Source organism: Rufibacter sp. JT3400010, assembly GCF_054956755.1.
Map to the genome: position 1 here is coordinate 230686 of NZ_JBUDXA010000004.1, position 57671 is coordinate 288356.

The following is a 57671-nucleotide window of genomic DNA, read 5'->3' on the forward strand; positions in this document are numbered from 1 at the left end:
GAGCCTAACTCCAACGCTACTGATTTGGTGAACCCGATGATGCCCGCTTTGGAGGCGGCGTAGTTGGCTTGTCCGGCATTGCCTTTGATGCCCACCACACTGGTCATGTTGATGATGGACCCGCTCTTGGCGCGCATCATGTGTTTGGTAGCCGCCTTGGTCAGGTTGAAGACTGATTTCAGGTTGGTGTTGATGACCGCATCCCACTGGTCTTCAGACATGCGCATCAGCAAGCCGTCTTTGGTGATACCGGCGTTGTTCACCAGCACATCCAGTTTCCCGAAGTCCTTTACCACAGATTCCACCAATTGTTCGGCTTGGGCGAAGTCAGAAGCATCTGAACGGTAGCCTTTGGCATGAATGCCGTACTCGGCTAGTTCCTGCTCCAAGGCTTGGCCTTTCTCCACGCTGGAGAGATACGTGAAAGCCACGTTGGCACCCATTTCGGCATATTTCTTCGCGATGGCCCGACCAATGCCTTTGGAGGCGCCGGTTATTAAGGCAGTTTTTCCTTCCAGTAATTTCATAGTGCTTCTTTAAAGGGACCTCATCCGTTTGGAGACGCGCCCCGGTTCTCAGCACCAAATATACTAATTGCGGACGGTAGCCAAAGAAATAGCCTTGGGTTTTAAGTGAGAACTACGTTTACCGGGCAGTTTCAGGAAAATGGGCTATAAACAGATTTTGGTCCGGGACGCGATGCACGTGTGGCGTGGATTTATTTCCTGGCCAATAGATAAAGACGAATTATTGAATGTAGGGGCAATCCCTTGTGGTTGCCCTTTCTCATTCCAAACACTATTATCCAGAGAATGTACGGATATCCAGAGAATGTACGGACAGGTCGCGACCTGTCCTCCCACAATAGCAGAAAGCATTTATGGGCTAACAGAAAGGTCAACCACAAGGGATTGCCCCTACATCTTGCTATGCGTCTTGTGAAATTTCAATCAGGAAAACTTACTTACAGAAACGATTCAGCAGGTTGCTGGCTTCCTGGGAGCCTAGTTCGAAGGCTTTTTGCCAATCCTGGCAGGCGCTTTTGCGGTTTTTGAGGGTGTGTTTGAGAACGCCCCGGTTGTAGTAGGCTTGTACCATGGCGGGGTCAAGGGAGATGGCTTTGTCATAATCTCCCATGGCTGGGGTGTACTGCTTCTGGCGCATGCGCAAGTTGGCGCGGTTGAGGTACGCCACGGCGTAATCTTCCTGCAAGGCAATGGCCTGGGTGAAATCCTGCACGGCGCCTTTGGTGTCTTTGAGGCGCGCGCGGTTGAGGCCCCGGTTGTTATAGGCCTTGGCGTAATTGGGCTGGTAGGTAATGGCGTAATTATAATCCTCAATGGCCTGTTTGTACTGCCCCCGGTTTTGCTTGATGTCGCCCCTGAACTTGTAGGATTCAGCGTCTGTAGGTAACAGAAGAATAGCTTGCGAGAAATCGGCGTAGGCCCCGTTAAAGTCATCCATCTCGTACTTGGCTACGCCCCGCAGGCGGTACAAACTGCCGTCATTGGGTTTCTTGGCAATAGCGGCATCATATTCCCGAACGGCTCCAATAAAATCATCTTTGCTGGCTCGTTCCAGACCCTCGCGGTAGTGGGTTTTAGCGGTTTTGCAGCCGCTGGCCGCCAGCAGGAGCAGCAAGGAAAAGAGAGAAATGCGGGAGTAGGATATAGTTGAAAGGAGCACTTGCATAGGGAATATTTAACTCTGCTACATACTGATTTCAGGGAATATAGTTATACGTACATATATGGAACATCCGCTGTAAGCAGTTAAAACAAGAACGAGTAAGGGTGTGAAAATCATATAAACGTCTCAAGACATAGGGTTTGAGGGCTACTCAGGTTGAAATCTGAGATGTAAGGAATATTAGCGTAAAAAAGCTATCTTCCCTCTTCAATCTGATTTATGATGAAAGCAACCCTGAAATATTCACTGCTATTCACCTGTGTCCTGAGCATGTGTGTCCTGTTCAGCTGCGCGGCCCAGAAAGCAACCAAGGCCACCAGCAACAGCGCCAAGTCCGGTAAAGAAACAGTGGTCTATGTGGTTCGGCACGCCGAGAAAGCGGCCTCTGATGGTACCATGACCGCTGACCCAAATCTGTCAGAATCTGGTCAGAAACGGGCCGAGGTCCTGCGCGATAAATTGAAAAACGAGCCTATAACCGCACTTCTGGCCACCAACTACAAACGCACCCAGCAAACGCTTCAGCCCTTAGCCCAGGCCAAAGGCTTGACGGTGCAAACCTATAACCCCTCAGATTATCTGGGGTTAGCTAAAAACATAAAGGAAAATTACGCGGGTAAAACGGTGGTAGTGGCCGGACATTCCAACACGGTTCTTTTTGTCATAGAAGCCCTGGGAGGCAAAAAGCCGTTTACTGAAGTAGCCGACCACCAATATGATTACCTGTTCAAAGTAACGCTCCGCGATGGAAAAGAGACCCAGGTAGACGTGCAGCAGTACGGGGCACCTTCTGTGGCTCCGGCCAAGTAAAAGCATCCCTCAAAGAACACCATCGGCTTGCCGGCTGCTTTCAATTTCAGGAGTAGGAGGGCCAGTCATTGGAAGGTAAAAAGGAATGTGCGTTATTTACCTTCCGCAATGTCCCTCGTTTGTTTTCGCCCTTGAAACGCCTGCTTTCTCACGTACTGCTTACGCTTTTTATGTTCCACAGTGTGGGCAGCTCTCTCGTGTTTCTGGTAGTACAGGCCCAGGTACGCCGTGAAGTGAAAAAGCGCATCAAAGAAGGCCTTCCACCAGAGCAGTTGCAGGTGCTCACCTTCAGCCCAGCAGAGGCAAGTGCCTTAGACTGGAAGGAAGAAGGACATGAGTTCCGTTTCCAGGGCATGATGTACGATGTGGTGCGCGTGCAACTGGAGCAGAACAGGATCCTGTACCACTGCATTACCGATGTACAGGAAGAAGGATTGTTTGAAAGTCTGGACGAACTGGTGCAGGAATACATGACGCGCTCTTCCAAGCAAAAGGAGCTCAAGCGCCTCGCCAAGAATCTTTCCAAGGTCTATCAGGTAGTAAGAACCACCCATAGGCTTGAATTCAGTCAGGCCAGTCTACCTGCTGATTTTCACTATCAATTTTCCCTTTCCACCTTCTGGCAGGACATTCCTGTTCCGCCGCCCAAGTTAAGTTAAACTACATTTTGACTATTTACTGGCAAGCGGAATGCTTTGTCTTGGAAGGCTTTGAATTTTGGAGCCGTTCCTGAAAATGTATTGTTTGAATTCAACCACATCACCTCCGGGAAAGACTGTTTCTGAACAGACTGTTTCTGAACAGTTGGAATGCTATAGTCTGTTTTGCGCCGCCTTTTAGAAAACTGGCTCAAAACGGCAGGGCAGGTTGTGTCCATAGCCTGATCACTGCTTTTCTACTTAGTGCAAGAAGACTTTCCCGGGCTTTACTCTTTTAAACATCTTATGAAGAAATATATACCATTGCTGTGTGCCCTGTTGCTCTCTTTGACGGCGGCGGCGCAGAACAGCCAAGTACGCGGGCGTGTGTTTGACGCCTACAGCAAAACGCCTCTGGTAGGGGCCACCGTCTTGGTTTCGGCCACGCAGGGAGCTACTACCGATGCCAAAGGCGAGTTTACCTTTGATTGCCCAGGTGCCACGCCTTTGACCGTGAAGTTTGTAGGTTATGAGACCTTCAACGGTTTGCTGAAAACCTGTGACCAGTTTCTGCAAATAGGGCTTACGCCGTCTAACACCAACCTGAACGAAGTGGAAGTGAGCGCTGCGGCCTCAGAAACCAACATCGTGCTGCGCCAGCCGCAATCTATTGGCTTGCTCTCGCGCCGGGAGTTAACCCGCAGTGAAGGCATTTTCCTGGAAAGCTCGTTGAACCTGATACCGGGCGTGCGCATGGAGAAACGCACCATGAACGGCGGACAGCGCATCTTGATCAGAGGCTACGGTTTGCCTGCGGCGAACGGAAACCAGCTCAACTTCAACGGCGCAGGCTACAAAGCCTACCTCAACGGAATTCCGGTGACAGATGCCGAAGGCGTGACGGTATTGGATGACGTGGATTTCTCCACGCTGGGCAAGGTAGAGGTGATCAAAGGGCCTGCGTCCAGCTTGTACGGCACGGGCATTGGCGGCGTGGTGAAGATGTTCACGCTACGGCCAGAGGCGCAGACTACCCGTTTGATACAAGAAGGCGTGATAGGCAGCTACGGCTTGTGGAGCACCAATACCAGGTTAGAAAGTGCCAACGAACGCGCTTCTATTTTGGTGAACTACGGCCATCAGAACTATGACAGCTACCGCGTGCACACCAACTCCAAGAAAGACTTCGCCACATTTGTAGGCGATTTCCGGACGTCAGAGAAGCAATCTTTCACCGCTTATGCCGCCTACAATAACTCCTTCAACGCCATGGCCGGCCAGCTGGACAGCGCCTCTTTCTTCAACAAAGAAAACGAAGGCGAGGAAGCCTACATCCGGAACAACGGCCGCGTGAGCTATGAAAGCTTTAGAAGCGGTTTGAGCCACACCTACGCGTTTACAGATTTCCTGAGCAACACGTCTAGCGCGTACTTCAGCAATTACACGCAAGAGCAAGCTTCGGCGGCCGGATTGAACAGCAACATGGCCTACAACTTAGGTGGCCGTACCGAGTTCAACTTCAACTTCGGCAACGTGCTGCAGGGCTTAACCGGAACCGTGGGTGGCGAATACCAGAAAACCAACTCGTTCCGCAAAACCAATCAGTTGCCAGCCACTTCGCCTCCTGGCACCTTAGGCGGCATCTCAGCAGATTTAGAGGTTACTGCCATGCAATATTCGGCTTTCACGGAGTGGAACCTGCAATTGCCGCTAGACTTTACCTTGATTGCGGGTTTGAGTGCTAATCGTGTAGAATACGGCATCACTGATAAACTAACCAATACTGCCAATGCTTCTCATGCTGACCAGTCAGGCTACAAGAAGTTTGATGTGGTAGTGACTCCTAGAGTGGCTTTGCAGAAACTGATTACATCCAACGTAACGGTGTATGCCTCCATAAGCCAAGGCTATTCGCCGCCCGCGGCTACTTCTGTTGTGGTTCCGCAGGCGGGACGGGTGCTCACCGACCTGAAACCCGAGAAAGGCACACAGTATGAAATAGGCAGCAAAGGCAGTCTGCTAGACAAAAGGCTGTCGTACCAAGTGGCGCTCTTTAACCTGAAGGTGCAAGACAAAATCATGACGCAGGCCTACGCAGATCCGCAGAGTGGTTCAGTTCTCTACACCATCAGCGCCAACGGCGGCGACCAAACCAATAAAGGTCTGGAAGTGGCCTTGAACTACAGCCTGATTCAGAACGATGAAGGGTTGGTGACCCTGGTGAAGCCGTTTGTAAACTATACTTACTCAGATTTCACCTATGACAACTTCAAGAGGGAGAGTATTGTTCGCGTGAACAACGTGAACACCAGAGTAGTATCAGATTACTCGGGCCAAGCCGTGATTGGCGTGCCTAAGCAAAATTTCAACGCGGGGGTGGATGTGGAGCTAAAGCCTGGTTTTTACCTGTACACCACCTTCCAGCACATAGATGACATGCCCATTACCTATGATGCCAAGCACCGCGCCCCCAGCTACAACCTGCTCAACGCGAAACTGGGCTGGCGCAAAAACTTGGGCAACCATATCTCTCTGGATATATTTGCGGGCGGCAACAACCTAACCGGCGACCTCTACTACAACATGGTGTTCCTGGATGCCTATTCTACTTCAGCTAACCCTAACATTTACCTGCCTGCGGCCTATAAAGCCACGTATTTTGGTGGGGTGAATTTTGGGTACAAGTTTTAAAGCTGATTCTCTTTGGGAAAGAGAACATAGTTTATCTGTTTTTGGCCTCGTTTCCAGAAATGAGGTCAAAAACAGAAACCTGTGAGGTTTTGAAAACCTCACAGGTTTAAAATCCAATCTTCTTTTGTGTCATCCTGAAAGGATCTTGTGGGCAAGCTGTAAAAGCGGTTACAAAGCGAATGATTATGGTTAAATAGAAATAGAAGGTTTTGGATGATTTCATAGCCACCGCCTGCCTAGTTCGCCCACAAGATCCTTTCAGGATGACAAAGAGAAGAGAAAAGGAGAGTAAAACCTAACAATCAACACCTCATCACCAAACAGTAAAAAACCAAATGAAAAAATACTTTATTCTAGCGTGCGCCAGCTTGGCTTTGCTGTCCTGCGAGCGCTTCCGCAACAAAGACCAGAAACAAGAGAATGCTGAGCGTATTGTAAGCGTTTCTAAACAGCACACCGAAATCATGTTTGCGCTGGGTGCTACCCAGAATCTGGTGGCGGTGGATGTCTCCAGCACCTATCCTGAAGCCGCAAAGAAACTACCCACCGTGGGCTATCACCGTGCGTTGAGTTTAGAAGGATTGGTAGCAGTCAAGCCCTCCATGATCATTCATGACGGCCCCGCCAGCATTGGACCTGAGCACGTGGTGCGGCAGTTGGAGCAGTTGAAAATCCCTATGAAGCAGTTCTCCGTGAACGGCACTACCATTGACAGCACCAAACTGCTTTTCCAGGAAATGGGCAAATACTTCCATAGGGAAATGCAAGCAGATTCATTGGCGCAGAAGTTAGATGCTGACATGAAGCAGGCGCTGGACAATGCGAAGAGCTACACCCAAAAACCTAAAGTGCTCATCATCCATTACGGGCAGGCGAACAACGTGTATCTGGTCATGACGGGTAAAAGCACTGCTGCCAAGATGGTAGATTGGGCGGGTGGCACCATGGCTGTAGAAGGCGACCGTGGCATGAAACAGCTCTCCGCTGAGGTAGTGGCCAAATCTGACCCAGACGTAATCCTGCTCACTGATTTTGGCTATGACAAGCTAGGCTCAAAACAAAAGATAAGTGAACTGCCAGGTGTATCAGCGACTAAGGCGTTTAAGAATGGCCAGATTTATAGGGTAGAGGAGCATGACATGGTGTACCTGGGGCCAAGAACCGGACAGAACGTGCTGGCGTTGCAGAAACTGATTCACCAGAATGGGCAGGTTCAATAAAAAATACCGCCGCCTGTACCCCGTGCTGTTGGTGGTGCTGGCGGTGGTTACCTTACTTTCCATCCGGTTTGGGGCAGTATCTATTTCTTTGCATGAGATGAATTCAGCGTTAAGCCAAGCCTTTTCCCAGCCCGAGAACCTGACTCTTAACGAGCGCATTTTTCTGGAGATTCGTCTGCCCAGAGCGCTGCTGACAGTAATAGTTGGGGCCACGTTAGCAGTGGGCGGCGTGCTCATGCAGTCACTGTTCCGGAACCCAATTGTGGAGCCTGGGTTGGTGGGTACTTCTAGCGGAGCGGCGTTTGGCGCGGCCTTGTACTTTGTGCTGGGGGCAGTGTTTAACTTCGGGACGGGTGAGTGGACGTTGCCCTTGGCTGCTTGCGCGGGCGGTATTTTGGCTACGGGTTTGGTTTTCGATTTGGCGCAGAGTAAAGAGACGGGCAAGAGTTCTATTGTAGGCTTGCTGCTCACCGGTATCGCCATTAATGCCTTGTTCCTGAGCGGCGTGGGCTTTCTGTCTTACATTGCCCGTGACCCGCAGGCGCGTTCCATTACTTTCTGGACTTTGGGCACATTGTCGGGGGCTAACTGGCACTCAGTGGGGATTGTGGGGGCGGTGTCTTTAGTCTGTCTGCTGGTGTCCTTGCGCTATACCAAACACCTGAACGCGCTCATGATTGGCGAGGAAGAGGCGCAGTACATGGGCATCAACCTGAAACGCCTTAAGTTCACCATTCTGCTCATCAACGTGGTCATGGTGGCGGTGGCTACTTCGTTCACGGGCGTCATTAGTTTCATTGGCTTGATTGTACCGCACCTGCTGCGGCTGCTGCAAGGTTCAGATAACCGTTTTCTGGTGATTGGGAGTGCGTTGATGGGCGGCATTCTGCTGAGTCTAGCAGATTTGGTGGCGCGTCTGTTGTTGGCTCCCGCCGAACTGCCTATTGGAATTGTGACTTCGGCAGTAGGCGTGCCTGTCTTTTTGTTGTTGTTACGAAAGAAAAACGTGTACTTCTAATGCTACAGGCGCAACATATCACCTATAAAATTGGCGGCAAAACCTTACTGCAAGACGTTTCCACCACCTTTGAGCCAGGCAAACTCAGCCTCATCATCGGCCCAAACGGGGCAGGGAAATCTACCTTGGTGAAGGTCTTGAGCAAGCAACTGAAACCTGCCCAGGGTGAGGTGCTTTTTGAAGGTAAGAATCTCACGGCGTATTCAGATTTGGAGCTAGGTCAGCGGCGGTCGGTATTGTCGCAGAACGTGGATCTGGCGTTTCCGCTGAATGTTTGGGAAGTGGTCATGATGGGCCGCTACCCGCATTTCTCCATCAAACCCACCGCCAAAGATGAACAAGCCTGCGAGGAAGCCATGCGCTTTTTTGATGTCTGGGACATGGCCGAACGCAACTACCTGACCTTGAGCGGTGGCGAGAAACAACGCGTGCAGTTTGCTCGGGTGATGACGCAGATATGGTACCCCGTGCCCGGTCAGAACCGCTACCTCATCATGGACGAGCCGCTTTCGTTTCTGGATGTACATTACCAGTTTCAGTTCATGCACCAAGTGCAGGAATTACTGCAAAAACAGCCAGATTTAGTGGTGGTAGGCGTGGTACATGACTTGAACCTGGCGGCCAAGTTCGCCGATAAAATCGTGTTAATTCATGGGGGTAAGATTCTTTCCCAAGGCAGTAAATGGGACGTATTAACCGCTGCTCATGTAGAGACGACGTATAGGCTTACTCCTGTAGTGATGGCCGAGAAAGAGAAGGATAGGCTTTATCTGTTCTTTGAATAAAACGCTTTTGTAACTTCTTGTCCTTCCCGTTTGGGCCTGATTTCTGGAAAACAGGCCCAAACGGGAAGGACATTTTTATGTGGTTTGCGCAACTCCTGACTTTGACCGCATGAACAACAAATGCAGCATCAAGGCTAACGTGGAAAATACCAATCCTACCACTACCACACCGTTCCACTTCCAGAGGTGCCAGGCATGGCTGGCGATGAACGTACCAGAGGCCCCGCCCACAAAGTAGGTGACCATGTACACCGTGTTTAGCCGGTTTCGGGCTTCCGGGAGGATGGAGAAGATAAAGGTTTGGTTAGAAATATGTGTGGCTTGTACGCCTAAGTCCAGCAGAATCACACCAATGACCAGACCAATGATACTGCTTCCTGAGACGCCGAACACCAGGTAAGAAACCACAATGAGCGCAATGGTGAAGGTGGTAACGGTAAAGGAGTTGCCCTTATCGGTGAGTCGGCCCATGTACCCGGCGCCCAGGGCACCGGCGGCCCCCACCAAGCCAAACAAACCGGCTGCGTCGCTGCCCAGTCTAAACGGAGGTTCTTCCAGCAGAAACACCAGGGTTGTCCAGAAAGCCCCGAAAGTGGCGTAGGAAAAGGCTCCCCGCAAGGATACTAGCCGCAGCATGGGGTATTCTTTAATAAGATGCACCAGCGACTTCATCAGCTTTTTATAATTGCCTTTGAAGTCTGGGTGTACTTCGGGAAGTAGGAAATAGAGGATCACCCATAGCACCAGCATCATGCCGGCGGCAATGAAAAACATGGCTCGCCAGCCTAATTGAGCGCCTACAAATCCGCTTACGGTTCTGGAGAGTAAAATCCCAATCAGCAGACCACTCATCACAAATCCCACGGTTCGGCCCCGTTCCTCGGGCTTGGCCAGGTGCGCCGCCATAGGTACCAAGAGCTGCGGCACCACCGAGGTAGCTCCAATCAGAAAGCTGGCCACCATCAAGGAGAAGATGTTGGGAGCCAGTCCGGCCAGAAGCAAGGAAATGATGATAGCGGCAAAGTCTACCATAATCAGCCGTTTGCGGCGAAGCATATCGCCCAACGGAATAATGAAGAGCATGCCCACCGCGTAGCCAATCTGGGTGAGCATGGCCAAACTACCCGCCGAGGCCTCGGAGACTTGAAAGGTGGTGGCAATTCTTCCCAACAAAGGTTGGTTGTAATACAGGTTGGCTACTACCATACCGGTAGCAATGGTCATCACCCAGAGGTGCAGTTTGGTGAATTCGGGGGGAGCGGGGGAGGAAGTGGTAGTTGTTGTCATAGAATCAAGGCCGTCCTTGCCGGTATTTCCAACAGGTTATTTCTGGTGCGGCCAATTAAAGTGCGAGTATACGGTACTTCTTTCCGTTTGTCTACACTTTTACGTTCACTTTTCCCAGGGAAGCCCCGCTGGCTATTCCTTTTCCCAATACTTTTGGGTGAGTTGCCTGATTAACTGCACGCGGGCCTGCAACCTGGGGTTCTGCAACAGCGGCAGGAAATGGTCATGCGAGGCATAAAAGCCGAGGTAAAACACCCAGAAGCCTAGCCCTAAGTACGGAATGGCAGCTAGCTCTTCCTCCGAAAGCGGACGAACCTCACGATAAGCGGCTACAAAAGTAGAAAAAGCTCCATCAGCGGTTTCCTGGCTCATTTTCCCATAGTGCACGTCCAAACACAGGTGTTGCCAGAAGGTCATGACATCATTCACCAGCCAGCCATATCCCAGAAAGTCGAAGTCAAAGAGCGTGAGTTTCTCGTCGCCGTCAAAGTGGAAGTTCTTCGGGAAGAAATCATAATGGCAGTACCCTGAAGAAAAATTAGCCGGGTTGAATTGGGCTAGCCGGGCTTCGGCTTGTTGGGCTGCTTCCTGTAACCAGCGGTAGTCTTCCGGGTCATCAGCAAAGAAGTCTTTTATCTGTTCAAGGGGTTTGGTAAGCGTAGTGGCCATATTAAACGTCCAGCGTGGGTCGCTGAGGGTGATTGACGAAGAAACGTCATGGAACCTGGCCATTTGTTGGCCCAGGAGCCGCAACTGTTTCTCATTAAGAATGGGTACAACCTGGCCCGGCGCATAGGTGAACACTACGGCCTGGCGGTCACCTTCGGCGGCGGGTAATGTCTGAATCGTTTTTCCCTGTTTATCAGAAATGGGGTAAGAAACTGATACTCCGGCTTTCTGTAAGGCCAGCAGCAATTCCGTCTCGGCTTTCACCTGCGCGTAATTTCTATGCGAGGCCCGATACACCCGCAGAATATAGCGGACGTTTTGCGCTGCAATCAGATACGTGTCACCCACGCCTCTGGTCAGGAATTGGCATTGCGCCGGGCCTAACCCGTACTGCTCTGTCACAAAAGAGCCAAGCGCGTGGGCGCTCAACGTAGAATAAGTGGTAGGGAAGATGTGGGCCATGATAGGGCAATGATAGAAAATAAAGCTTGAACTGTTGCCGACGCATTGGGAAATGGGGTTTTAAAGACAATTGAGGCTCAACCCTTTGCTTTCCCTCTCGTTCTAAATTGAAGGAAAAATAAATTTGAAACGATGAGCCAGGAACAAAACCAGCAGCAAGACCCTACTGAGAAATTTGATAAACCGCCCTTCAAGGAATCTACGCAAAGTGAGCCAGGCGAAGAATCAGAAATGAGAATTAAACCCGACCATGGCGAGGAATCCTACAAAGGGTCGGGGAAACTGGCGGGCCGTAAAGCCATCATTACTGGCGGCGACTCGGGCATTGGCAAAGCCGTCGCCATTGCGTTCGCCCGTGAGGGTGCCGATGTGCTCATTTCTTATTTGAATGAGGAGGAAGACGCCCAAGACACCGCCAAGTGGATTGAGCAAGCTGGCCGCAAAGCTGTGCTGATGCCCGGTGACATCAGCGACGAAACGCATTGCAAAGCCATCGTGCAGCGGGCCGTAGACGAGTTCGGGCAGATTGATATTCTGGTGAACAACGCCGCGTTCCAGATGGCGCGCGAGTCTTTGCAGGACATTCCCAGTGAGGAGTTTGACAAGACGTTCAAAACCAACATCTACGCCATGTTCTATCTGTGCAAAGCCGCCGAGCCGCACATGAAGCCGGGCAGCACCATTGTGAACACCACCTCGGTGAACGCCTACAAACCATCGCCCATGCTGCTGGCGTACGCGGCCACTAAGGGTGCCATCCAGAACTTCACTGCCAACCTGGGCCAGATTCTCGCCGACAAAGGCATACACGCGAACTGCGTAGCCCCAGGTCCTATCTGGACCCCGCTTATCCCGGCCACCATGCCAGAAGAGGCCGTGAAAACCTTCGGGAAAGATACCCCGCTCAAACGCCCTGGTCAGCCGGTGGAGTTAGCGCCTATCTACGTGTTGCTTGCATCTGAAGACTCCAGCTACATGACGGGTTCCACCGTGCAGGTAACCGGTGGTACGCCTACCATTTAGGGCTGATTTTACAAAACACCTTAAAAAGTGCTCTTTCAGCTGTAGGCTGAAGGAGCGCTTTTTTGGTTTATGGCAGGTTTGGGAGAAAAATCCACAAAATGGTATGCTTTTCTATGGCGCGGAAGTTACTTCCGTGACTTATATTCTGTAGTCACGGAAGTAACTTCCGCGCCATAGAAAATATCTCCTTTGAAACCTTCTTCAATCTTTGTCATCTTGGAAAGATCTTGTGAGTGAACTAGTCAGGCTCTTGTTAAACGCTATTACCGTACGCCCACAAGATCCTTTCAGGATGACAAAAAAGAATAGGGAGTAAGTAAATCTCAAAGCTCTCAAGGTTTTATGTCAGCCAATGTTACTCAATTCCCAGGATTCCCTTGATTTCATCTGAATACGTGGGAATAGGTCCGCGTTGGGAGGCTACGTAGCCGCCCAGTTTATTGGCTTTGACCGCTGCATTGACAGCTGTTTCCCCGTTCAGATACTGGAACACAAAGGCCGCGCTGAAGGCATCTCCGGCACCAATAGTGTCTACCACCGTTACGGGTTGGGAGGGCGAGAAAGACAATTTCTCCTGTTCATACACGTAGCAACCTTTTTCGCCTAAGGTGACAATGATGACCTGAATTTCATACTCCTTGGCGGTTCTTTGGGCAAAGGGTTCCGGTTCCAGTTCCTGCCCGTACAGCATGGTGGAAAGCACCTTTACTTCATCGTCGTTTAACTTCAGGATGGTGCAGAGCGGGAGGGATTCCCTGATAATTTCCTCAGAATAGGAGTCTTTGCGCAGATTCACATCATAAAAGACGTGGGGGAAGCTTTGCAGTTCCAGAATCTGCCGCAGAGTTTCCCGGCTTTGTTGATTTCGTTGTGCCAGCGTCCCGAAGTACAGCACGTCATAGGTAACCGCCCACACATCTTCGGGGTTTTCCGGGAGTTGGATATAATCATAGGCTACTTCCGGCAGAATGGTGTAGTCGGGTTGGCCGTGCTCTAATACAACCTGCACGGTGCCGGTGGGGTGGTCGTGGTCAATTTGAATCAAGGTGGTCTGTACGCCCAGGGCTTCTATCTGCTCCAGCGCCTGTTCGCCCAGGTCGTCTTTGCCTACTGAGGAGAAAATATAAGATTCGGCTCCGCATTGGGCGGCATGCGCGGCGAAGTTCAGGGGAGCACCTCCCAAGTAAGATTCGCCCTCAATGAGGTCAAACAGGATTTCGCCGAAGGATAATATCTTCATGGGAGTAAGTTTACGTACAACCAAAACCAGTAGCTTATAGGCTGACTTTCCGCTAAGATAGAATTGTTTCGCAGCACGAAGAAGCCTCTTTAACTAACGGGCAAAAAATAGAAAAGCTGCCTTAAAGGCGTATGGCCTGTCTGTCTTTTTAGGCTTGTTTTTCTAAAAACGGGAGCAAAACGGCTTCTCCTTTATAAACTTGGCAAAAGCCCGATTATGATGTAGCTTTGCCAATACATAACCTTACATCCAGACACATGGCATCAAAATATGATTTGATAGTGGTGGGAAGCGGCCCCGGTGGTTACGTAGCCGCCATCCGCGCATCACAATTAGGTATGAAAGTGGGCGTGGTAGAGAAAGCTGAGTTGGGCGGAATCTGCCTGAACTGGGGCTGTATCCCTACCAAAGCCTTGCTGAAAAGCGCCCAGGTATTTGAGTACATCCAGCATGCCAAAGATTACGGCATTAACGTAGGCGAAGCCAGTGCTGATTTTGGAGCGGTAGTAGCCCGCAGCCGGGGCGTGGCCCAGGGCATGAGCAAAGGCATCCAGTTCCTGTTCCGCAAAAACAAGATTGACCATATCGCCGGTTACGGCAAACTGAAAGGCCAGGGCCAGGTAGAAGTGACTTCAGAAGACGGCAAAGCCGAAACCTACGAAGCCGCCCACATCATTCTGGCCACGGGTGCCCGCTCGCGCGAGCTGCCTAACTTGCCCATTGACGGCAAGAAAATCATTGGCTACCGCCAGGCCATGGTGTTGGAAAACCAACCCAAGAAATTGGTAGTGGTAGGTTCCGGGGCCATAGGCATTGAGTTCGCCTATTTCTACAACGCCATGGGTACCGAGGTAACCGTGGTGGAGTTCCTGCCTAACATTGTACCGGTAGAGGACGAGGAAATCTCCAAGCAACTGGAAAAATCCTTCAAGAAAGCCGGTATCAACGTCATGACCAGCTCAGAAGTGCAGAGCGTGGACACCAGCGGCGAAGGTTGCGTGGTGAAAATCAAGACGGCCAAAGGCGAAGAAACTATTGAAGCCGACGTGGTACTTTCTGCCGTGGGTATCCAAACCAACCTGGAGAACCTGGGACTGGAGGAACTGGGCGTAGGTGTAGAGCGTGGCCGTGTCTTGACCGATGATTTTTACCGCACCAATGTACCAGGCGTGTACGCCATCGGTGACATCGTGAAAGGTCCTGCTTTGGCACACGTGGCTTCCGCTGAAGGAATCATCTGCGTAGAGGCCATTGCCGGACACAACCCAGAGCCGCTGGATTACAAAAACATCCCGGGCTGTACGTATTGCTACCCAGAAATCGCGTCTGTGGGTTACACCGAGAAAGAATGCCGTGAACTAGGCCGCGAAATCAAAGTTGGTAAGTTTCCGTTCTCGGCTTCTGGTAAAGCCAGCGCCGGCGGAAACAAAGATGGTTTTGTGAAGGTGATCTTTGACGCCAAGTACGGTGAGTTCCTGGGAGCCCACATGATTGGTGCCAATGTAACCGAGATGATCGCCGAGATTGTGGTGGCCCGTAAACTGGAAACCACCGGTCATGAGATCATCAAAGCCGTACACCCGCACCCTACCATGTCTGAAGCCGTGATGGAAGCTGCCGCCGCCGCGTACGGCGAGGTAATTCACTTATAAGAACGTCTAACGTATCATTTTGCAAAGGCCCGGGCTCTGCTCGGGCCTTTTTATTTTAGGGCCGTTTGGCGAAAATCAGCTTAAAACAGAATCGGTTTTCAGATGTTGTTAAAAAGAATGTAGTGCGGTTAAACCTTTCTTCCTGAAAAGACTCTAATAGGTTCTGTTTTTCTGACCCAGGCATCAATTGTGGTCAGCGTTACTAAAAATAACTATTTCAATACGCGTACCCTTACCTCTTCTGCATGAAACATCTTCTTTCGTTCTTTCTCATTCTCTGTTGTACTTCGCTCCTCGGCACTACGGCCTTTGGTCAGGGTAAAATAACCGGAAAACTGCAAGATGCCACTACCAAACAACCAGTGGGTTACGCTACGGCTGCGCTGCTTGCTGGGCCAGATTCTGCTATTGTGGCTAGTGCCTTGGTAGACGGTGATGGTTCCTTTGTGGTGGCCCCGGTGGGGGCAGGGCGCTATCATCTGAAGATTTCCTTTGTGGGCTACGCCACCCGCGTCATGCCCAATATTCAGGTTACCGCTGCAGCGCCTAACGTGAATTTGGGAGTGATCGCGTTACGGTCTTCCAGCACCTTATTGAAGGCGGTGGAGGTAGTAGGGCAGCGAGCGCAAGTAGAGTATGGACTGGATAGAAGAGTCTACAACGTAGGCCAGGATTTGTCTACGGTGGGCGGCACGGCGGTAGATGTGATGCAGAACGTGCCCTCGGTAACCGTGGACCAGGAAGGAACCGTGAGCATGCGCGGTACGTCCAATATTACTATTTTGATTGACGGCAAACCATCCGCATTGAGCGGACTGGGATTGGATCAGATTCCGGCCAGTACCATTGAGCGCGTAGAAGTCATCACCAACCCTTCGTCTAAATACGACCCCAGCGGTACGGGTGGCGTTTTGAACATCATTCTGAAAAAAGAGAAGCAAAGAGGGCTGAACGGCGTGGCTTCGGCGAATGCCGGAATAGGAAACCGCTACAATACTTCGCTTAATCTCAACTATCGCTTCGGGAAGCTGAACCTGTTTGCCAACTATGATTTCCGGCAGGATAACCGGAAGGGAAGGGGCAACCAATTCAGGAGCAACTATTTTCAGACCGAAACGGGCGCAGATACCACTTCGTTTCAGGAGCAGAATTCGGAAAACTCCAATGAACGGGGGAACCATAACGTGCGTTTCGGAGCTGATTACCAGTTAACGGACAATCAAAGTATTACGGGTTCCATGCTGTACCGCTACGGGTACCGCCAGAACGAGGGCTTCAATAACTACCGCTTCCTGACCGAGAATCGGGATCTGAACAGCTCCTCCGTCAGAACCACCACCGGTGACGAGACCAGCCGCCTTTTTGAGTATACGCTGGGGTACCGTAAAACCTTCGCCAAGCCCGGCCAGGAATTAACCGCTGATGCGGTGTTCAACATGGAAGAAGAAAGCGGACAAGACGATTTCCGGCAACTGTATTATGATGCGCAGGGCAGCACTTTGACAAACCAAACGTTGCGGCAACAGAATGAAGGCTTGGAAAAGGAACGGGAATTCTCGTTGCAGGTAGATTATGTGCACCCATTTGCGGAGAAAGGCAAATGGGAGGCTGGTTACCGCAGCACCTTTGAGCGCAGCGATGAAGACGTGCAAGCGGCAGATTACGACAATGAAACCGGACGTTTTGTAAACAGCATTGGCCGCACCAACCATTTTGTGTATGATGAGTGGGTGCACGCCGTGTATGGCAACTATGGAAATGCACTCAATAATTTCAGTTACCAGTTGGGTGCCCGTTTAGAGCAAACCAACATTGTCACCAACCAGATTACCCAGGCGCAGCGGAACAAGCAGAACTACCTCAACCTATTTCCCAGTCTGTTTCTGACCTATGAGTTTTCTGAGGAACAGAAAATCCAGACCAGCTACAGCCGCCGCATTGACCGTCCCTGGACCGGGCAACTGAACCCGTTCCGGGATATCTCTGACCCCTTGAACATCCGTCAGGGAAATCCTTATTTGCGGCCCGAGTTCATTGATTCGTATGAAGTGAATTATCTGCATTTCTGGAAAGAGACCACTGCCACCGTGGGTGTGTTCTACCGCAGAATGACCGATGTGGTGCAAACCATCAGAGACCCGTTCCTGAATGAGTTGGGGCAAACGGCTACGCTGTCTACTTTTGAGAACATTGCCTCGGGTGAATCTTACGGATTGGAGTTAACCGGAACAGCGAACGTAGCCCGTTGGTGGCGACTTAACGCCAATGTCTCTGGGTTCAACTATAAGATTAATGCAGCCGAGCAGGGGCTTCCTACCAACAGCCGCCTTAGCTGGACTAGCCGCTTGAATTCGAACTTTACGCTGCCGTTCAAAACGGAAGTACAACTCTCCGCGAACTACCGTTCTCCAACGGTTACCTTGCAGGGCGAGCGTTCTTCGTTCTTCACCACCAGCCTGAGTGCCCGCAAAGAAATTCTGGGTGGCAGAGGCAACATCATTGTACGGGTGCAGGACTTGTTTAATACCATGCGGTTCAACTCGTACACCTTCATTGAAAACCAATTGGAAGAGAATAGCCGTTACAAGCCGCAGAGCCAACTGGTGTTTGTGGGTTTTAGCTTCCGTTTCGGAAATACAGCCCAGAAACGGGAACGCGACGAAAAAGAAAACGACTTACCCGCTGGACCAGAGCGCGAAGGCGGACAGTATTAATTCTCTTTCTTTCGGCAGTAGCCGTTTAAAGTGCCTTTTTAGGAAATCGGAATAAAAACTTACTACAGCTGTTTCATTCCGGTTAGGTCAAACAAAACTGCTTTTAAGCGAAAAAAGGCGGCTTCTCTCTCAAGAAGCCGCCTTTTTTGCTTAAAAATAAAGGGCACTAGTTGTTATTTTTCTTGGCGTACTGTTCGTAGCGCTTCGGGTCTTTCTTCTTGTCTTTTTTCCGGCCAATGGCCCCTCCGGCTACCGTACCAGCGGCGGCACCAATCACGGCTCCTTTTTTACCGCCTATGATCGCACCTGTGGCAGCGCCTCCGGCTCCGCCAATCACGGCTCCTTTGGCTTTCTTACTCCAGCCTTTTTTCTTTACTTCCTGCGCTTGAGCTTCGTGTGTCACGCTGCCACCTAAAACAAACACCGAGCACAGCATGACCAAAGATATTTTCAGATTTTTCATGATCTTCTTTTGGTTGATGTTTTGTATTAAACGCTGCGGAATGTGGCTGGTTGTGGTTAAATAGGAGGAATATAATTGTACTTAAGCTGTTTGGTATAAGTGGGTTTAAGTACTGGCAAGTCCATCTAAGTGATAGCTGCCCTCACACGCGTCCGAGAGGCGAGCGAGTATTCCTGAAGTTGTTAGTAGAGAAAAGCCTATTTTAAACGATAATTGATTGAAAGTCTACTTCGCGCAGACTTTACAAGGCGTTCTGTTTTGGCTTTTTGCCTGGGCTATGGTAACAGTGCCGGTGCTGCTTTTGCATTGCTCAAACAGATGGCAGTTTGGGTCAAGGTGATAGGTCTTGGCGCTTTTGCTTTCGCAGAGATACGCTTTGCCGGTTCGGGAAGAAGCAGTTGCGGTTGAGGAAGTAGCCGTCTTGGCAGAAGTGGTGGATGTCTTTTTATTCTCCGGGGAAGTTGCAGCTTTAGCCGCCGCCGAACCCCTGTATTTCCTGAAATCCCAGGGAGCCACGGGCGAGGGCTGTTCCCACAAGCCCCGTTTCTCCGTGCGGGCCTCGGCTTCTAACCGCGCCAGTTCCTTATCTTTGGAGTAGGCGGCATAGTGCCAGGCAAAGCCGTTTTTCACCAGTTCATAGTTCAGGTTACGGCCATCTGGTAGAATGATCTCGCCCACGGTGCGACCGTAGCGGTCAATGTCATGCACCACCAACCCCACATTCTTCCCGAAGACCAGGTCAGAGGTGAACTCGCGGGCTCTGGTGCCAAAATCCTGGTTCTTCTCCGGGCAATCCACTCCCTGTAAACGCACCGTTAAGGGCTTACCGTCTTTCAGCAATTCAATGGTGTCGCCGTCTTTGATACCAATGACTTTGTACTGGTTTTCGGCGGGAGCCGAGGTTTCCTCCTTGACCTGGTCTTGCGAATAATCCCGGCCCTGCTGGCAGCTTACGCTGAAGAAGAGCAAAGCCAGGCAGATTCTGAAGGTAAAGAGGTTTCTGAAAAATTGCATGAAGGTCTGGTATTTAGTCATTGGCCTGATACGCAGTCCATGAGCAGATGATGTTCTCTGGAGGAAGAACAAATTTAGGCATCATGCTACTTTTTGCGCTGGCAAGTGAAACTAGGCAAATTTTGCAAAAACTAAAATACGAACCTTACATTTTATGAATCTGCTACTTGCCTGGTTTAATCTTCCAGCCTAATTATAGTTATTGAAATGAACGATTGTGAGATGTGTAAGCAAGAAGCTTAGATAATGTATTTGTGTCAATAATATGTTTTATTGAATGAAATATTTTTAACAATTTAAGAGCTTGATGATGTCTATTACTTGAACCTCATTGTAAAATCTCGCGCTTTCTATGCATACAAAACTATCTAAGATCCCGTTTGCTCTTTTAGTATTGGTGGTCATCCTGACCTTTGTTTTCCCCTCGGTGCCCAGCGGAGATGTGGCTGAAGGACTGAATCAGGCAGATACCGCCTGGATGCTGACCGCCACGGCGCTGGTTTTGATCATGACCCCAGGGCTGGCTTTCTTCTACGGGGGCATGGTGAACCGGAAGAACGTCATCTCCACCATGTTGCAAAGCTTTATCTGCATGGCCATGATCTCCGTTATTTGGGTGATTTTCGGGTTTAGCCTGGCATTTGGCGAATCAATAGGAGGCTTCATCGGGAACCCGGCCACGTTTTTTATGATGCGAAACGTGCTGGACGGTGCCCCCTGGGAACTGGCACCTACTATTCCGCTGGCGCTGTTTGCCATGTTCCAGCTGAAGTTTGCCATCATCACCCCGGCGCTTATCACGGGAGCCTTCGCCGAACGGATTCGGTTTACTTCTTACACGGTCTTTGTATTGCTGTTCTTCATTTTCATTTACGCCCCATTGGCCCACGCCACTTGGCACCCACAAGGCATCTTGTTCAACCTGGGCGTACTGGATTTTGCCGGTGGTACCGTAGTGCATATGTCGGCAGGTTGGGCCGCGCTGGCCTCCGCCATTTGCCTGAAAAGACGCCATGAAGTCAGTCATTCTCCGGCGTATATCACCTTTGTGCTAATTGGTACCGGTTTGCTGTGGTTTGGGTGGTTTGGTTTCAACGCCGGTTCTGCCATGGGCGCTAATTCTCTGGCTGCTACGGCACTGGCTACTACCATGACTGCCTCGGCGTCGGCAGCCCTGGCCTGGATTTTCTTTGATGCCGTGAAAGGCCGCAAGCCTAGTGCCCTGGGAACCTGTATTGGGGCGGTGGTAGGTTTGGTGGCCATTACTCCGGCAGCTGGTTTTGTCACCCTTCCGCATTCCATTGCCATTGGTGTCATTTCCTCCGTTATCAGTAACCTGTTGGTAGACTTCCGGTCCCGCACCAACATAGATGATACGTTAGATGTGTTCCCCTGCCACGGGGTAGGCGGTATGGTGGGCATGCTGTTGACCGGGGTTTTCGCCAGCAAAGGAGTGAACCCCGCCATTGCAGACCAAGGATTGATCTTTGGAGAAACCAGATTGTTTCTGGTACAGTTAGGCGCCTTAGTAGGCGTTTCCATCTTTGCCTTCGGAGGCTCCTGGATCTTACTGAAAGTGACCAACCTGATTGCGCCTTTGCGCGTGTCTGTAGAAGAAGAACAACTAGGCCTGGACTTGTCTCAGCACGACGAGAAAATGTAGGTGTTGGTATCAAGTAGTACGTATCACGTAGCACGATAAAACAGGAAAGGCTCCCAAGATGATGGGAGCCTTTCCTGTTTTTAGACGATTTCTGGAAAATAAAGCGAAAAGCAAACCGCTACTGGCGCGAGTATCCAGACTCCCTACGCATGGCTGGTCTCACGCATTTTACTCGTGGTTCCCGGCGAGCCTGGAGACTCGCATCATCCATAGTCACGAGACTTTAGTCTCGCGCCAGAGAATAAGAACTATGACACGGAAGTTGGTAGTTCAAATAAACTGCTACACTTCCATTCCCACATTGCTTACTACCCGTATTTTGCTGTGGCCACCGGCCTGTTTCTCCACTACTATCTGCGTGCTGATGCGTTCTTTCAGGGCTTCTACGTGGGAGATAATGCCGATCATCTTGCCGCTGGCCTGCAAACTCTCCAGCGCATCCATGGCGATGTCCAGCGTATCGGCATCCAGGGTACCGAAGCCTTCGTCTATAAATAAGGAGTGGATCTGGGCTTTGTGGCTGGCCAAATCTGATAACCCCAGAGCGAGGGCCAAACTCACCAGAAAGCTTTCGCCACCCGAAAGAGAATTGACGGAGCGGACGGCATCGCCTTGGTAGGTGTCCAGAATCTGTAGTTCCAGCTCGTTCTCGTTGCTTTTCAAGATGCGGTAACGGTCGTTGAGGCGGTGCAGGTGGCGGTTGCCAAAGTCTACCAACCGCGCCAAGGTAAGACTTTGGGCGTACTTGCTGAACTTCTTGCCATCGGCAGAGCCGATGAGGCGCATCAATCTGTCCCAACGCTCTGTTTCGCCTTTCTGAATATCTAGTTGCTGGGTGAGTTGCGCGTGTTTCTCCCGCAAAGCAGCGTCTTGCTGTAATTGCATCTCTAAGCGGGCAATCTGCGCGAGGTGCTGGTTTTTCTCTTCTTCCAGGGTATGGATGAGCGGTTGCAGTTCTTCCAGCGTCAGTTCCGTGAGGTGGCGTTCCTTTTCCGTCTGGTATTCAGAGTGGGTTTGCTGCAGGCTGTGTTCCAGTTCAGTAAGTGTTTTTTGCAGTTGTTCCTGTTCCTGGCGTAGGCGTCGGGCTTCAGAATCGGGGAGAAGTTGAGCCTCTAATTCTTCCAGCGAGGCATAGCCCAGCGGCTGAATATTGTGCTGTAATGCCGTTTTCAGTTCATTTTGTGTCTGTCTGTTGGCCTGTTGTTCTTTCTGCTTCTCGGCTAACTGATGCATAAGCAAATTCAACTGTTCCTGTTCGCGTTGCAAAGCAGCCTCAGCGGATTGCAGGGCTTGGGCAGCTTGCTGGACGGCTTGTTGCAACCGCTGTTTTTCGGCTTGCGGCTGAACACCCTCTGGCAGAAATTGGTACCGTTGTGCCCGAAGTTCCTGCAATTGTGCTTGCGCCGTCTGCAATTGTTGCTGACTTTGGCTCAATTCATCCTGCTTCTCATCCAGGCTTTTCTTGCTGCTTTTCACGTCGGCCTGGGCCTGTAGGTATCTCTCCCGAAGCTCCGGTAATTGAGCTTTCTTCTGCTGATAGGTTTGCTTGCGGATTTCCAGTTGGGCCAGCAGTTCTGCCCCGTTACTGCCGGAATAGGAGAGACCGTAAGTGCTGAAGAAGCCGCCCACAATGGCCGAAAAGACCTTTGCCTGTTCGGCTATGTCTTCCAGTTCTTCCTTCAGTTGCAATAATTGCGCATCGGCGTGGCCGCGTTTTTCAGCTGTTTTCTCTATTTCATGCCGGAAACGTTGTTGCTCAGTAAGCAGTTTCTGTTCAGCTTGGTGAGCGGCCTCGGTGCGGGAGCGCAGGGCGCGAAGTTGCTCTAAGGTGGTGGTGGCGTGTTGCCATTCCGCTTTGCGGGCGTTCCAGTACTGGTCAATGGTGTCTGAAACAGCAATCTCGTGCGCCAATTCCAGCGCGGTGTTCAGTTGCCCGAACTGGTATTGCAGGGTCTGGGCTTGCGACTCCAGTTCCTGTACTTGTGTGTGGGTGTGTTGTTCAGCGAGTTCCAGTTTTTGCACGGCGGCGGCCAATTCCCGTTCCTGCCCATCTAGTTTCTGCACGCGTTGTTGCTGGTGCCGCAGGTTCTGCTCGGCTTCGCTGAGGGTCTGCGGTTGGTGCATTTCTACGTACGGGTGGTGCGTGGAGCCACACAAAGGGCACGGCTGCTCCGGTTGCAATTGGGCGCGGGCATCTTCATACTTCTGAATCTGGCGCTGCAACTCCACAATTTGCTGCAAATCCTTCTGTTTGTCCTGGGCTTGTTCCCGCTCCGCCTGGGTTTGGGTATGCGCCGTACGTTGCTGGTGCAGCTGCTGAGTGATCTGCGCTAATTGTTGCTGTTGCTCTTGCCGACGGGCTTCCAGTTGCAGGTAGCTTTTGCTTAACTCCAACTGCTTTTCCAATTGGCTGCAAACCTGCGGCAGGCGGTGGCAAAGTTGCTCCAGGGCCTCGTGCTCCTGACCTTGCAACGCCGTTTTCGCTTGCTCCTGTAGCGTAGCCAGCAAGGTTTTCTGCTCTTTTAAGCTGTTTTCAACGGCGGTGAGTTGGGCTTGCCAGGCGGCAGTGTTTTTAGCCTCGTTTTCTGAAATGAGGGTAAAATGGGCTTGCTCTTTCTGAAGTTTGGCTTGCAGTTTCTGCACTTCCTCCAGACTTTTCAGTTCCGATTTTCCTTCGGGTAAGGTTTGTGACAGTTCCTCGTCCAGGGCATGTTCCTTGAGCCAGTCGTTCAGTTGTTTGCCCTCGGCTACCAGTTTCTGCATTTCGGTCTGCTGTTGTTCCAGCGTATTCGAAAGTTGTTGAACCTGCGCCTGAAGTTGTTGCGCCGCTTGCTCGTCTTTGGCGAATTGTGCCTGTAGTGCGGCCAGATGCGTGTCTTGTTGCAATACCTGGTCTAACCTGGGCTCAGCTACTTGCAGGGTTTGCTGCGCCTGCTGGTGAGTGGTGCGGGCAAGTTGGGTGACGTTCGTCTGCGTGGAAACCAGTTGCTCCTGGGTTGGTACTTGCTGCTGCAAAAGGCCCACCGTCTGCGCAATGGCTTGACCCTGGCGTTGCACCTCCGTGAGACGCGCCAGTTCGCTTTGGAACGGCTGGGCCTGCTCATGCCGGTTCAGTTTCTCGCGCTGCGGTTGCCCGGCTTGCTGCTGGGTTTGTGCCTGCGCGAGTTGTGTGCGGAGCTGGGTTTCTTTCTGAACCAGTTTCTGGAGGTTCTGCAACCAGATCTTCTGTTGCTGATGCTGCTGCACATGCTGGTTGGCTAGAACGGCAGAGGCCCTCAGTTCGGTTACTTCCTGGGTCAACGCGGCCCGCGTTTCTTCTGGCATAAGTTGGTCTAGTTGCAACCGCTGCTCAATGTCCTGCAGTTTCTGCTTTTCGGCTTTGGCCTTCTCGTAGGCCGCCATGGAGATCTGGGAGTAGATGCGAGTGTCGGTGAGTTTCTCCAGAAGTTCGCTGCGTTCGTTTTCATTGGCCTTCAGGAAACGGGTGAAATCTCCCTGGGAAAGCATAACGGAGCGGAGGAACTGCTGGAAATCCAGTCCGCACAGGTCAATGATGCGCTGCCGGGTCTCGGAGAGCCTGCTTTCCAGCACTTCCTGCGTGGCGGCATCCATAAGTTCCATCACGGGGCTTTGCAGCTTACCATCGGCTTTGCCGCGGCTGCGCCGAAGGTTCCAGCGGGCGCGGTAGGTTTTCCCTTCGGCCTCAAACTCCACCTCAGACCAGCACTCGCCGGTGTGGCGGGTCATGATCTCGGCTACATCCCGTCCATGGCGGGGCACCTGCCCATACAGCGCCACCGTAATAGCGTCCAGAATGGTGGTTTTGCCCGCGCCCGTAGGCCCGGTGATGGCAAACAGCCCCGATTCGCTTAAAGGCGGCTCATTAAACCGAATAAGGTGCTCGCCCTGCAGCGAGTTCAGGTTGAGGAAACGAACAGAAGTTATCTTCACGGGATTGGAGACTATGCGAGATAGTAAAGATAACAGGTTTTAGGGAAGGGGAGGAGAGTTAAGGTTTCTGTTTTGGGCAAGTTTGGAAGAAAAGAGTTTTCAAAAGAAGCGCCAGCATCTTTGAGGGTGCTAGCGCTTCTTTTTAGATTTTATAAGCTCTCAACTATTTCTGGTTTATCAATACTAAAATTTAGTTGTAATAAGTCTTTTTTGTCTAACTCCCATTCTTCAAAACTTATATCCCATCTTTTTTCCATGAAAGTAAGTAGTTCAATTCCTCTTTTAGTTATCTCTTCTCCTCCCCAATTCTCATAACAGGAGATAGCTATCTCACTATAAGAGCCATTGTAGAAACCAACCTCATCACCTTCTTTATTGATATGTTTCTTTTTAAAAGAGAAGTTTTTGTTTTGCAGTTCCGAATTTTTTGATTGATTTAATAATACCAAATTTCCTAAACTGTGTAAAAGGATGTTCTTCTCTTTCTTACTATAATTTTTGAATTGACTCTTCCAATAGTCATTATTAGGAGTTTGAGGATAAACATGTTCAATAGTATCCTCTTTTTTCCTTTTATTAAAATCACTCCACTTAACTTTTTTGTTACCTTTAGATTTCTCTTGAAGATTCAATTCGTATTCATATAAAAAGTATCTCAATCCATTCCAGCTATAAAATCCTTCTCCTTTTTTATATTGGTCTTGTACATAGCTTTTAAATTTGCTTAAGTCAAACCAGCCCCATTCTTCATCTGACCCAAATGTATGCCAATTGATATCTCCAACTACTTTTTCTATAGTTGTAGTTTTACCGTCCCAATAATTTTTTTCAAAATAGTACATATTAGCCAGTCTATAAAAATGGCTGTTCTTGGTGTTAGATGGTCTTTGAGAAACCTTAAATACTAAGAAAATGAATTTTTCAGCAGATTTTAATAGTGGCAAAAAGTCCTCCTCGTTACATTTGGTGAGTGCAGCCATAAAAAGTGGAGGGAAAGCACTCATGCCTAATCTATTTACTTTTTGTATCCATTCTTTAGTTTCATCAGAGAAATTTGAGAATTGTACATTAAATAAATAGAACCAGGATTTAATCGATTTAGATAAACTATCAATGTAGCCTTTAATGTCACTGAAATTTAGGTTTTTTGACAAAGCATTTTTTGCAGTAAACCTTTTATTTAAAAGGAATTTAGCAAATGAGTCTGATTCCTTTCTGTCATAAGTAAAGTACATAATCCAATGATTTCTTAAAAATTCATCATCGTCAAGTGGATTATCCTTGTTTTTTCCTAAATATTCATAAATAGTTTTCCAAGTTTCATTGATGTCATTTCTCAGGCGTGTTTTTGATGTATAATCAATGTCTAATAACGTTGAGAGGTAAATTAATCTATTCTTTAGTAACTCAAGAGTTGAAAGAGGCTTGCCCCTGTTATTCATTGTTTCAAAAGTTACATAAGTGTCTAACTCATCATCAATCTCATAAAAGTTGAACTTGATTTTGCTTGTAACCTTTTTAAAAATATTTTCTACTTCCTTTGAATCTAGCTTTTCAATCTTCTTATTGAAAAATGTTTTAGCAAACCTCAGGTTAGATGTATATAGTGTTTGCTCAGGGACTTTGTCAGATGTTGAGGATTCTTGATTAAGTATTCTTGTCTTAAAGAATTCATCACTTGGATTATCTTTTTCATATCCAAAAACATAAGATTTGTAGGAGTTCTTATAAGTTTGGAATAAAAATTTATTCCTCCAATGGTCCTTGCTTTTATAGTTTATATCTTCTCCTTCTTCAAAAGTCTCTAATATTTCATTAAGTAAAATAATGGAAGTTGTTAGTCTTTGTTGTCCATCTATTAAGTAATATGCTTTTAATTCACGGTCAAAAAACCATAAATCATCTTGCCACTTATCTGAATTCTCAACTGAACTTCTTTGTATTGGCTCGACAGTTAAAAGTCCTGTATAATGTACTCGGTCATCTTTCAAATTAATGATGTCTTCCCAAAAATCCTCTAATTGCTTCTCGTTCCATGAATAACCTCTTTGGTAATCAGGAATTCTGAAAAATTTTTCATTAAATATTTCAGTCATCGATTGTAGCTTGTTTTCTGCCATGGTTTTTGAGTTTTCAAATAGAATTTATTTTTTATAGGTGATTGATTGTTTTAAATAAGAAGTAAAAAATGGGAAAAAGAATAAGTCAAGCTCTAGACTTAATATGTGGAATAAGTAAATGCAGGCCTTTTTAGGAATATCAGAATATAGAAGCATCAATTTGTCACGTAGTACAGAAACTCACCCATCCGTTTACCTAACTGGAAGATAAAGTAGATGGAAAAGGCTATCAGAGAGAACTTTACATACCGGTGCTGGAGCAAATACATGTATTTCAGCATGACTTCTGAAGAGGAGATGGGTTATGGAGGAAGTAACAAGAACAAGGTATACATTCTTCAGTCAATCACAAAAATGTGGAATGGAGGAATTTCTGAGGCGTCGATTTGGACCAATATTTCAAAAGCATCTTCAAAAAGAAGGAGATCATTCCTAACAGGGGTGCTCCTGCAAAGCAGTTTATGTCTACATTCCAGAACTATCAAGGTAAGTCGTATTGCCTTGATTTATAGTCTAATTAGACCCTGCTCTTCCTTTGATTCCGGGTACTAAAGTAGCTTCTTAAATATTACTGTATCTAAATATTCCAAAATCCGTTTTAGCACCTGATGGAGGCCGATGTATGTGCCAAGAAAGTTGATAGAAGAATCATATAGCCAGAAGTGGTCTACAGCATGGTTTGGAATCGGATTTCGTTTTTGGCACGGTAGTTGGAAAGATGGAAAACATAAGAGATTAACTTTTACAGACTCTAAAAAGTACTAACATGAAAAAGCTAAGTTTAATATTCGCCTTACTGTTCTTAGTGACTGTTGCTTTCAATAATGCCCAGGCGCAAGAAAGAAAAAAATGGAGCCCACAAGCCAAAGGTGCGGTTATTGGAGCTGGTACTGGTGCTGCGGCAGGTGCCATCATCAACAAACGTAACCGGGTTGTAGGTGGTGTAGTTGGAGGTGTTGTTGGTGGAGCCGCCGGATACGGGGTTGGTAAAATAGTGGAGAACAAGAGAAAGAAGAAAGCTGCTGAGCAGGAAGCCGAGTTTAACAGAACCGTAGCCGCTAACAGAGCTTATGCTTATAGTTCCTCTAACAAATCTGCGGGTTCTGCTGCCAGAAAATCAACTTCTACTGCCGCTAAAACTGCTGCTGTTGCCGCTCCGGCTACCATGGCCTATACTGGTTACACTGCCGGTCAGCCACAGATCATGAGCATGTCTAACCTGTCTTTCTTGCCAAATGAGCACTACGGTGACTATTCTAAACCGTACGCCGATTCTGAATACAGAAGAAAAAGCTGGTAAACTGGGCAGAAGCCTGATAGTGGAAAGCCCAAGCTTAGTGCTTGGGCTTTCTTATTAGAAGTCCATAATATTTGAAACTTCTAATATTAAATCGAGTATGTGGTTTATTGATTCACTAAAATTTGGTTATATGAAATCGTCACTCGTCATGTTTGTGTTTGCGCTGTTCCTTTTCTCCTGCAAAGAAGAAAAGAAGGAGCCGGTTAACGTGCAGCAATTGGGCCAGCAATTTATAGGAGCCTGGAACAGCAAGAATTCTGCTCAATTAGATACCCTTTTAGCCGAGGATGCCCATTTTGTACAGGGGGAGGTGCATTATAACGGTAAATCTGAAGTTTCCCAGAAGTGGGTACGAGAAACCATGGGCACCATTGAAAACCTTAAAACTTTCCCGATAAGCTCCAGTGCCGATGAAAACATTGCTTTTGAAGGTGGCACCTTTTCGGTAGACGTTATTCCTTCAGACCATCAGTTACCTAAAGGAGAAGGAGAAGGAAACTACATGTTGATTTGGAAAAAGAATGACAAAGGTGCCTGGAAAATTCATTATGCCCAGTTAGAAGACCACCCAGTGCAGGTGGCTAGATAATCATCAACTAGCGTTAATTAAGAAGAGGCTTGAAAGTATACTTTCAAGCCTCTTCTTGTATAATGGGCTTAGAAAATATTCTGTTGTGCGTTGAGTTAGCGGCAGCGCTCTACGCACTTCCTGGACAGCCAATCTCCTGATTGGCGTTATGGGAAGTGCAGATGTTTTGATGGTGTTTTCAGGAAAATGTACAGGAAAAGAGCCGTTGTATTCGGCTTCAGAGTTTCGCCAATCGGGAGATCGGCTGTCCGGAAAGTGCGTAGTCAGAGACTACGCACAACAATGCAGAGGGTGCAACAAAATACAGGAGAAGTAACTTTTATGGTTGTTTTCCTAAAAACACCTATAAATCAAAAAGGCACCGCATGCGGTGCCTTTTTGATTTATGATAAATGTAGTGCTTACACAGAGAAACTGTCGCCACAGCCGCAGGTACGGCTAGCGTTGGGGTTGTTGAAGAAGAAGCCTTTGCCGTTTAGCCCGTCAGAGAAGTCTAGTTCGGTACCTGCCAGGTAGAGGAAGCTTTTCATGTCTACCACTACCTTCACGCCTTTGTCTTCAAACTCCTGGTCCATCGGCTTTACCTCGTCATCGAAGTCCAGCTTGTAAGACAAGCCAGAGCATCCGCCACCGGCTACAGAAGCTCTCAAGCGGAAGCCTTCGCCAATGTTGGCGTCGTGCATCAGCTTTTCTACTTTTTCTTTTGCTTTATCAGAAACGGTAATCATACGCGTGTCCTTTCTTTATTTTAGGAAACCGGATTCAGCACCACACTAAAAACAGTGATGGTGTTGATGTCCCGGCCGTAATATAGTTTATCCAACGCATCATACATGTTGGTCGCCCGGAAGTAGGAGGTGTTCAGTTCGCGCTCGCCCCGCGCCACCCATTGGATAGTAAAGGAGCTTTCTTGGTCACGCGACTGCCGCACATAGTCCAACATCTTCCGGAGCGCATCCACCCGGTCATAGCCTGTCACCGTATGGAACAGGAATGACTGGTGGTGCCGCGGGTTCACGGTAATCAAATCTAGGCGCATTCGGTCTTCCATGGGGCGGAAGTCAAACAGCAGCTGACTTCCCTCCATGCCCAGGTGCTCCTCAATCTGCTTCTGAATCCGGGCGCTCTCTACGTGCACATTGGTGGATACATCCATGATGCGCTCGCAGAAATCTTAGTGGTGCGACTTAGCTTCTACCAATGGCTCCAGACCGTTTTTTACGCGGTAGTCATTGATAGCAGATTTGATGGCGTCTTCGGCTAAAACAGAGCAGTGAATTTTAACCGGCGGCAAAGCCAGCTCTTCCACAATCTCCATGTTGTCAATGGCCAAAGCCTCATCAACAGTCTTGCCTTTCAACCACTCAGTGGCCAAAGAAGAAGAAGCAATAGCAGAACCACAACCGAAAGTCTTGAACTTGGCATCAGTGATAACCTGGTTCTCATCTACTTCAATCTGCAGACGCATAACGTCACCGCACTCAGGGGCACCTACTAAACCGGTACCAACGTTTGATTTTGATTTGTCCAGCGTTCCTACGTTGCGTGGGTTGCTGTAATGATCGATAACTTTATCTGAATAAGCCATGGCTTTCTTTTAATTACAAATGAATATTTATGAATCAAAAATGGGGGTTAAGTAACTAGTATATACGCTTTTAAATAAAAGGTGATAATGCAAGGTTACTTATTCCCCATTCCTAATAAAATCTTAGTGTTCTGCCCACTCTACAGAGTCAAGGTCAATACCCTCTTTGAACATTTCCCACAGTGGGCTTAGTTCACGAAGTTTGGTCACGGCTTCTTTCACGTGGCTGATGGCGTAATCCACTTCCTCATCGGTAGTGAAACGGCTCAGGCCGAAACGCAGGGAAGAGTGTGCCAGGTCATCGCTCATGCCCATGGCTTTCAACACGTAAGAAGGCTCCAGGGAAGCAGAAGTACAAGCTGAACCAGAAGAAACGGCAATGTCTTTCACGCCCATCATCAGACCTTCACCTTCTACATATTTGAAAGAGATGTTGCTTACATGTGGCAAACGGCTCTCTTTGTTTCCGTTCAAGTAAGACTCTTCCATTTGCAGCAACTCGCGCTCTAAGCGGTCACGCATGGCGATGATACGAGCAGTGTCAGAGGCCATGTCGGTGCGGCAGATCTCGGCGGCTTTGCCTAAACCTACAATACCAGGTACGTTCAAGGTACCAGAACGCATGCCGCGCTCGTGTCCGCCACCGTCCATCTGGGCAGTAACTTTTACTCTTGGGTTCTTACGACGTACGTACAAGGCACCAACGCCTTTAGGTCCGTACATTTTGTGGCCGGAGAAGGCCATCAGGTCAATACCATCGGCTTCTACGTCTACCGGAATTTTACCAACGGCTTGGGTAGCGTCTGAGAAGAAAAGAACACCGTGTTTCTTAGCGATTCTTCCAATCTCTCTGATGGGCTGAATCACGCCAACCTCGTTGTTACCATACATGATAGAGATCAGAATGGTCTTATCCGTGATAGCAGCTTCCAGTTCTTCTAAGTTAATCAGGCCTTCTGAGTTTACTTGCAGATAGGTAACCTGTCCGCCAATTTTCTCAATGTGCTTACACGTATCCAATACTGCTTTGTGCTCAGTGGTGGCCGTGATGATATGGTTTCCTTTAGAAGCGTACATCTCAAACACCCCTTTGATTGCCAGGTTGTCTGACTCAGTAGCGCCAGAGGTGAAGATCAATTCTTTAGGGTTACAGTTGATCAACGCCGCGATCTGCTCGCGGGCGTAGTCTACCGCTTCTTCGGCGGCCCATCCGAATGGGTGGTTACGGGACGCAGCGTTCCCGAAATGATTGGTGAAATACGGCAACATGGCCTCCAACACGCGCGGGTCCATAGGCGTGGTGGCATTATTATCTAGATAAATCGGAAATTTCAGCATCTTCGTCAGTAGTTTTCCTTTGTTGGCTTATCAAAAAAACAGATTTTCTCTCCAGTTAGTTTGATTTGCACGCAAAAATACACAAAAATCATTACTTAGAATACCTTTAAATAAACCGTATGCATGTAGAACATATTGGCATCGCCGTTAAAAATTGCCAAGACGCGAATCAGTTGTTTGCCAAATTGTTAGGCGCAGAGCCCTATAAGGCCGAAAAAGTTGAAAGCGAAGCCGTTAATACGTCCTTTTTCCATGTAGGAAACACCAAAATTGAACTCCTGGAGGCAACCGCCGAGCATAGCGCTATTGCCAAGTTCATAGAGAAGAAAGGGGAGGGCATTCACCACATTGCCTTTGAAGTGGAGGACATCCTCGCCGAGATGGAACGCTTAAAAGGAGAAGGTTTTCAGCTCTTGAACGAGGCTCCCAAACGCGGTGCCGATAACAAATTAGTGTGCTTTGTGCATCCAAAATCGGCCAACGGCGTGTTGGTGGAATTGTGCCAGGAGATTAAATAAAGCTTGTTTCTGCTGTTTAGGTGCTGTTTTTGGCATTTTGGCTTTGAAACGCAATTGGCACAGACGCTCGCAGGTCCTCCGGACGCTACGAGGTCTTTTGAGCAGGCGGGAAGGTGATTTGAAGGGTTGTTGAAATCCGGCTGTGCGGAATGTCGTTTAGAAGAATCCAAGCACTTAGTGCTTTCGTCTGACGCTATCCTGAAAGATACCAGGTGACTTGAAGGTGAGGGAGCTGAAGCTGTTTTCTGCTCCAATTCATAAAAGCAAGCTGAAAACGGTTCATACTTGCCCGCTGTCGCGAGCCTCCGGCTCTTGTCCGCACGCATTTCTGATCCTCTTTAGCGGCTTCCTATATGCATGCTCTGCAAACGTGAGGATACGAGCCGGTGGCTCGAGCCAGCGGAAGTGCCTACTTACATTAACCTAATCTGAAGGAGAAACGCAGCAATTGTCCCCTGCTCCAAAGACACTAGTAGTGTCAGAGGGTCCTACGAGTGTCTCCGTTAACTGCTCTTCTTCAAGAAAGACCTCACAGGATTTCAAAACCTGTGAGGTCTGAGCGCCTTTTCGTTTTAGGCTGCTTTTCCATAAAACGAGCCGCAAACGCATTGAAAGAATCACCTTGCTATATTGAGGAGTAGTAAAGGGACAAACCGTTTTGCCAATTTCCCCTACCTTTGCAGCCCCAATACAGAACTTCGCCCATAGCGGAAAGTGCTGCGTATTATACCTATACCACCTTGTTACCCATGACGACAGAAATTACCCTTCCAGAACACCCAGTTTTTGCCGTAGTGGCCCAGGCCGCGAAGGAGTTAAACACGGAGGCGTACGTCATTGGCGGATTTGTGCGGGACTTAGTGCTGAAGCGGCCATCCAAAGACATTGATGTGGTGTGCATTGGCAGCGGGATTGACCTGGCGCAATTAGTAGCCAGTAAACTGCCCAACAAACCCAAAGTAGCCGTGTTCAAGAACTTTGGGACTGCGATGTTGCGGACGCAAGATGGTTGGGAAGTGGAGTTTGTAGGTGCCCGCAAGGAGTCGTACCGGTCAGATTCCCGGAAGCCCGAGGTAGAGCAGGGGACGCTGGAGGATGACCTGAACCGCCGTGATTTCACCATCAACGCTATGGGCATCAGTCTGAACGAAGGCAGCTTCGGGGAGCTGATTGACCGGTTTGAGGGGGTGAGGGATATTCGGCGAAAAAATCTTAAAACGCCGCTGGAGCCGGGCATTACGTTTTCAGATGATCCGCTGCGGATGATGCGCGCGATCAGGTTCGCCTCGCAGTTGAACTTTGACATCGACCCCGATACGTTTGATGCCATCGGGGAAAATAAAGAGCGCATCAAGATTGTGTCGCAGGAGCGGATCACCGATGAACTGAACAAAATCGTGCTGTCCAAAAAGCCATCGTACGGCTTCAAGCTGCTGTTCCAGACGGGGCTGCTGCACCTCATTTTCCCGAAGATGGTGAAACTGCAAGGTGTGGAGACTATCAACAAGAACTCGCACAAAGACAATTTTTACCACACACTGCAGGTGCTGGACAACGTGGCCGAAGTCTCTGATGACCTTTGGCTTCGCTGGGCGGCCATCCTCCACGACATCGCGAAGCCTGAGACGAAGCGCTACAACGAGAAAGTAGGTTGGACCTTTCATGGCCACGAGGACCGAGGTGCACGTCAAGTACCCAAGATTTTCGCTGATCTCAAGTTGCCACTTAACGAGCACATGAAGATGGTACAGAAACTGGTAAGGCTCCATCTGCGGCCCATCGCGTTGGTAAAAGAGACCGTGACGGATTCTGCGATTAGAAGATTATTGTTTGAGGCCGGCGATGACATTGACCTGCTCATGCAGCTCTGCAAAGCCGACATCACCTCCAAGAACAGTGATAAGGTGAAACGTTATCTGCACAACTTTGAGAAAGTAGAGCAGAAACTGAAAGAAGTAGAGGAAAAAGACAGCCTGCGCAACTTCCAGCCGGTGATCACGGGAGATTTAATTATGCAAACTTTCGGGATTTCGCCTTCTAAGGAAGTGGGAATTTTGAAAAATGCCATTACGGAGGCCATTCTGGAAGGCGAGATCAGGAATGAGTATGAGGAGGCATTCGCGTTTTTGCTGGAACGAGGAAAGAAGCTGGGGTTAGAGCCGGTAGCGAGGTAAAAGAGAAACGCAGTAGCCTTTTGAGCGTCTTTTTAAGAAAGTAGCTTTAAAACACCAGTAAGCCGATTTTCTAAGGGGTAAGTTCTCATGAACTCCTTCCGTAGAAAACCGGCTTCTTTTGGTAAAATGGCCTGAAAATAAAAGGAGGACTTTGCCAGAAGCGCGTCCTCCTTAGACAAAAGCTTTCTCCGAAATCCAACAAAGAGAGAGCTTCAGCATCTTGGTTTCGGGCTGTTTTTTCAGAAAACCGCCCGAAACTGAAATCCTACTGTTTGCGGCTGACGTGGGAGCCGCCAGATTGGTTTATGATGACCTGATCTTGCTGTACCTCACCCAGGTATTCTATGGAACTGGCTCCACTGGCATCGGCAGTCAGGTGCTCTTTCACGTTCACTACGCCTTCGCTGGCACCGCTAAGGTCTACATTGGCGCGCAACGCTTGTAGTTTGCCTGCCTCAATATTGCTGGCGCCGCTACCAGAAACGCTCACATCATCGGCGTGACCTTTCAGGAGGGCTCTGGCGGCTCCACTTAGATCTATGTCCAGGTGGCTGGTGCTGACACTAATAGCAAGTTCACTTGCGCCAGATTGCTTGATAGTGAAGTTGTCTGGGTTGAAACCGGTTATTTCGGCTTTGGCGGCTCCGCTGAGGTCTACCAAAGACAAGTCTGGGGTTTCTACCTCAATCAGGACAGGTTTACTGTTCATTTCCCAGAATTTCAGGAATTCACCGTCTCGGCTAATCTTAAGTACACCGTTTTGTACCCGTATCTTCAACTTCTCTAATTCCTTCTCGCTTCCGGTTACCCGCACATGGTGCCGGAAAGATTGTTTCACGCGTATGTGGTACGCACCGCCTGCTTCAATCTCGGTAAAGTCCCGAATGTTGTAGATTTTTGACACGCCACTGTAATTGTCATCCAGCACGGTGAGGTCATCGTCTAATCCGCCGGCGGCGGAACGGTTGTTGTTTGCCCTGGTGGTAGTGTCTACTACGCTACAGGTAAGGCAAACCAATCGGCCGTTCTTCATCTGCCAGGTGTTTCCGGCCAGATCTTCAGAATAATATTCGCCGTTGGTGATCTCGTGGGAGAAGTTGTTCGCAAAGCCCTCTGAGAAACGTAACTGTTTTCCTTCTGGCACCAGTATTCTGATGTCCATGCCCTGATCCCGGAAAACTGCCTTCTGATTGAAGGTAAAGGCATCATCAAACCGGATGACAGAGTCCTGCTGCACCATTTTATAGGAAATCATGCGGGCGTTTCTAATGGCATCTTCCTCATTCAGGCCTCGGGATTTGTAGGTTTGGACCACTTTCACATCGGTGCCATTGTAACCTTCCAGGCTCACGTTCATTCGGCCTTGGCCATATCTGTGGGAAGAATCTCTGATGTTGAGAACCACCGTGTTATAGGCAGCGGCCGGAAAATTCTGTTCAGCCGTGTACTCGCCGTATTCCTGAAAATGACGGGAAGTTAAGACGATTCCGCTGATGAGGGCCGCCACAGCCAAAAGCCATACGCCTAGCATAGACCAACCTACCGAAGGGCGCAGGAAGAAGCGTTTGGCCAGCAAACCAACTCCCAGCAGGAAAAGTAGCAGCGCGGGAATGATGCCTGCAAAGAAACCGGCCCAAACAACCCAGGAAGGAACTGTGTTAAAAAAGGCCGAGGCGGGAATGTCGCCGACCTGGATGTACTCTGGCTGTTCAAAAATGCCCAAGCCCACCATAAGGGCAGTGAGCAGTGCTACCATAAATAGCCCAGAAACCACCATCATCATCAGACCGGCAAACACCCGGGCCGTAGTGATCAGAAACCCCATGATAGGATTCAGGGCTCTAGATAAAACCTGAATCACCTGAGACACCAACCGTACCGGAAACAAAAGGACTTTGGCTAAGGCGCTCTCCTGGCCGTTAGCGTCCCGCATGTTCAGGTTGTTTTTAACGGATTCTTCTATACTGGAGAGCGTGACAGGGTTTCCCTGCATTTGCACCCGCTCCGTAATAGATTTGGCCTCGGGCACCGCTATCCAAAGAATGATGTAGGGGATAAGCCCGAACCCGCCAATGAAGAACAGTGCTAAGAATACCAACCGGATGATGGCTACATCAGCCCCAAAATAGATCGCGATGCCGCTGGCTACCCCACCCAGTTTTTTGTCAACCGGGTCTCTGAAAAGTTTACGCACCGGAACATCTGGCAAGGCCGCGTTTTTAGGCAAGGCAATCCAGCACACTCCATACAGGATCACGCCTAATAAGGTGAAACCACCGGTAAACGGAACGCCCAGCACCAGCAAGACAAAAGCCAATCTTACCCAAAGAGGGTCAATCTGCAGGTAATTGGCAATGCCAGACGCTACCCCCGCCAACACTTTGCGGTTCACGTCACGGTAAAGACGCTTCTGCTCCAAAGGTGCGGCGGTAAACGGAGGAGGGGTGCTGCCAGCATTGGCATTCGCAGAGGCGGCTTCGGCTTCTTCCGCCTCAACGTTCTCAAAATCGGCAATGGTACCCATTTGCGTGATGAGCGCTTGCACGTCTTCGCGGGTGATCACCTGTTTCCCGGGATTCAGGCGGGAAAAGAAGATCTCCGCAATGCGAGATTCAATGTCTGCCACAATCTCCTCGTGCCCCTCATAAGAAGAGAAGTACGTCTTGATGGCGGCTAGGTATTGACTCAACATTTCATAGCCGTCTTCCTCCACATGGAAGATCATGCCTTGCAGGTTGACACTTATGTTCTTTTTCATGGCTAGTTGGATTTCTTGCGGTTGATGATGAAGGTGGTGGAGTCTACCAGTTCCTGCCACGTAAGGCGGAGTTGTTCCAGGAACTCTCTGCCAGTGGCGGTGAGGGTGTAATACTTGCGGGGCGGTCCCGAGGTGGATTCCACCCAGGAGTAGTCTAAGAGGCCGGCGTTCTTCAGTCTGGTGAGTAGTGGGTAGAGCGTCCCCTCCACTACAATCATCTTGGCGGCAGTCAACTCCTCTAACATGTCTGAGGCGTAGACTTCGCCACGGGCGATAATCTCCAGAATGCAGTACTCCAGAATCCCTTTCCGCATCTGCACTTGTGTGTTTTCTACTTTCATGGTCTGTGAGTCTGAATTGTTGATACAAATATACGCTAAGGTACTATGTAAAACAAGGTACTGTTAAAATTTATTTTTTGTTTCCGAATTTCTCAGAAAGGACGGTGGAAAGTGCTTCAAGAAGTTTGGAAGAGGTGGTAGGAGTAGGGTAAAGAAGAAATATGATTAAAGTTGGAACAGAAGTGTCTGGCTAGATGTCATAGGGGCAAGACTAAAATTGTTATTATTTAGAGGTATAGCCTTATATTTACACTGTATTTCAATCTGTGAGGTATAACTATTTTTTATGGTGAAAAAACTAATACCCATTTTTTTCCTTATTGCCTTTTATCTGTTTCCTGACCTCAGTCAGGCTCAGAATGTTTCTGCGCCTAAATACAGTAATGAGTTCCTCAATATTGGGGTAGGAGCCAGATCCTTGGGCATGGGAAGTGTCCAGTCGGCAATTGTGCGGGATGCCACCGCCGGTTTTTGGAATCCTGCGGGATTGGTAGGGTTACCCAAGCGCCACAATGCGGCCTACATGCACTCTGAGCTTTTTGCCGGGATCATCAAAAATGATTACGGTTCTTACGCCACCAATCTAGACTCCACCAGTGCCCTGGCTTTTTCGGTCATTCGGGTGGGGGTAGATGACATAGCTGATACCAGACGCCTGCAGAATGAGTACGGCGCCATTCAATATGACAGCATAGAATTCTTCTCTGTGGCAGATTATGCATTTCTGGCCTCCTATGCCCGTAAAAGCAACTTGATCCGGGGTCTTACCTTAGGGGCTAATGCTAAGATCATTTACCGCAACGTAGGAAAGTTTGCCAATGCCTGGGGGTTCGGGATTGATGCCGGAGCCCAGTTGCGCCGCGGAAACTGGCAGTTTGGGTTAATGGCCAAAGACATCACCACCACCTTCACTGCCTGGAGACTGAACCCCGATGAGTTGGAGGCTACTTATCTACAGGACCAAGAGTCGTTCAACGCCAACAGCATAGAAGTAACCCTGCCCCGGTTAATTCTTGGCGTAGGTCGCTCGTTTCAATTCGCCAATAAGTTCTCTGCCCTTGTCGCCACTGACCTTGAAATTACGACTGATGGAGAAAGAAATACCTTGATTTCTTCCGGCGTAGTCTCTGTTGACCCTAAAATTGGCTTTGAGCTTGGGTATGCCAATGCCGTATTCTTGCGCGGGGGCATCAACAACGTGCAGCAAATAGAAGACCTGGATAGAAAAAGTAGCTGGAAAATGCAGCCTAATTTTGGCATAGGCGTGGCCACCCGTGGCTTGCAGTTAGACCTGGCCTTGTCCAAAGTATCAGACAACTCCCAGGTCTCCTCCGTGATTGTTTCTTTAGCCTATAGTTTTGATTGATTCCTGTGCGCGCTATTTTTATGAAGACACCTTACTATTTTAAATATCTTCTCTTCACCGCTTTTATTTGTTTTACTCTACTGGGTACTGCGCCGCAATCTTACGGACAGCAAATTACCTACGGAAACGAGTGGATCAACTTTAGCCAGAAGTACTACAAAATCAAAGTGCCCGCTACGGGCATTTACCGTTTAGACAAAGCCTACCTGCAAGCCGCCGGAATCAATGGTGTTGATCCACGCAACTTTCAGCTTTACCGCCGCGGGCAAGAAGTATCTATTCACGTGCAAGGGGAGGCAGACGGTTCTTTTGATACCAACGACTTTATAGAGTTCTATGGCGTACAAAATGACGGCGCTCTGGACCGGGAACTCTACAAAGATCCTGACGCAAACCATATCAATCCCTATTACAGCTTATATACAGATACTGCGGCCTACTTCTTAACCTGGTCTTCTGCCCAGGGAAAGAGAATGATGAGTTATAACCAAGAGGCTGCTGGTCTATCTCCTGAGGCAGCACACTTACAGGAAAGAATCATCTTTGATAATGGACAGTATTCTAGGGGAAAGAGGTATGGAGAGAACTACATGTCCTGGATGGATGCCGGAGAAGGCTATACCGGAGGCTCTACCAATGGCTTTACGTATAACTTACCCGCTATGGCTTCCAACATGTACAGTGAAGGAGCCGCGCCGAAAGTTGAGATCGCCTTTGTGGGCGCCAATGACAATACTCATGAGGTTGATGTTTTTGTAAGACCACCTGATGGAACTGAGCGCTTAATTGGGACCATAAGCATTAGAGGGTATGCATCCTTAAAGCAAGAGTTTCCCCTTGCGCACGGTGACATAGCTTCAGATGGGAAATTAGTTCTCCGTATTACAGCCAAGAACTCAGCTTCCAGATTTCGGACCATCTATTTTAAGACAATTTATCAGCAAAGGAATCTACTTGCTTCTACTAGCCTTCCCATAAAGCCTTCCACTGTTTCGGCTACGCCTTTATATTATGTTTTTGAAGGTAGTTCTGCCGCTAATGCCATAGCCTATGATGTCACCTCCATGGGAAGTATCAAGCGCATTGCTGGCACTGCTAACGGAGTTCAAAAAGGCTTCGTTTTCCCGGCTTCATTTGAATCTGGAATCTTATGGTCTGGGCCAAACTTAGCGCCGCTGCCTGCCAGAGAAGTTAAATTCAAGTCGGTGGCTGCTAGCCCTGCCAACTATCTCATTATCAGCCATCAAAGCTTAATGACTCCCAGCGGCTCTTCCACGAACCCGGTTCGTGACTACGCCGCCTACAGAGCCTCTGCCGTAGGGGGCGGGTATGATACGCTTACCATGGAGATAGGGCAACTCTATGATCAGTTCTTTTATGGTGATAAATCATCTGCCGCTATCAGACGCTACATGAAGTTTATGATAGCGAATAGCAAGCCCCAGTACTTGTTTATCATTGGGAAAGGATTGGAAGCAGATAATTTGAACGTTAGGAACAATCCGTCAGCTTTGGTTTACAAAGACTTGGTGCCCACAGGTGGTACGCCGGGTTCAGATAGCTTTTTTACCTCAGATTGGGAAGTAGGTGACTATGTTCCTAAAGTGGCGACGGGTCGTATTCCGGCCAATTTTCCGCAAGATGTGGTAAACTATCTAAACAAAGTCAAACTGCATGAGAGCTTGCCAGACAATCTGGAGTGGAGAAAGAACATTCTCCACTTAGGAGGGGGGGTAGATGGTATAGAGCGTACCACTTTAGCATCTTATCTAAGGAGTTTCCAAAGAATAGCAGAAAAAGAATGGTTGGGTGCCAATGTGCTGACCAAAATAAAAAGCTCTGCCGCCGGATTGGATACCATTAACATTGCCAAGGAACTGAATGCCGGTTTAAGCCTGATGACGTTTTTTGGTCACAGCTCGCCTACAACGTCAGACTTAGACATTGGTTTAGTGACCAATGTCTTGATGGGGTACAATAATGCAGGCAAATATCCTATGATTCTGATGAATGGGTGTAATGTTGGTAACAGCTTCATCACTTCTAAGTCCTTCGGCGAAGATTGGCTTTTGACGGCAGATAAAGGGGCGCTTGCTTTCCTGGGCCACGCAAGTTATGGGTACCCATCTTTACTGAATGTATACAGTTCTAACTTCTACAAGGTATGTTTCAGTAATCCAGATTACTTCGGTAAGCCTTTAGGAACGCAACAAAAACAAGTAATAGATGAAGTGACAAATGCCATAAGTGGAGATAACGCGACGGCAATGGCCATGCAGATGATTTTGCAGTCTGACCCTGCCCTTGTGCTCGTTGGCCCTGAAAAGCCAGACTACACTATAGCAGAGGGAGGAGTAAAAATTGAAGCGTTAGATGGCGGAAAAGTGACCGCCACTTCAGAGGGTTTTGTCTTATCCGTTGATGTCAAGAATCTAGGAAAGGTGACCAAATCGCCTTCTTACATTTCCGTTACAAGAACGCTTGAAAATGGCACCGAATTGCTCTACGATACCATAAAGGTATCTCCTGTTTATTACAGAGACACGTTCAAATTACAATTAGACGCTTTAACCTCTGATGCTGCCGGCCTTAACACCTTCAAGATAAAATTAGACCATACAGACACCATTCCTGAGATAGATGAAACCAACAATGAGTATTCCTTTGAGGTTTTCCTTTCTAAGAGCGGAGTACTTGCCCTTGCCCCGCAGGAGTACGGCATTGTGGCCACTAATAAGGTGAAACTGATAGGGCAGTCTTCAGACCTGCTTTCTGGGGTAAGGGATTATTATTTTGAGATTGACACCACCGCTACATTTGATAGTCAGTGGAAGAAATCGAAAGTAGTGAATTCTTCTCTCCTGCCAACATGGGAGGTAGACCTGCCTACTACCGGAATGCCTCAGGATAGTTTGGTCTATTTCTGGCGGGTTAGGTACAACACAATTGCACCCGGTGAAGAAACCATTTGGGCTAACAGCTCTTTCCGGCATATTCCAAAGAGCGGCAATGGGTGGTCACAGGCCAACATAGGGCAATTAGCCAAAGCTCAGCTTCAAAGGATTGAACTAGATAAAGCCAAACTAAAGTTTGCGCCACTCCAGAACACTGTCGTGATAAAGGGCGGCGGCGGAAGCCTGGGAATGTATGTTGGCGCTCCTTTCGGGATCTTTATCAATGATAACGGCTTTTTCTGGGACAACTGTGGGTATGAAACCCCTAACATGCTGGCAATGGTCTTCAACAATGTAACCTTAGAGCCTTATATAAACATGCCCGCTAACACCGGGAGTAGATGCGGATTGGACAACCAGCCGGTTTATCAATTCTCTGACCTAAACCACGGCGGAAACCAAGACAGACTGGAGGCTTTTCTGAGAGCAGTACCTGCTGGGTATCATGTGGCCATAGTGGGCATAAACACCATTCCTTACCAATCCTTTAAGCCGTCTCTGCGCGAAGCTTTTAAAGGAATTGGATCAGCTATCATTGATAATCTGAAGAATGGTGACCCGTTCGTGATCATGGGGCAGAAAGGATTAGCCTCTGGAACCGCCTTAGAGCTAGGAGGGAGTGATACAGATACTCCTAGAAACATGCAGGCTGTTCAGGTTGAAAAAGTGCTACAGGTGAACGATCAGCAGGGAATCATCACTTCTACCTTGATTGGACCTGCCAGAGAATGGAAAATGCTTCACCACCAGCTAAACTTGGAAGCCGCAGACAGTTACCAGTTAGATGTGATTGGAGTGGATAATAACGCCAAAGAATCAATCTTGGCTACCAACGTGACTACCTCCAATTTCAGTCTAGCCGATGTAAGTGCAACCACTTATCCTTACCTGAAATTGAGGTTGGCTTTACGGGATGAAACCCAACGCACGGCTCCGCAATTAGATGAATGGACGGTGTTGTTTGAAGGTGTTCCCGAAGGAGTGATTCGCCCCGATCTGGTTGGAATTGACAAGTACGAGAAGCTTTCAGAGCAGGCGTCTAAAGGCGAGGTTAACCTCCAATATGCCTTCCACAACATCAGTGATATAAGTTTCAGCGATTCGCTTGCGGTAGAAGCCGTCTTGTTTCAGGAAAACGGCACCAGAACGGTCACTAATTTCAATGTAGAGCCCTTGCAGAAAGGAGATACAGTTTTCTTCCAGCACAAATTCTCTACCTTAAACATGAAGGGGGCTAACAGACTTAGAGTAACGGTAAACCCCCGTATTCTGCCAGAGCAAACCTATGTCAACAATACGCTGGAGGTGCCTTTCAATGTGAATGTCTCCGCAGGCATGCCTCCTGTGCTGGATGTGGTTTTTGACGGAGTACGCATTTTGGATGGGGATATCGTTTCTCCTAGTCCTTTGATCAGCATGGTGCTGAAAGACAATGACCGCAAGATCCCTATTACTGACCCCAATTCCATGAAGGTTTACCTCAAGAAAGAAGGGGCCGAGTTTGAGGAGATCAACGTGGCGGCAAATCCGGCCATAAAGTGGTATGCAGCCGATGATAAAAACGATTTCAGGGTAGAATACCAGCCGGAGAAACTGGCGAACGGAAAGTACACCCTGGAAGTGCAGGGGTTTGATGCCTTCGGTCAGCGCGCAGGCAATGAGCGGTACAGTATCAATTTCGAGGTGGTGAATGAATCCACTATCTCCAACTTCTATCCGTACCCTAACCCGTTCTCGTCTAAAACCAGGTTTGTGTTTACCTTAACCGGAAGCACCGTGCCAGACAAGATGAAACTGCAGATTATGACTGTAACGGGTAAAGTGATCAGAGAAATTCAGAAAGAGGAACTGGGACCGATTAAAATTGGAAACAACATCTCTGAATTTGCCTGGGACGGCACCGATGAATACGGCGATAGATTAGCCAATGGCGTGTACCTCTACCGCGTGGTCATGGACAGCGGGGCAGAGGAAACCAAACACCGTTACACCGCTGGTGACAAAGCCTTCAAAAAGGGATACGGCAAAATCTATATCCTTCGATAATACTTTTGTTTCAAAGCTGTTTTAGGAAAAGCGGCTTTGAAACAAGAATCCCGGTAAAAGAAAACGCCTGCTGAATAATCAGCAGGCGTTTTCTTTTACCGGGATTGTGAAGATGGATGTATACGTTACTGACTGCTATAGCTGGGGCAACTGTTTAAGGCCTCTTTCTTGAAGAATAAGCCAAAACGCAGACCAAAGCCAGTGAACATTCAGATGCTCAACCAAGCTTCCTGTTTTAGGCGAACTTTCATCAAAATAACCTCTAAACGGGGAAAGCACTGAAGCAGGACTCTTAATTCTGACTGAAACCGGCTTTCCTTCGGAAGGTGAAGAACGTAAAAGGGTAGGCGTGTTTCTCGTCTGGTAAATGCTCCTCCTGGTCTGTCACTTCCCATGCATCGGCTTCCAGGTCTGGGAAAAAGACATCGCCTTCAAAGGACTCATGAACCAGGGTGAGATAGACTACTTCGGCCAGGGGCAGGGCTTGTTTGTAAATTTCGCCACCGCCTACTACCATCACGTGTTCGTCCAGCGCCAAGCCGTGTTCCAGGGCTTTTTCCAGGGAAGAAGTAACAATGCAGCCTTCGGGAGCGGCATAATCAGGTTGGTGGGTGACGATGATGGAGGTACGGCCGGGCAAGGGTTTCCCAATGGCTTCAAACGTTTTTCGGCCCATGACCATGGGGTGACCCAGGGTTAGTTTCTTGAAATGCTGGAGGTCTTTGGGCAAATGCCAGATGAGCTGGTTGTCTTTCCCGATGACGCGGTTCTCGGCGATGGCTACTACTAAGGCGATCATACGGCGTGCTGAAAAGTGAAACCTCGCAAAAAGTCCTGGATCTTCATCCGCTTTTTACCTTCCATCTGCAATTCTTCTATGGCGTAGGCTGTTCCGTGGCCGCATTGAACGTGCAAATAGGTTTTGCCATCGGTGGAGTAAGAACCAGGCTCCGTTTCAGCGGCGTTTTCCAGAACCTGGCCCGAAAACACTTTGAACTGCTTCTCTTCCAGAATGGTCCAGGCGGCAGGGTAGGGCGACAAACCTCTGATGAAGTTATGTACCTGCGGCGCTGGTCGGTTCCAATCTATCTGACAAGTCTGTTTGAAAATCTTAGGAGCCATGCGCAAGGGTTCCTCGGGCTGCGGCTGCGGATACGGCTGCACGCGCTCTTCCACAATGGCGGTTACGGTTTCCAGCAACAGGTCGGCACCGGCGTGTTTCAGCTTTTCGTATAACGTTCCGAAATTGTCTTCGGGGGCAATGGCTACTTTTTTCTGGAGAATGATGTCGCCGGTATCAATTTCGTGTTGCAGGAAAAAGGAGGTAACGCCGGTTTCTTTGTCGCCGTGGATGAGCGCCCAGTTGATAGGGGCGGCTCCGCGGTAGTGTGGCAACAGGGAAGCATGGATGTTGAGCGAGCCTAGTTCCGGCATGTTCCAAACGGCTTCGGGCAGCATCCGGAAGGCCACAATCACTTGCAGGCTGGCTTGGTAACTTCTAAGCTCTTCCTGAAAGGCTGGGTCTTTGAGGTTGGTGGGCTGTAGAACGGGCAAATTGTGCTGTAGGGCCACTTCCTTCACCGGCGAATGAACCAGTTTAAGGCCTCGGCCAGCGGGTTTGTCTGGCGCGGTAATCACGGCCACTACGTTCCAGTTGTGTTCCACTAAGGCCTGAAGGGCGGGCACCGCAAAGTCTGGGGTGCCCATAAAGATAATCCGGAGGTCTTCTTTCCGCATGGTTTATTCAAAGTCTGGGTAAAGCAGGTACTGCTTGCGCATTTTCTTGTAGGCCTCTAAGTCGGTTTTCCAGGAGGCTCGTATTTCTTTTTCGCTCAGACCGGCCATGATCTGTTTCTGCAGTTCATCGGTTCCGGCCAGGCTTTTGAAGAAGTTGTTGAAGAACTTCTCCTTTTGCCCCGATTTCTGGTAAAAGTCCAGTAAATAGCTCAGAGTAAAGTTCTCCTTCAGTTTCAGGTTGGTCAGGTCTTTTCCGTAGCAGACCTGGTTCTTGTACGGTGGCTCCATGGACATGCCGGGAATGGACACTGGAGTAAAGGAGAAAGATTTATCAGGGTAATACGGCGCGCCAATCACCTGAAACGGCGTGTGCGTGCCCCGGCCCTGGCTTACCGTAGTTCCTTCAAACAGGCACAGAAACGGGTACAGCTTAATAGACTGGTCATTGGGCAGGTTAGGCGATGGTTTGATGGGCAGTGAGTAGAACATCTTGTGCGTGTAGCCTTTCACCGGAATTGTTTTTACTTCTGCCTGAACTCCGTTTTTGAGCCATTTTTCGCCATTGATCATCTTTGCATATTCACCCAAGGTTAATCCGTGGGCAATGGGAATGGTGTTCATGCCCACAAAAGATTTGAATTGGGGCTTTAGCACCGGTCCGTCAATCAAATAGCCAATAGGGTTGGGCCTATCTAAAAGCAGTACGGGTTTGTTTTGCTCAGCGCAGGCTTCCATCACGTAATGCATGGTGCTGCTGTAGGTGTAGAACCGAACGCCCACATCCTGAATATCGAACAAAAGCACATCTACATTCTTGAGCTGCTCCGCCGATGGTTTTTTGTTGCTGCCATACAAGGAAAGAATGGGCAGGCCCGTCCGGGAATCGGTGGAGTTGCTGATGTGGGCACCGGCATCGGCATCGCCTCTGAAACCATGCTCGGGCGCGAAAATCATCGTGATTTTGACACCTCGGCTTAAAAGCGTATCCACTAAGTGCGTTTTGCCTATGGTAGAGGTCTGGTTCACCACCATTCCCACGCGTTTGCCTTGGAGGTAGGGCAAATATAACTCTGTCTGCTGTGCGCCCGTTAGGAGGAGTGCCTCTTCTGGCGACGTACGCTCAGGAGCATGAACTGTCATGGAACTGGAGCTGCTGACCGCCGGACTAGCCGCTGGAACAGGTTGGGGGCTGATGGCCAGCGTAGCACAGAGCACCGCCGCACGGAGGAGAAGTGGGAGCATAGGTTTAGTTTAAGAACAGATAGCTATCTTTAAGCACAAAATAGACGAAGTGAATCTTTCCCGATACATTGCCAGCCGTTTGTCTGGCGCCCGTTCAGACTCTTTTACCGCCTCGGTCACAAAAATAGCAAAGTTCAGCGTAGGACTGGGCATTGCCATCATGATTGTGTCCTTTGCCATTCTGGAAGGCTTTCGCTACGAGATTCAGGAAAAGATCTTCAGTTTTGGCGGGCATCTGCAAATTAGCAAATTTGACACCAATAACTCGTTTGAGGGTTACCCCATGGGTACGTCCACCGGCCTGGGCGACTACAAAAACATACCCGGCGTGGCGCATTTGCAGCCCTTCGCGCGTAAAACGGCTATTATTAAAACCGAAGACGAGGTGCTGGGCGTGGTCTTGAAAGGCGTGGACACGACCTATGATTTCCGGGGGATGAAAGCCAATCTGGTCTCGGGCTCCCTGATGGAATTCAATGACACCGCCGCTTCCAACCAGATCATGATGAGCCAGCTCATGGCCGATAAACTTCGCCTGAAAGTGGGGGAGAAGGTGCTGTTCTACTTCATCCAGAATCCGCCGCGCATGCGCCGCTTTGAAGTGAAAGGCATCTTCAAGACCGGCCTGGAGGAATTTGACAACGTGTACGTGTTGGGTGACCTACAGCAAATTCGTGACCTGAACCAATGGCCCGATACACTGGTGGGCGGTTACGAAATCCTGCTCAATGATTTCACCCAGATTGATACCGTCACCAGTCAGGTCTTCGACAAAATGAACTACGATTTACAGTTGGAGAAAATCACCGATACCTACGCCCAACTCTTCGACTGGCTGGAACTGCTCAAGCGCAACGTCATTATCTTCCTGGTCTTGATTGTGTTTGTGGCTACGTTCAACATGGTTTCCACGCTGTTTATCATGATCTTGGAGCGCACCAACATGATTGGCGCCTTAAAAGCTATGGGTGCCACCAATGGACAGATAAGGGGTATTTTCCTGCACCGCGGCCTACGCCTGACCATTGCCGGGCTCATCGGCGGAAACCTGTTGGCTCTGCTTTTCTGCGGCGTGCAAGATTACTTCCACCTCATTCCGCTAGACCCAGAGAACTACTACATGGACACCGTACCCATTCATTGGGACTGGCGCATCTGGGTAGGCATCAACGGCATCACGTTCATCTTAACCATGTTGTCCATCCTGTTACCCACGCTGCTCATCTCCCGCATCCATCCGGTAAAAGCCATTAAATTTGATTAAACCAAATCGCCCTGTTTTAGGACCATTTTAGAGAAAGTGGGCCTAAAGCAGGGCGATTTGGTTTGGAAGAATTTTTGAATTGCCCTTGCATCTAGGAGTCGTTGAGGCCGCCCGGTTTTGCTTTCTGCTACGTTTCAGCGTTTATTTAAAGGCGATTCCTGCCTGGTCAAAAGCTTCTTTCACCTTTTCGTTTAAAGACGCAGACACTTGCTCAAAACGGTAGTTGCCACGTTCCACCCACACCTTCACCGACAAGGTCATGGTCTGCCCGGCCAGTTTCTCCACGCCTATCGTCGCTTCCGGCTCCTTCACAATTCGTTCATCGGTGGAAATAATGCGCTGTAGTATGGCCCGTACGTTTGAAAGCGGAACCGCGGCATCTATGGTGTAAGAAACTTCTAGGCGGCGGTGATTCTCCACATCATAATTCACCACTACTGAGGAGGCCAGCGGCCCATTAGGGAGGTAAATAGTTTTGTGGTCTTCGGTGGTGATCACGGTATTGAAGATGTTGATGAGGGAAACCGTTCCTTTCTGGCCCTGCGCCTCAATAAAATCACCCACCCTAAAGGGTTTAACGGCCAGAATCAGCACACCACCCGCAAAGTTGGACAAACTTCCCTGCAAGGCTAAACCCACCGCCAAACCCGCCGAACCCAGTAATGCCACGAACGACGTGATCTCCAAACCTACCTGGGCAATCACAATCATGATGAGCATTACCAACAACACAATGTTGAGAATGTTCTTCAGGAACGGGCGTAAAGATGGGTCCACGTTTTTGCGCGTCATCAAAGCATAGGAGAACGCTGTGATGCGGCGTATCAGCCAAAGGCCGATTAATAAGATGAAAATGGCCACCAGAATCTTAATGCCATACAGCACCGCAAAGTCTTGTAAACTGATTAAGAGGCGTTCTGAGTCAAACATAAAGCAATTGAAATTGACTTAAATTCTGAAAAACAGCTGAAAAAGGTGAATATAAAGCACTTCTACCCCAAATGCCGTGACCGCAAAATCAAATTAGGATCAAGGCAAATCTGGCGGTAAAACGCCTCCTCAGAAGGCGCGCATACCCCCGGAAAATCACCTGACTTGCCCAGGAGATCGGTCATGAGTTGGAAGTGCAGGTGCGGCGGCCAGTTACCGTTTTCTGGGTAAGGACCCATGGTGGCTACCTGTTCTCCGGCAGCAATGGGTTTGCCCGCGTACAACCCGTCCAGAGAAGTGCGGCTGAGGTGACCGTACAAAGTATAGAAGGGAATTCCCTCCACGTCATGCGCTAAAATGATGGTGGGGCCGTAATCCCCAAAATTGGCGTTGTCCTGGAAACTGTGCACGGTACCGGCTGCGGGTGCATAGATAGGAATGCCCGCCGGAGCCCAGATGTCAACCCCCAGATGCACAGACCGGGATTCTTCAGACCCTTCAAAGTGCTCGCTGCGGCGGTAAATAACTCGGTTTTCAAAATAACCACCTACACCTATCTGAGCGTTTTTCTGGCGAAGCATCTCCAAGACAAACTGCTCAAAAGAAGCGGTGTCGCGCAGGTCGGTCTGGAGCAGGGCCGCGTTGGCAGACGTTAAATCCAGGCGATCCACATCTTCTGCGTTCAGGTCATGGTCTAGAATAGGGGCGAAGGAAGAAGTGTGGGCCGGCAGGAGCGAAATCAGTTTGGAAGCATTTTCCATAAACGGGGGCAAAAACGTAAATTTAGGGGGAAATGAAAAGGAAAGATACAGGAAAAACAAACGTACGATTGCTTTTTTTAAGCTAAGTTCGGGTTGGTTTCTGAAATGTTGTAACTTTCCTCCCATATTAAAAGTTAGTCAACCCGAAACACCTTCGTTTTTCGTATAAACACTATGAGCAACGCTTATTTCAACATGAAAGTGGTGGACATCACGCAAGAGACGTCAGACGCCATCACCCTTCATCTAGACCATCCAGATAAAAAGAATATCCCCTACATACCGGGACAGTTTTTGACCTTGATTGTACCCGTAAACGGAATTAAGGTGCGCAGATCGTATTCGTTGTGCAGCATTCCGGAAGAGCCTTACTTTTCGGTGACCGTGAAGCGGGTAGAAGGCGGCCTTATGTCTAACTTTCTGGCAGACAATGCCCAGGTGGGCCAGACCATTGAAGTAATGGCCCCGTTGGGGAATTTCGTCCTGAAGCCTGAGGCTACGCAGAAGCGCCATATTTATCTGTTTGGCGGCGGTAGCGGCATCACACCGCTGCTGTCTATGCTCAAAAGCACGCTTAAATACGAGCCCCAAAGCCGCGTCACTCTCATTTACGGAAACCGGAACGTAGAATCTGTCATTTTCAAAGACCAATTGGCCCAACTGGAGCAGCAGCATCCTGAGCAATTCAAGCTGGTGCATGTGTTTAACGAGGCTCTGGTAGATGCCACCGAAAAGCAGGAGCACATTGGCCTGTTAGACCGTTCTATGGTACTGCGCCTGTTAGACGACTTGAAAGTGCCCGGTTTCCAGCAGGAGAGTTTTTACATTTGCGGTCCTGAAGGCATGATGAATGAAGTGAAGGAAGCCCTTCACTTCAAAGGCGTACCCGCCAACCAGGTCTACAAAGAAAGTTTCACCGCTCCCACCGCCTCAGAAGAGCACGGCGCCGATGTCAGCGCCGCCCCGGAATCTGACGAGATCATTACCCGTACCGTGACTATTCGGTATGAAGGCGAAGAATACCAGGTAGAGGTGAAACCCACGGAGACCATTCTGGAGGCCGGTTTAAGAGCCGATATTGATTTGCCCTATTCCTGCCAGGCGGGTTTATGTACCGCCTGTATGGGTAAATGCCTGAGTGGCCGCGTGCATTTAGATGAGCGCGAAGGCTTGTCAGATGCTGAAATTGCCCATGGATACGTTTTAAATTGCGTTGGCCATCCCCTCACCGCCGATGTAGTGATTGAGATTGGTTAATCGTTTTTGTCCTACTCTATGGAAAATACCTCCCAAACGCTTGCGTTACCGGAACGCAAAACCCGCCAGTACATCCCCGCCAATTTTGAGGTGAAGGATTGGGAGTCGCTGGAAACGTACTTTGAGGAACTGAAAAACCGCGAACTGCAGTCGCAGGCAGATCTGGAAAAATGGATTGCTGACCGCAGCGAACTGGAGAGCGTGCTCTCTGAGAACCTGGCCTGGCGATACATCAAGATGACCTGTGACACGCAGGACGAGGCGCTTACCCAAGCGTTCCAGTTCTTTGTGACCGAGATTGAGCCCAAAGCCTCTCCCTATGATGATGCCTTCAACCGCAAACTGGTAGAATCGCCTTACATTGACGGACTGGACGAAGAGAAATACCGCATTTACCTGCGGGGAGTTCGGCGGGCCATAGAACTGTTCCGGGAAGAGAATATACCGCTGCAGACCGAAATTAGCACCAAACAACAGCAGTACGGCGCCATTGCTGGGGCCATGATGGTGACCCTAGACGGGGAGGAAATGACCCTGCAACGCGCCGCTGACCGCCTGAAACAAACAGACCGTGCCGTGCGCGAAGAAGCGTACCTGGCCATTCAGACCCGTAGGCTGGAAGACAAAGAAAAGCTGGATGATCTGTTCACGGAGCTGGTGCAACTGCGCCACCAGGTAGCCGTGAACGCCGGTTGCAGCAACTTCCGCGATTACATGTTTGCTGCCTTGGGTAGGTTTGACTATGGTCCTGAAGACACATTCTCCTTCCACCAAGCCATTAAAGAGAAAGTGGTACCCGTAACGCGGGCAATTGAGCAGAAGCACAAAGAACTTTTAGGCGTAGATACCTTGCGGCCTTGGGACATGGACGTAGATCCTAGCCAGTTGCCGCCGCTGGAGCCTTTCAAGACCGGCGAGGAACTGCTTTCCCAAACCATTGCCTGCTTCTACCGCCTGGATTCTTTCTTAGGCGATTGCCTGGTGACCATGCGCGAGATGGGCCATCTGGACCTGGAATCCCGCAAGGGGAAAGCGCCGGGAGGGTATAATTATCCGTTGGATGAGATTGGCGTACCGTTCATCTTCATGAATGCCACCTCTTCGCTCCGCGATGTAGTGACCTTGCTACACGAGGGTGGCCATGCCGTTCATTCTTTCCTAACCCGTGACCTGCCCCTGAACGCCGCCAAACACCCACCGTCTGAGGTGGCAGAATTGGCGTCTATGTCCATGGAATTGCTCACCATTGACCACTGGGATATTTTCTTCCCCAACCAGGAGGATCTGTTGCGCGCCAAACGGCAGCATCTGGAAGGGGTGCTGGAGACATTTCCGTGGGTGGCTACCATTGACAAGTTTCAGCACTGGGTGTACGAGAACCCAAACCACAGCGTAGAAGAGCGCCATGAGAACTGGGTGCGTATTTTTGAGGAGTTCAACCTGCAGGAAGTGGATTGGACGGGCTTGGAGCACATTAAACCGTACATGTGGCAAAAGCAGTTGCACCTCTATGAAGTACCGTTCTATTACATAGAATACGCCATGGCCCAGTTAGGAGCCGTTGCCGTCTGGAAACGTTACAAAACCGAACCCGAAGCCGCGCTGGAAGGTTACAAAAAAGCCCTCAGCCTAGGCTACACCGCCACCATTGGCGAAATCTACGCCGCTGCCAGTATCCGTTTTGATTTCTCCAGTGACTACATTCAAACCTTGGTAGATTTCGTCAAGGATGAATTGGAGCAGTTAGGGTAAGCAGCTCTATTATCAACCTTTATTTCCGAAAGGAGCCTAAAAACGGGAAAGCCTCAGAATCAATCATCTTCTGAGGCTTTCCCGTTTTTAGGCTCCTTTCATTTAAAATGAGTACAGGCCTAGAATTACTTGATAATCTATTGTCATCCTGAAAGGATCTTGGTAGCGAACTAGAATAGCTATAATGGAACGCAATTACCGTACGCTACCAAGATCCTTTCAGGATGACAAAATAATGTATTGTTTCTTTGTCTTTGTTCTTCGTTGATTTCCTTTTTCGGTAGCAGCATTACTGCGCTTCCTCTTCATCCGTTGGTTTGGCATCTTTGTCTACCCATTGAAACAGCGGAGCCGGTTGCAGGGTGTCATAAGGTTTGCCTAGTTTCGGGATTTGTTTTTTGTAGCGGCGCAGCAGCGTGTTCAGCTCTTTGGCCGTCTGGTCATAGCCGCCCCGGTAAAAGATGGCTTGCGTCTGCTGTTCAGAAATAGATTGGTTCAGAGAGTCTACGAGCGCCACGCCGGTAGGACCGTTTTCTGGTAAAAAGGCACGCAAAGCGGTCCAAACCGAATCCTGGGCGGCATCATAGACATCAATGCGGTTAGAGTCGCGCACCGAGTTGCGGTCATAACGCAGCGTCTGAAGCCGCCGGATGGCTTGTTGCAGCGCGGCGCGCTGTGGGGCTTCAATGGCTCCCGGCGGAATAGCGGCCAGCATTTCTTCCATCTGCTGGGTCTTGATGCTGTCGCTCCGCATCATCACGTTCCATTTCCCGGTGAGGGTGTCTGAAAGCATGGTGAGTTCGTGCTTTAACTGTTCATCGGAAATAGGGCGGGCCAGCGGACCAGCTTTCCCGGTGTCTTTGGAACAGCCGGCCAAACTCATGATCAGCGCCACAGATAGTCCAAAGAAGATACTTTTTTTCATGATTTCTGGTGTAAGGAAGACAGGTGGGAACCCGTTTTGCAAGCCTGAACCTATAGGCCAGACACCCTGCAAACGTAACAGTCCCCTTTCCCGTTACAACCCGCCAGCTTGCGGAGGTTATTTCTTCTCCGTTAAAAGAGAAAACAGGCGCGTGTAACAACGTTCGCCAGAAAACGCCGCAATGCCCGCAAAAGTATAGAAAACCGAAGAAGACAGCTCCGTTAGAAGTTTTTAAGGCCGTTGAGCAACAGGTTGGAAAGGAACTCCGCAATCTCGTCGGGGCTCATTTTGCCTTCGGGCTTGTACCACATGTGCAGCCAGTTCAAACTGGAGAGCAGCGTAAGCACCACAAACTTTTCATCGGTCACCTTGAACTCGCCGTTGGCGATGCCTTCGCGCACAATCTCCCGCAGGCTTTCTTCGTACTGGAAACGCATGTCATGGAATTTGCCCAGAGAAGGTTCGCTTAAGTGACGCCACTCGTTCAGGAAAACGCCCGCCGCCTGTGGGTTTTTGGTCAATACCCGCACGTGCGCCGCAATGGCCAGCCGTAGTTTCTCGCCGGCAGAAACGTCTTTGTTTTTCACCTCGTCAAAGGCCGCGTTGAACTCGTCGGCCATTTTAAAGCAGACGCGTTGCAGAATATCTTCCTTTGACTTAATGTGCGAATACAGGCTTCCGGCTTCAATGCCCAACTCCAGCGCCAGATCGCGCATGGTGGTGGCGGCAAAGCCCCTTGATTTGAAGAGAGAAGTGGCAACTTGGTCAATCTGTTCTTTACGCGACATTGGGGTGCTGGACATAGAGGTACTGTTTACAATCAAAGCTACTAACGCGAACGCCTGTTCGCAAATTTATAAGCTGCCGGTACCTATCATAAGACGTAATGTGAAAGGTGCCCGGGAAAAGCTATCTTTGCGTTTTAGGCAAGTTTTTCTAAAAATAAGACGAAAACGTATATCTCCTATATTTTTAGAGTAAAAACTACGATAAGTACATAGAATATGTCAGAATATACTTCTTTAGATACCCTGGGCGAATTCGGTTTGATTCGTAGGTTGCAGGAAAACATTGAACTTAGTCAGCCTTCTACCATAGTAGGCATAGGCGATGATGCCGCCGTGCTGGAGCCTGGTCAGAAGCAGATTGTGGTCACCTCAGACATGCTGGTGGAGAACGTGCACTTTGACCTCACCTTCTGCCCCCTCAAGCACCTGGGCTACAAAGCGATAGCCGTAAACGTGTCTGACATTGCCGCCATGAACGCCATTCCCACCCAGATTGTGGTGAGTCTGGCCATTGGCGCGCGCTATACCGTGGAGGCTATGGAAGAACTGTACGCCGGCATGCGCCTGGCTTGTGAAAACTACAAAGTGGATTTAGTGGGCGGCGATACCACAGCCTCCCGCGGCGGATTGGTGATCAGTATCACGGCTTTGGGCGAAGTAGAGAAAGGCAAAGCCGTGCTGCGCAGCACGGCGCAAGTGAATGATTTGATTTGCGTAACTGGAGATTTGGGCGGCGCTTACCTGGGACTGCAATTATTGGAGCGCGAGAAACAAGCCTACCTCGCTGACCCAGAAACCCAACCCGAACTGGAAGGCAAAGACTATGTGGTAGGAAGACAGCTACGGCCCGAGGCCCGCATGGATGTGATTCATGAACTGAAAGAATTAGGCGTACACCCCACCGCCATGATTGACATTTCTGACGGATTGGGTTCTGAGTTACTGCACATCTGCTCCCAGAGCAGGGTAGGGGCGGCCATCTACCAGGACAAACTCCCCGCCGACCAGCAGACCTTGGAAACCGCCGAGGAATTCAAACTGGACCCGGTAACCTGCATTTTGAACGGTGGCGAAGACTACGAACTACTCTTCACCGTGAAAATGGCCGATTACGATAAAATCAGAAACCATCCAGACATCACCATCATCGGGAACATCACTGATGCCGGGGAAGGCGTGCGTTTGGTTACCCCCAGCGGCAATGCGTTCCCCATCAAAGCCCAGGGCTGGAATCACTTTGGGTAATAAGTAGTAGGGCAAATTAAATAGTAGGGCAAATTAAACTACCTACTTTGTCATCCTGAAAGGATCTTGTGGTCCAGCTAGAAAGCAGTAAATAAACGCTATTGCCGTTCGCCACCGAGATCCTTTCAGGATGACAAAGAGAGAAGAAGGTATGCTTATAGGGTGGCTACCGAAAAATCAACCTGAAAACGAAGGCCTAGGATGCCACCTCCAAAAAAGGAGTCACAGAAGTTTCCAGCATTTCAACCAGCTCGGCATCCATGAACGCGTAGTCATCTGGAATGTCCAGGATATGTATCTGCTTGTCTCGGGCGGTAGCTCCGTATTTGGATATGAGCAGATGCTTGTGCTTTTTCTCCATCACCAGAATCAAATCGGCCCAGTCCATCAGTTTTGAAGAGATTTTGATGCGGGCGCTCTCTGACGTACCCGCTGACCTAAACGAATGCCCGGCAAAGTTCTGGAAAATCTTCTCGGCGGTGGGGCTGCGCCACTGGTTCCGGCTGCAAACAAAAAGTACGTTCATGCAAGCGGCTTAATCCTCCGGGTACGGAACAAACACGAAGTTCATAAAATCGCGGTCAATCACAAAGAGGCAGCAATATTCATCGGCATCGCGGTAGGCTTGGTGGAAATCCTCCACTTTGTCTTCCTGCACCAAGCTGCGGCCCACAAAATCTTCCAGGTAAGAAGCATTGATGTTCCAGTCCAGGTCGCGCTCCTCGGCGGCAATGATGAGCCCGCCAATCTTTGTGACTTCCTTGGAGAACACGAAGATGGGGTACTTGGAAATATCACGCTTTCTAATGAGGTAAGAAGCTTCCTTTAACGTATCTGACACCTGCACGAAGTCTTTGGTGATGGTGCCTAAGTATTTGCCGTTCAGTTCTGGATCGTTCTGCATAATGGTAGCACGTATGGCGTATCAAGTATCACGAATATTTCTGTATAGAGATGCATTTAGGGGCCGTTTTACAGAAAACAGCCCCTAAATGCATGCTAAGTTTTCCGCTTAGTGGAAGTTTATCCTCTCAACGTAAGCAGCGCCACACTTTCTACGTGGTACGTCTGCGGGAACATGTCTACCGGCTGAATTTTCACCACATCATACAACTCAGAGAGCATTTCCAGGTCGCGGGCTTGGGTAGACGGGTTGCAGCTCACGTACACAATGCGGTTGGCTTTTACTTCCAGCAGTTTCTTCACCACGTCTGGGTGCATACCGGCGCGGGGCGGATCAGTGATGATCACGTCTGGGCGGCCGTGTTGGGCGAAGAGCTCGTCGGTGAGCACGTCTTTCATGTCGCCGGCGTAGAAATGCGTATTGGTGATGTCGTTGATCTGTGAGTTGATTTTGGCGTCCTCGATGGCACTGGCCACGTACTCAATGCCTACCACCTGCGCCGCCGAACGGGCCACGAAGTTAGCGATGGTACCCGCCCCGGTGTACAGGTCATACACGGTCTCATGGCCGTTTAGCAGCGCGAACTCGCGGGTGAGTTTATACAAGTTGTAGGCCTGCTCTGAGTTGGTCTGGTAAAAAGACTTCGGCCCAACTCTGAAACGCAAACCTTCCATCTGTTCATGAATGTACGGCTCGCCGTGGTAGCATACTACCTCCAGGTCATGGAAGGTCTCGTTGCCCTTGTTGTTGACCACGTACTGTAGCGAGGTAATCTGCGGAAAAGT

At 49.3% G+C, this 57671-nt stretch carries 46 protein-coding genes (2 of these 46 only partly in view); 20 read left to right on the forward strand and 26 right to left on the reverse strand.

The genetic code is table 11. The features are described 5' to 3' along the window. Together fabG and ACY0JR_RS06095 are read right to left on the reverse strand one after the other, a co-directional pair. A protein-coding gene (gene fabG / locus ACY0JR_RS06090; protein WP_462633055.1) for a 3-oxoacyl-[acyl-carrier-protein] reductase crosses the window boundary here: on the reverse strand, positions 1–527 show its 5' portion. It extends 220 nt beyond the left edge of the window; the window shows 527 of its 747 coding nt (coding positions 1–527); its start codon is at positions 525–527; its stop codon lies off the left edge, out of view. Between the two features lie 433 nt (positions 528–960). After that, positions 961–1692: a tetratricopeptide repeat protein gene (locus ACY0JR_RS06095; RefSeq protein WP_462633056.1), complete on the reverse strand. Its 732-nt coding sequence runs from the start codon at positions 1690–1692 to the stop codon at positions 961–963. 216 nt (positions 1693–1908) lie between these two features. Between ACY0JR_RS06095 and ACY0JR_RS06100 the strand changes: the two genes are divergently transcribed. Together ACY0JR_RS06100 and ACY0JR_RS06105 are read left to right on the forward strand one after the other, a co-directional pair. Beyond that, positions 1909–2499: a SixA phosphatase family protein gene (locus ACY0JR_RS06100; protein ID WP_462633057.1), complete on the forward strand. Its 591-nt coding sequence runs from the start codon at positions 1909–1911 to the stop codon at positions 2497–2499. 170 nt (positions 2500–2669) lie between these two features. Further along, the gene (locus ACY0JR_RS06105) at positions 2670–3158 is read left to right on the forward strand and encodes a hypothetical protein (protein ID WP_462633058.1); all 489 of its coding nucleotides are present in this window, start codon (positions 2670–2672) and stop codon (positions 3156–3158) included. On the opposite strand, the gene ACY0JR_RS06110 is transcribed toward ACY0JR_RS06105, so the two are convergent. Continuing rightward, on the reverse strand, positions 3155–3376 hold the full coding sequence (locus ACY0JR_RS06110; RefSeq protein ID WP_462633059.1) for a hypothetical protein: 222 nt from the start codon (positions 3374–3376) through the stop codon (positions 3155–3157). The genes ACY0JR_RS06105 and ACY0JR_RS06110 overlap by 4 nt on opposite strands. Before the next feature lie 67 nt (positions 3377–3443). Between ACY0JR_RS06110 and ACY0JR_RS06115 the strand changes: the two genes are divergently transcribed. The 4 genes from ACY0JR_RS06115 (at position 3444) to ACY0JR_RS06130 (ending at position 8851) form a co-directional block, all read left to right on the forward strand. Then, positions 3444–5828, forward strand: a complete 2385-nt coding sequence (locus ACY0JR_RS06115) for a TonB-dependent receptor (RefSeq protein WP_462633060.1) — start codon at positions 3444–3446, stop codon at positions 5826–5828. Between the two features lie 335 nt (positions 5829–6163). After that, positions 6164–7048: a heme/hemin ABC transporter substrate-binding protein gene (locus ACY0JR_RS06120; RefSeq protein ID WP_462633061.1), complete on the forward strand. Its 885-nt coding sequence runs from the start codon at positions 6164–6166 to the stop codon at positions 7046–7048. Then, complete coding sequence (locus tag ACY0JR_RS06125; protein ID WP_462633062.1) at positions 7032–8066, forward strand: FecCD family ABC transporter permease; 1035 nt, start codon at positions 7032–7034, stop codon at positions 8064–8066. The genes ACY0JR_RS06120 and ACY0JR_RS06125 overlap by 17 nt, the downstream gene beginning before the upstream one ends. After that, positions 8066–8851 (forward strand): heme ABC transporter ATP-binding protein, encoded by a 786-nt coding sequence (locus ACY0JR_RS06130; RefSeq protein WP_462633063.1) that lies wholly within the window; start codon positions 8066–8068, stop codon positions 8849–8851. Before ACY0JR_RS06125 ends, ACY0JR_RS06130 begins: the two co-directional genes overlap by 1 nt. Positions 8852–8926: 75 nt before the next feature. Here ACY0JR_RS06130 and ACY0JR_RS06135 read toward each other — a convergent pair whose 3' ends face one another. After that, entirely contained in the window at positions 8927–10138 is a 1212-nt protein-coding gene (locus tag ACY0JR_RS06135; RefSeq protein ID WP_462633064.1) for an MFS transporter, read from the reverse strand. A gap of 132 nt (positions 10139–10270) precedes the next feature. Beyond that, entirely contained in the window at positions 10271–11269 is a 999-nt protein-coding gene (locus tag ACY0JR_RS06140) for a phosphotransferase enzyme family protein (RefSeq protein ID WP_462633065.1), read from the reverse strand. A 132-nt stretch (positions 11270–11401) separates the two neighbouring features. Here ACY0JR_RS06140 and ACY0JR_RS06145 point away from each other — a divergent pair, with 132 nt between their 5' ends. Then, complete coding sequence (locus tag ACY0JR_RS06145) at positions 11402–12292, forward strand: SDR family oxidoreductase (RefSeq protein WP_462633066.1); 891 nt, start codon at positions 11402–11404, stop codon at positions 12290–12292. Positions 12293–12647: 355 nt separating this feature from the next. On the opposite strand, the gene ACY0JR_RS06150 is transcribed toward ACY0JR_RS06145, so the two are convergent. After that, positions 12648–13532 carry a carbohydrate kinase family protein gene (locus ACY0JR_RS06150; RefSeq protein WP_462633067.1) on the reverse strand — a complete coding sequence of 295 codons (885 nt, stop codon included), beginning with the start codon at positions 13530–13532 and terminating at the stop codon, positions 12648–12650. Between the two features lie 257 nt (positions 13533–13789). Between ACY0JR_RS06150 and lpdA the strand changes: the two genes are divergently transcribed. Together lpdA and ACY0JR_RS06160 are read left to right on the forward strand one after the other, a co-directional pair. Then, positions 13790–15184, forward strand: a complete 1395-nt coding sequence (gene lpdA / locus ACY0JR_RS06155) for a dihydrolipoyl dehydrogenase (RefSeq protein ID WP_462633068.1) — start codon at positions 13790–13792, stop codon at positions 15182–15184. A 245-nt stretch (positions 15185–15429) separates the two neighbouring features. After that, on the forward strand, positions 15430–17898 hold the full coding sequence (locus ACY0JR_RS06160) for a TonB-dependent receptor domain-containing protein (RefSeq protein WP_462633069.1): 2469 nt from the start codon (positions 15430–15432) through the stop codon (positions 17896–17898). 166 nt (positions 17899–18064) lie between these two features. Here ACY0JR_RS06160 and ACY0JR_RS06165 read toward each other — a convergent pair whose 3' ends face one another. After that, positions 18065–18361, reverse strand: coding sequence for a YMGG-like glycine zipper-containing protein (locus ACY0JR_RS06165; RefSeq protein WP_462633070.1), 297 nt, complete (start codon positions 18359–18361; stop codon positions 18065–18067). Between the two features lie 225 nt (positions 18362–18586). Further along, positions 18587–19375, reverse strand: coding sequence for a thermonuclease family protein (locus ACY0JR_RS06170; RefSeq protein WP_462633071.1), 789 nt, complete (start codon positions 19373–19375; stop codon positions 18587–18589). Between the two features lie 352 nt (positions 19376–19727). Between ACY0JR_RS06170 and ACY0JR_RS06175 the strand changes: the two genes are divergently transcribed. Next, positions 19728–21038, forward strand: a complete 1311-nt coding sequence (locus ACY0JR_RS06175) for an ammonium transporter (protein WP_462633072.1) — start codon at positions 19728–19730, stop codon at positions 21036–21038. Between the two features lie 282 nt (positions 21039–21320). On the opposite strand, the gene ACY0JR_RS06180 is transcribed toward ACY0JR_RS06175, so the two are convergent. Then, on the reverse strand, positions 21321–24989 hold the full coding sequence (locus tag ACY0JR_RS06180) for an AAA family ATPase (RefSeq protein ID WP_462633073.1): 3669 nt from the start codon (positions 24987–24989) through the stop codon (positions 21321–21323). Positions 24990–25138: 149 nt separating this feature from the next. Beyond that, complete coding sequence (locus ACY0JR_RS06185) at positions 25139–27109, reverse strand: DUF262 domain-containing protein (RefSeq protein ID WP_462633074.1); 1971 nt, start codon at positions 27107–27109, stop codon at positions 25139–25141. Between the two features lie 766 nt (positions 27110–27875). Between ACY0JR_RS06185 and ACY0JR_RS06190 the strand changes: the two genes are divergently transcribed. After that, positions 27876–28409, forward strand: a complete 534-nt coding sequence (locus ACY0JR_RS06190; RefSeq protein WP_462633075.1) for a YMGG-like glycine zipper-containing protein — start codon at positions 27876–27878, stop codon at positions 28407–28409. 130 nt (positions 28410–28539) lie between these two features. Continuing rightward, positions 28540–28998 (forward strand): YybH family protein, encoded by a 459-nt coding sequence (locus ACY0JR_RS06195; protein ID WP_462633076.1) that lies wholly within the window; start codon positions 28540–28542, stop codon positions 28996–28998. 401 nt (positions 28999–29399) lie between these two features. Here the strand turns inward: ACY0JR_RS06195 and ACY0JR_RS06200 are convergent, their stop codons facing one another. The 4 genes from ACY0JR_RS06200 to ACY0JR_RS06215 all read right to left on the reverse strand — a co-directional run bounded on the left by ACY0JR_RS06200 (position 29400) and on the right by ACY0JR_RS06215 (position 31924). Then, on the reverse strand, positions 29400–29726 hold the full coding sequence (locus tag ACY0JR_RS06200; RefSeq protein ID WP_462633077.1) for a HesB/IscA family protein: 327 nt from the start codon (positions 29724–29726) through the stop codon (positions 29400–29402). A gap of 20 nt (positions 29727–29746) precedes the next feature. Then, positions 29747–30154, reverse strand: coding sequence for a hypothetical protein (locus ACY0JR_RS06205; protein WP_123127279.1), 408 nt, complete (start codon positions 30152–30154; stop codon positions 29747–29749). An 18-nt stretch (positions 30155–30172) separates the two neighbouring features. Next, the gene (gene iscU / locus ACY0JR_RS06210; protein ID WP_062544368.1) at positions 30173–30586 is read right to left on the reverse strand and encodes a Fe-S cluster assembly scaffold IscU; all 414 of its coding nucleotides are present in this window, start codon (positions 30584–30586) and stop codon (positions 30173–30175) included. A 123-nt stretch (positions 30587–30709) separates the two neighbouring features. Then, positions 30710–31924, reverse strand: a complete 1215-nt coding sequence (locus ACY0JR_RS06215; protein ID WP_462633078.1) for an IscS subfamily cysteine desulfurase — start codon at positions 31922–31924, stop codon at positions 30710–30712. Between the two features lie 119 nt (positions 31925–32043). Between ACY0JR_RS06215 and mce the strand changes: the two genes are divergently transcribed. Together mce and ACY0JR_RS06225 are read left to right on the forward strand one after the other, a co-directional pair. Then, positions 32044–32442, forward strand: coding sequence for a methylmalonyl-CoA epimerase (mce, locus tag ACY0JR_RS06220; RefSeq protein WP_462633079.1), 399 nt, complete (start codon positions 32044–32046; stop codon positions 32440–32442). Positions 32443–33191: 749 nt separating this feature from the next. After that, positions 33192–34616, forward strand: a complete 1425-nt coding sequence (locus tag ACY0JR_RS06225) for a CCA tRNA nucleotidyltransferase (protein ID WP_462633080.1) — start codon at positions 33192–33194, stop codon at positions 34614–34616. Between the two features lie 265 nt (positions 34617–34881). Here ACY0JR_RS06225 and ACY0JR_RS06230 read toward each other — a convergent pair whose 3' ends face one another. Then, positions 34882–37374 (reverse strand): PspC domain-containing protein, encoded by a 2493-nt coding sequence (locus ACY0JR_RS06230; RefSeq protein ID WP_462633081.1) that lies wholly within the window; start codon positions 37372–37374, stop codon positions 34882–34884. A gap of 2 nt (positions 37375–37376) precedes the next feature. Next, positions 37377–37715, reverse strand: a complete 339-nt coding sequence (locus ACY0JR_RS06235) for a PadR family transcriptional regulator (protein WP_181304151.1) — start codon at positions 37713–37715, stop codon at positions 37377–37379. A gap of 286 nt (positions 37716–38001) precedes the next feature. Between ACY0JR_RS06235 and ACY0JR_RS06240 the strand changes: the two genes are divergently transcribed. Both ACY0JR_RS06240 and porU2 read left to right on the forward strand, forming a co-directional pair. Continuing rightward, positions 38002–39081 carry a putative type IX sorting system protein PorV2 gene (locus tag ACY0JR_RS06240; protein ID WP_462633082.1) on the forward strand — a complete coding sequence of 360 codons (1080 nt, stop codon included), beginning with the start codon at positions 38002–38004 and terminating at the stop codon, positions 39079–39081. Positions 39082–39101: 20 nt separating this feature from the next. Next, on the forward strand, positions 39102–44081 hold the full coding sequence (porU2, locus tag ACY0JR_RS06245; protein WP_462633083.1) for a putative type IX secretion system sortase PorU2: 4980 nt from the start codon (positions 39102–39104) through the stop codon (positions 44079–44081). Between the two features lie 292 nt (positions 44082–44373). On the opposite strand, the gene ACY0JR_RS06250 is transcribed toward porU2, so the two are convergent. From ACY0JR_RS06250 to ACY0JR_RS06260, 3 genes are read right to left on the reverse strand one after another with little or no spacing between them, the layout of a single operon-like run. Next, positions 44374–44880: a dihydrofolate reductase gene (locus ACY0JR_RS06250; RefSeq protein ID WP_462633084.1), complete on the reverse strand. Its 507-nt coding sequence runs from the start codon at positions 44878–44880 to the stop codon at positions 44374–44376. After that, positions 44877–45818: a methionyl-tRNA formyltransferase gene (fmt, locus tag ACY0JR_RS06255; protein ID WP_462633085.1), complete on the reverse strand. Its 942-nt coding sequence runs from the start codon at positions 45816–45818 to the stop codon at positions 44877–44879. Before fmt ends, ACY0JR_RS06250 begins: the two co-directional genes overlap by 4 nt. A 3-nt stretch (positions 45819–45821) precedes the next feature. Further along, complete coding sequence (locus ACY0JR_RS06260; protein WP_462633086.1) at positions 45822–47060, reverse strand: exo-beta-N-acetylmuramidase NamZ family protein; 1239 nt, start codon at positions 47058–47060, stop codon at positions 45822–45824. Between the two features lie 49 nt (positions 47061–47109). Between ACY0JR_RS06260 and ACY0JR_RS06265 the strand changes: the two genes are divergently transcribed. Then, complete coding sequence (locus ACY0JR_RS06265) at positions 47110–48324, forward strand: ABC transporter permease (RefSeq protein ID WP_462633087.1); 1215 nt, start codon at positions 47110–47112, stop codon at positions 48322–48324. Positions 48325–48465: 141 nt separating this feature from the next. Here the strand turns inward: ACY0JR_RS06265 and ACY0JR_RS06270 are convergent, their stop codons facing one another. Further along, complete coding sequence (locus ACY0JR_RS06270; protein WP_462633088.1) at positions 48466–49254, reverse strand: mechanosensitive ion channel family protein; 789 nt, start codon at positions 49252–49254, stop codon at positions 48466–48468. Between the two features lie 62 nt (positions 49255–49316). Continuing rightward, positions 49317–50015 carry a peptidoglycan DD-metalloendopeptidase family protein gene (locus ACY0JR_RS06275; RefSeq protein WP_462633089.1) on the reverse strand — a complete coding sequence of 233 codons (699 nt, stop codon included), beginning with the start codon at positions 50013–50015 and terminating at the stop codon, positions 49317–49319. A 174-nt stretch (positions 50016–50189) separates the two neighbouring features. Here ACY0JR_RS06275 and ACY0JR_RS06280 point away from each other — a divergent pair, with 174 nt between their 5' ends. Both ACY0JR_RS06280 and ACY0JR_RS06285 read left to right on the forward strand, forming a co-directional pair. Continuing rightward, complete coding sequence (locus ACY0JR_RS06280) at positions 50190–51272, forward strand: FAD-binding oxidoreductase (protein ID WP_462633090.1); 1083 nt, start codon at positions 50190–50192, stop codon at positions 51270–51272. Positions 51273–51290: 18 nt separating this feature from the next. After that, complete coding sequence (locus ACY0JR_RS06285; RefSeq protein WP_462633091.1) at positions 51291–53024, forward strand: M3 family oligoendopeptidase; 1734 nt, start codon at positions 51291–51293, stop codon at positions 53022–53024. Positions 53025–53313: 289 nt separating this feature from the next. Here the strand turns inward: ACY0JR_RS06285 and ACY0JR_RS06290 are convergent, their stop codons facing one another. Next, a complete protein-coding gene (locus tag ACY0JR_RS06290) occupies positions 53314–53949 on the reverse strand; it encodes a hypothetical protein (protein WP_462633092.1) in 636 nt (211 codons plus the stop codon). 221 nt (positions 53950–54170) lie between these two features. Next, positions 54171–54752: a TetR/AcrR family transcriptional regulator gene (locus ACY0JR_RS06295; RefSeq protein WP_462633093.1), complete on the reverse strand. Its 582-nt coding sequence runs from the start codon at positions 54750–54752 to the stop codon at positions 54171–54173. Between the two features lie 201 nt (positions 54753–54953). Between ACY0JR_RS06295 and thiL the strand changes: the two genes are divergently transcribed. Further along, positions 54954–55982 carry a thiamine-phosphate kinase gene (gene thiL, locus ACY0JR_RS06300; RefSeq protein WP_462633094.1) on the forward strand — a complete coding sequence of 343 codons (1029 nt, stop codon included), beginning with the start codon at positions 54954–54956 and terminating at the stop codon, positions 55980–55982. A 196-nt stretch (positions 55983–56178) separates the two neighbouring features. On the opposite strand, the gene ACY0JR_RS06305 is transcribed toward thiL, so the two are convergent. The 3 genes from ACY0JR_RS06305 to rlmD form a co-directional block, all read right to left on the reverse strand. Then, positions 56179–56508, reverse strand: coding sequence for a low molecular weight protein tyrosine phosphatase family protein (locus tag ACY0JR_RS06305; protein WP_462633095.1), 330 nt, complete (start codon positions 56506–56508; stop codon positions 56179–56181). A 9-nt stretch (positions 56509–56517) separates the two neighbouring features. Continuing rightward, positions 56518–56886 carry a hypothetical protein gene (locus tag ACY0JR_RS06310; RefSeq protein ID WP_462633096.1) on the reverse strand — a complete coding sequence of 123 codons (369 nt, stop codon included), beginning with the start codon at positions 56884–56886 and terminating at the stop codon, positions 56518–56520. Positions 56887–57005: 119 nt separating this feature from the next. After that, a protein-coding gene (gene rlmD / locus ACY0JR_RS06315; RefSeq protein ID WP_462633097.1) for a 23S rRNA (uracil(1939)-C(5))-methyltransferase RlmD crosses the window boundary here: on the reverse strand, positions 57006–57671 show its 3' portion. It continues 753 nt past the right edge of the window; 666 of the gene's 1419 nt are visible here — the last part of the coding sequence; its start codon lies beyond the right edge, outside the window — the gene reads right to left on this strand; the stop codon is at positions 57006–57008.

Excerpts from the sequence above, each read along its gene's own strand:
- ACY0JR_RS06140 (WP_462633065.1), bottom strand. The coding sequence starts at position 11,269 with ATGGCCCACATCTTCCCTACCACTTATTCTACGTTGAGCGCCCACGCG.
- ACY0JR_RS06095 (WP_462633056.1), bottom strand. The coding sequence starts at position 1,692 with ATGCAAGTGCTCCTTTCAACTATATCCTACTCCCGCATTTCTCTCTTT.
- ACY0JR_RS06295 (WP_462633093.1), bottom strand. The coding sequence starts at position 54,752 with ATGTCCAGCACCCCAATGTCGCGTAAAGAACAGATTGACCAAGTTGCC.
- thiL (WP_462633094.1), top strand. The coding sequence starts at position 54,954 with ATGTCAGAATATACTTCTTTAGATACCCTGGGCGAATTCGGTTTGATT.
- ACY0JR_RS06240 (WP_462633082.1), top strand. The coding sequence starts at position 38,002 with ATGGTGAAAAAACTAATACCCATTTTTTTCCTTATTGCCTTTTATCTG.
- ACY0JR_RS06225 (WP_462633080.1), top strand. The coding sequence starts at position 33,192 with ATGACGACAGAAATTACCCTTCCAGAACACCCAGTTTTTGCCGTAGTG.
- ACY0JR_RS06115 (WP_462633060.1), top strand. The coding sequence starts at position 3,444 with ATGAAGAAATATATACCATTGCTGTGTGCCCTGTTGCTCTCTTTGACG.
- ACY0JR_RS06250 (WP_462633084.1), bottom strand. The coding sequence starts at position 44,880 with ATGATCGCCTTAGTAGTAGCCATCGCCGAGAACCGCGTCATCGGGAAA.
- porU2 (WP_462633083.1), top strand. The coding sequence starts at position 39,102 with ATGAAGACACCTTACTATTTTAAATATCTTCTCTTCACCGCTTTTATT.
- mce (WP_462633079.1), top strand. The coding sequence starts at position 32,044 with ATGCATGTAGAACATATTGGCATCGCCGTTAAAAATTGCCAAGACGCG.
- ACY0JR_RS06270 (WP_462633088.1), bottom strand. The coding sequence starts at position 49,254 with ATGTTTGACTCAGAACGCCTCTTAATCAGTTTACAAGACTTTGCGGTG.
- ACY0JR_RS06215 (WP_462633078.1), bottom strand. The coding sequence starts at position 31,924 with ATGCTGAAATTTCCGATTTATCTAGATAATAATGCCACCACGCCTATG.
- ACY0JR_RS06305 (WP_462633095.1), bottom strand. The coding sequence starts at position 56,508 with ATGAACGTACTTTTTGTTTGCAGCCGGAACCAGTGGCGCAGCCCCACC.
- ACY0JR_RS06170 (WP_462633071.1), bottom strand. The coding sequence starts at position 19,375 with ATGCAATTTTTCAGAAACCTCTTTACCTTCAGAATCTGCCTGGCTTTG.
- ACY0JR_RS06165 (WP_462633070.1), bottom strand. The coding sequence starts at position 18,361 with ATGAAAAATCTGAAAATATCTTTGGTCATGCTGTGCTCGGTGTTTGTT.
- ACY0JR_RS06280 (WP_462633090.1), top strand. The coding sequence starts at position 50,190 with ATGAGCAACGCTTATTTCAACATGAAAGTGGTGGACATCACGCAAGAG.
- ACY0JR_RS06285 (WP_462633091.1), top strand. The coding sequence starts at position 51,291 with ATGGAAAATACCTCCCAAACGCTTGCGTTACCGGAACGCAAAACCCGC.
- ACY0JR_RS06290 (WP_462633092.1), bottom strand. The coding sequence starts at position 53,949 with ATGAAAAAAAGTATCTTCTTTGGACTATCTGTGGCGCTGATCATGAGT.
- ACY0JR_RS06145 (WP_462633066.1), top strand. The coding sequence starts at position 11,402 with ATGAGCCAGGAACAAAACCAGCAGCAAGACCCTACTGAGAAATTTGAT.
- lpdA (WP_462633068.1), top strand. The coding sequence starts at position 13,790 with ATGGCATCAAAATATGATTTGATAGTGGTGGGAAGCGGCCCCGGTGGT.
- ACY0JR_RS06175 (WP_462633072.1), top strand. The coding sequence starts at position 19,728 with ATGCATACAAAACTATCTAAGATCCCGTTTGCTCTTTTAGTATTGGTG.
- ACY0JR_RS06130 (WP_462633063.1), top strand. The coding sequence starts at position 8,066 with ATGCTACAGGCGCAACATATCACCTATAAAATTGGCGGCAAAACCTTA.
- ACY0JR_RS06205 (WP_123127279.1), bottom strand. The coding sequence starts at position 30,154 with ATGGATGTATCCACCAATGTGCACGTAGAGAGCGCCCGGATTCAGAAG.
- ACY0JR_RS06105 (WP_462633058.1), top strand. The coding sequence starts at position 2,670 with ATGTTCCACAGTGTGGGCAGCTCTCTCGTGTTTCTGGTAGTACAGGCC.
- ACY0JR_RS06230 (WP_462633081.1), bottom strand. The coding sequence starts at position 37,374 with ATGAAAAAGAACATAAGTGTCAACCTGCAAGGCATGATCTTCCATGTG.
- ACY0JR_RS06150 (WP_462633067.1), bottom strand. The coding sequence starts at position 13,532 with ATGAAGATATTATCCTTCGGCGAAATCCTGTTTGACCTCATTGAGGGC.
- ACY0JR_RS06160 (WP_462633069.1), top strand. The coding sequence starts at position 15,430 with ATGAAACATCTTCTTTCGTTCTTTCTCATTCTCTGTTGTACTTCGCTC.
- ACY0JR_RS06260 (WP_462633086.1), bottom strand. The coding sequence starts at position 47,060 with ATGCTCCCACTTCTCCTCCGTGCGGCGGTGCTCTGTGCTACGCTGGCC.
- ACY0JR_RS06195 (WP_462633076.1), top strand. The coding sequence starts at position 28,540 with ATGAAATCGTCACTCGTCATGTTTGTGTTTGCGCTGTTCCTTTTCTCC.
- ACY0JR_RS06275 (WP_462633089.1), bottom strand. The coding sequence starts at position 50,015 with ATGGAAAATGCTTCCAAACTGATTTCGCTCCTGCCGGCCCACACTTCT.
- ACY0JR_RS06120 (WP_462633061.1), top strand. The coding sequence starts at position 6,164 with ATGAAAAAATACTTTATTCTAGCGTGCGCCAGCTTGGCTTTGCTGTCC.
- ACY0JR_RS06135 (WP_462633064.1), bottom strand. The coding sequence starts at position 10,138 with ATGACAACAACTACCACTTCCTCCCCCGCTCCCCCCGAATTCACCAAA.
- ACY0JR_RS06235 (WP_181304151.1), bottom strand. The coding sequence starts at position 37,715 with ATGAAAGTAGAAAACACACAAGTGCAGATGCGGAAAGGGATTCTGGAG.
- ACY0JR_RS06200 (WP_462633077.1), bottom strand. The coding sequence starts at position 29,726 with ATGATTACCGTTTCTGATAAAGCAAAAGAAAAAGTAGAAAAGCTGATG.
- iscU (WP_062544368.1), bottom strand. The coding sequence starts at position 30,586 with ATGGCTTATTCAGATAAAGTTATCGATCATTACAGCAACCCACGCAAC.
- ACY0JR_RS06125 (WP_462633062.1), top strand. The coding sequence starts at position 7,032 with ATGGGCAGGTTCAATAAAAAATACCGCCGCCTGTACCCCGTGCTGTTG.
- ACY0JR_RS06310 (WP_462633096.1), bottom strand. The coding sequence starts at position 56,886 with ATGCAGAACGATCCAGAACTGAACGGCAAATACTTAGGCACCATCACC.
- ACY0JR_RS06110 (WP_462633059.1), bottom strand. The coding sequence starts at position 3,376 with ATGGACACAACCTGCCCTGCCGTTTTGAGCCAGTTTTCTAAAAGGCGG.
- ACY0JR_RS06190 (WP_462633075.1), top strand. The coding sequence starts at position 27,876 with ATGAAAAAGCTAAGTTTAATATTCGCCTTACTGTTCTTAGTGACTGTT.
- ACY0JR_RS06100 (WP_462633057.1), top strand. The coding sequence starts at position 1,909 with ATGATGAAAGCAACCCTGAAATATTCACTGCTATTCACCTGTGTCCTG.
- fmt (WP_462633085.1), bottom strand. The coding sequence starts at position 45,818 with ATGCGGAAAGAAGACCTCCGGATTATCTTTATGGGCACCCCAGACTTT.
- ACY0JR_RS06185 (WP_462633074.1), bottom strand. The coding sequence starts at position 27,109 with ATGGCAGAAAACAAGCTACAATCGATGACTGAAATATTTAATGAAAAA.